We start from the raw sequence: 54809 nt of genomic DNA, 5'->3' as shown, positions 1-54809 counted from the left end.
CTTCGCGTCAGCGATGCGCATCGGCCGCGACCACATTGCGTCGAGCGTCTACACGCTGGTGTTCGCATACGCCGGATCGGCGATGACCGTCCTGTTGCTGATCACGGCCTACCAGCGCGGGCTCGCCGAAATGGCAACGACAGAGCAGCTCGCCCAAGAGATCGTACGAACGTTGGTCGGCGCGATCGGGCTCGTACTCGCGGTGCCCGTGACGACCGTGATCGCCGTATGGCTGGCGCCAAAGCCCGAGCCTGAGACCGAGCCGAGCGCGGTGCCGGTCAGCTCGTGACGGTCGTTGCGGTGATGCGCGGCGGAGTCGTGATGGTCTGCAGGACAACGCAGTAGCGCTCTGTCAGGCGCTGGAGAGTCGCGAGCTCATCAGGGGTGGCGTCCGTCTCGAGGTCGAAGGTCATGCGAATGTCGGTGAACCCGACGTTGACCTCCTTGTCGACCGCGAGCGTGCCTCGGAAGTCCAGATCGCCTTCAGCCGTGACCGATCCCCCGCGCACATTGATGTCGAGCGAGGTCGCCACAGCGCGCAGGGTCACGCCGGCACAAGCGACCAGCGCCTCGAGCAACATGTCGCCCGAGCAGAGCTGCGTACCGTCGCCGCCGCTCGCCGGGTGCAGACCGGCTTCGGCCATGGCGCGGCCAGTGCTGAGTGAGCAGGACACCCCTTCACCAAGCTGTCCGCTCGCGGAGAGCGTGACCTTGGCGGCTTCCGGCTCCTCCCGATAGCGGGCCTTGAGCGGTGCCTGGATCTCGCTGAGAGTCGTCATGGCTCAGGGTAGGCCCGGGCGTCCCGCCGTGTTCGCCGATCTGGCATCCAATGTTCACGCGCGGCGTGACCCGCGCAACTGCGCAGGTCAGGATACGAAACGTAGTATTTGTGGTGTCCCGCAACATATCGATCCCGCCCTGGGAGTCACGATGTCCAGCTCGCCGAAGACCGTCCGGTCATCGATCTACCGCGTCACGAACGAGGCACGTCAGCAGCGGATCCTGCGCGCCATCGAGCGCGTGAGCGATCCAGCCATCACAGCTGAGGGTCAGACCGCCGACGGTGAGTTCTTCATCGTCGCCAAGAGCTCGACTGCCGTCGCAGATGTGCATGTGCGCAGGATCGTGATCTCGCTCGACTTGAGTGCCACTCGGGTCTCGACTTCCGAGCAGCTGTACGACGAGAGTCCACCCTCCAAGGCATACGTGAGCGGGCTCGGCTTCACCCGAGTTGCCCTGAGCAGCCTTCGCCGGGTCCTCTAGATCCCGACCTGCGTCGGGTGGGCAGTATGTTGTTCACCGGCTCGATCTCCGGGCGCGACGGAAGGAACGTACATGGGGCGCTTCTCATTGCCCGACGAAAAGCCGCCCGGGCTCGACAAGCCGGGGACCGTGTCGTTCATCAAGGCGATGTCGAAGATCAACACGGCCGTGTTCAAGGCGTCCAACGGTCGTCTCGGCGCCAAATGGCGCGTTGGCGAGGGTTTCAAGAAGCCGCCGCCGATCCTGTTGCTCGAGCACATCGGTCGCAAGTCCGGCAAGACGTTCACGGCGCCACTCGTCTACCGCGTCGACGGGGACAACCTGATCGTGGTTGCTTCGCAGGGTGGGCTGCCCAAGAACCCGCAGTGGTACGGCAACCTGATCGCCAATCCCGACACTGTTGTGCACATTCGCAAGGACAAGAACCGCAAGGTTCGTGCACGAGTCGCGGAAGGTGCTGAGCGAGCAGAGCTCTGGGACAAGATGGTCGACCTCTACTCGGACTTCCAGAAGTACGAGAAGTGGACCGACCGCGAGATCCCGATCGTCGTCCTCGAACCCCGCTAGCGGGACATCGCTTCGAGCATCCCTTTTGTGGCGAGCTCGTCGGCGAGCTCGTTGTCGGGCACTCCGACGTGACCCTTGACCCAGAACCACTCGACGTCATGTTGCGCGCACGCTGCCTGGAGACGCTGCCACAGGTCGACGTTCTTGACCGGCTGCTTGGCTGAGGTCTTCCAGCCGTTCTTCTCCCACGCCAGCACCCACTTGGTGATGCCGTTGCGCACGTAGGTGCTGTCGGTGTGCAGATGAACCCTCACGCGACGGGTCAGCGCCTCGAGCGCCATGATCGTCGCCATCAACTCCATACGGTTGTTGGTCGTCTCACCGGACTCACCACCGAAGAGCTCGCGGGCGTGATCGCCCTGCCTCATCACGGCACCCCAACCGCCTGGCCCAGGGTTCGGGGTGCACCCACCATCCGTGTGGATCACCACGACGTCTTCACTCACCCATGCATCATGCCTTGCCGCGTTGCCGAGGATCAGGCTCGCCGCGCCGTACGATCGGCTTGTGCCCACACGCAGCCGCGCGGCAACGTACGCACGCCGCCGCAAGCGACGGATGGCGAAGGTCGATCACGACCTGACCGACGACCAGTGGACAAGCCTCCAGCTGGCCTGGGGTGGATGCGCCTACTGCGGCGCCGACGCAGTGCCACTCCAGAAGGACTGCATGCTCCCCATCTCACGCGGGGGTCGCTACACGCTGACGAACGTGGTGCCGGCGTGCGGATCGTGCAACGCCAGCAAGTGCAACATCGAGGTCACGACGTGGATGCGTCGCAAGAAGCTCGACGAGCGTGGCTTCCTCGTCCGCCAGGCCGAGATCATGGCCACCTTCGGCTAGGCGTTGATCATCCCGCCGCGTACGCCGAATCGCTCACAGACGGTGTCGAGCGTCTTCCGGTGATGCTTCCGGTCGCGGCTGTGCGTACGCAGGAAGTCCATCGTGAAGATCATCCGGCGCGGGAACGGGTACCAGCGGTCGTAATCCAGACCGCAGTCGAGCAACACCTTGTTCGGCAGCGCCTTCGAGATGACGCTGAGGTTGTGCATCGAGCAGCTGAACGAGGCGTAGATCGCCAGAGGTCGAGCCTTGGAGAACAGCTCCTCAACGTCGAGCACATAGATGTCTGCGGTTCGGAGCTTGTCAGTGAACATCAGATGCGTCATGAAGTAGCCCGAGAAGGAGGTGAACACACCAGTGGCGCTCGACCTCAGTTGGATGGCGAGCACGCGACCCGAGGGCGAGATGAGCTCTTCGTACGGGCGGAGCTCCTCGCGCAGCAGCGATCCGGTGCAGTTGACCAGCCACGTTTCAGGCTTGACCTCGCGAACGCCTCCGCTGCGCAGTACGAGCTCGGTGCGGCCGCCACGGTCGACGGCGTCGGCAAAGTATTCGTTCTCGACCGTCGCTAGACCGTTCTTGATCACGTCGGCCTCACCTTCGGACAGGTACGCGCCGAAGTAGTCGCGTGATTCCTCGGCGATCCCGAGCCCGTACGCGCCCAGGAACCAGTCTCTGACCTCGTCCTCGTTGGTTCCGTCGAACATCCGGGAGGTCTGACGCACCATCGAATTGATCGACTTCCCCGACCACCAACGACGCGCGCCGTTCGGAAAGAAGGGCTCTCGACGCGTGAAGATGGTGCCCGGCCCAGCGAGCATGTTGACCTCGCGCCCGGGGAACTCTGTGATCAGGCGGTATGCCGCGTCCGCGGCAGTCTTGCCGCCACCGATCACCCAAATCGGGGTGTCGTCGGCGCGAAGTGCCGCGTCATGTTCGCGGAGCAGCTCTGGCGTGATCGACCGGACATTGGCACTGGCGACGGCCAACGGCTCGTTCGGCGTGACGTGGTGGCCGATGGCCTTGATCAATCGCTCGGCGCTCACGGTCTTCGACTGCCCGCCCGGCGTCGTGAGCGTGATTTCGACGAGATCGCCGGACTCCCGGTGGGACACATACGCGGTTCCGAACTCCGTCTCGATGTTCATCCGCTCGGCGGCAATCCCGAAGCAACGCTGGAAGTGGTCCAGCACCTCCCCTTTGGACGCCAAATGGTTCGGAGCTTCGTCGAGCTTCCACGAGATGTTGCCGGCGGTGAAGTTGCCATGGGGTTGGTGCAGTCGCACGTAGTCGTACGTGTCGACCCACATCCCACCAACTCGTGGGCGGGTGTCGACGAGAAGCACCTTGGCGGTCTTCGGCAGGTACGTGCTCGCCACGACCAACGCATTCATACCGGCGATACCGGCACCGATGATGCACAGGTCGTACGTCTCGACAGCTGCGTCGTTCGTGGACATGGGGCTCCTAGCAAGAGCGGGCAACCCGAGTGTCCGTAGTTGAAGGTAGCAGCGCTCCTAGTAGCTGCGACCTGTAATCACAGGCAAATCCTTGAGGGTTACTACGCCTGGTTCTGCAGCCACGACGTACGGAATCGCGTTGGTCGCTGGCATCGCGGTGTAGATCATGCCGGGGCCCATGTAGCCCGCTTCGTCCCAGTCAGCGGGCGGCAGGCAGTTGATCACGGTACGGAAGTTCGGGCGGCCGAAGACCTGGATGACATGGCCGTGAGCGATCTTCTTGGGCGGCGTGACGATGCCCATAATCCAGTTGAACCCGACCGACACGACGTTCTTGTCACCAACCCACGCGCGGTGGAAGCCGTATACGCCAGCGATGGTGCCCTTGGGGATCTTCATGAACCCGAGGTCGGCGTCCTCATCGGCCGGCGTGAACACAACGTCGAACGAGAGGCGATCGACGGTGAGTCCCATGGCCTCGGTCATCATCGCGGCGGACTCGGCGAAGACCTCACTCTCCTCACGCACGAAATCCTCGAGTCCGGGGGTCATCAGCTCTCGGCCGAAGCCCATGTGACTCATGGTGTCGCCTGACTCGTACGTCGAGCAGTCCACCGACTCGGTGATCCGGATTTCATCGACTCGCTCGCAGGCTCCGGACAAGACCATGCCGACCATGTTGGTGATGCCCGGGTGAGCACCCGAGCCGAAGATCGTCGACTTGCCGACTTCGCACGCCTTGGCGATACGCGCCTGGTCGGCATCCGAAAGCTTGCCTCCGGTGATCCACGCTGCGGTGGCCACGATGTTGATTCCCGCCGTGAGCAAGCGCTCGAGCTCGTCGACGTTCTGCCACAACGGGTTGTAGCAACACGCATCGGGAGCGAGGGCGATCAGCTCGTCGATGTCGTTGGTGGCCTTGATGCCGGTCGGCTCGGGCCAGTTGCACAGCTCAGCTGCATCGCGGCCGACCTTGTCGTCACCGTGCGCGTACACACCGACCAGCTCGTAGTCCGGTCGAGCGAGGATCGCGTGGAGTGAACGGCTGCCGATATTGCCTGTCGTCCACTGGATGACACGCAGCGGACGGTCGAAAGAAGGGGTCGTCATGCGGACTAGTAGATCAGTCCGGTCTCGTTGAGACGGTCACGACTGCGGGTCGCGGTGTAACCGCTTGCGCCAATCCACTCTGGCAAGCAGGACGAGGGCGACGATCATGAGGATTTCCAACCCCAATCCCCAGGGAGACGTGAGCGACGACAGCAGCACGCTGCCTGTGTCGGTGTTACTCAGAGCCCGCGCACCTCCGACGTACAGCGAATAGCTGACAGTACGTCCGGCGAAGAATGCTGCGGTCAGCGGAATCAGCCTGATCGTCATCAGACCCGCTGCCTCGAACAGTTGAGCTGACGGGACAGGCGAGAGTGCGAAAAGTGCGAGGACCGCCGCACCGTGTCGTTGGCGCCGCTCGAGCAGTTCGCCAGCGGCGATGAAGTTCTCACGATGACGACGGGGAAGGTAGCGGGCCAGGCTACGGGTGGCCTGTGCCAGCAGGAGCCGGCCAGTAGCTGCCGAGAGCGCACCAACGAGAACCAAGAGTGGAACGGTGTAGTCCCCGTGCAGATGGAACAGGACGAGAACGGCCCAGGTCGGGGGGCCGAAGGCAGGCAGCAAATTGATGCCGAACACAGCCAACGCCAGAAACACATACGGCTCGACTTCGCCCACGCATCCACCTCCTGATTGGAAGTGTGCCCGAGCCGCGGGGCCGCGGAGAGAGGATCAACCCCGTGACCTCACACTTTCACTGCAGCGCAGGAGTCCGTCACACTCCTGCTGCTGCATACCTGGCCCACGATGAAGAACCATAAATACGACTGCGAGTCACCGTTGGTCGCGGTTAGCCTGATCTGACCGACCGGGCTGTCGCAGGCTCACGGGCATCCGGCTGGCGGCAGAGAGCGAGATCGGCATGAGCCAACGATGGCGGTTGACGCTGGGGGCAGCACTTCTCCTGGCAGCCTTGGTAACCGGATGTACCGACTCGAATGACGCGCCCTCAAAGCCCTCTCCGTCCGTCCAGGCTGACTACGTCACACAAGTCAACGCCCTGTGCGGGAAGCTCCTCACTCAGGTCTTGGCGTTCGACATCGGGAACGTGGTGTCAACCGAGGAGTTCTTGACCAAGCACGAGAAACTGGTCGCCGCCATTCAGGACTTCGACGCCGAAGTCGAATCAATCCGGGTGACAGCGGCAGACCGCAAAGCAGCTGACGCGTTCGATGCATACCGGCGATTCTCCGATGCAGCTGACGCCCCCGTCTTTGCTGCGGCTCAGACAGGCGATCAAGAGCGATTCGAAGCTGCGAACGACCAGTACTTGGAGACGGTCCACGGGGGCGTGACTGAGATCGACAGGATGCACAAGGTCGGAATCCAATGCAACGCGCGATGAGTTCACAATGGTGCGCGTGACACATCACGCACTCCGAACCCCGGACTCCCGCTTCGACAATCTGCCGGACTACCCGTTCACGCCGAACTTCCGCGACGTCGAGGCCGAGGGCATGGATCCGGTACGGATGCACTATCTCGACGAGGGACCCGCCGATGGCCCCGTTGCGTTGCTGCTCCACGGCCAACCAACCTGGTCCTACCTGTACCGCAAGGTCGTACCGGTGCTCGCAGGTCGCGGGATTCGGGTGATCGCTCCGGACAACATCGGGTTCGGTCGTTCCGACAAGCCCGTACGCAACACCGACTACACCTTCGCTCGGCACATCGAGTGGACGCAGAGCCTGGTCACCGGCCTCGACCTCCGCGACATCACCTTGGTCGCCCAGGACTGGGGCGGACCAATCGGGTTCAGTGTCCTCGCGGCGGAGCCTGACCGATTCGCGCGCGTCGTTGCGGCTAACACCATCCTGCACACGGCCGATCCGGCCCTGGCCGACCGGCTCGACTTTGCAGTCAACGGAGTCGGCGAGTCTCGGGTGCTACTCGAGGAGGCGCTGGTCGACTACCTGCTCTACACCCAGCGAGCCGAGGAGCTCCGTGCAAGCGACTTCATCGCCGCCACCGCCTCGACACCACCAGACCCGGACGTGCTAGCGGCGTACGACGCCCCGTTCCCGGACCAGTCGTACACAGCGGGCTTGAGGCAGATGACCGCACTGCTCCCCCTAACCCGCAACGACGTCGGCGCTCGTACCGGTCGCCGCACGATGCGCGCACTGGAACAGTTCGAGCGACCCTTCCTGACGGCGTACTCCGATGGCGATCCGGCGACGCGAGGGTGGGAGTCGATTTTCCAGGAGCGAGTCCCTGGCGCCGCAGGCCAGCCGCACGTGCAGATCCTCGGGGCAGGTCACTTCCTGCAGGAGGACGCCGGCGAAAAGCTCGGCGAAGTCGTTGCGGATTTCATCGCCGGAACCTAGCGAACCCTGCGACCTCTCTTCTACCGTCTGAACATGATCCCGATCGAGAAGTACGCGGAACTGTGCGCCTTGATGGCGGACACCGCTGGTGATGAGCAGCGCGAGTTTGCGATCGCAGCCGCCCATGATGTGAGTGAGGCCGAGTGGCTCGAGTCGAAGACCGGCTGGACCGCAAAAATGAGTGACCCGGCCGATGGTGGCAAGACCGCGCTGGCGTTCATGCCGCTGTACCAAGAGGCGCAGGCTCGTGCCCGTGGTGGGGCGGTGCCCTGCACCCTGGAGTTCTTCGCCAAGGTGCACGCAGAGATGTCGTTCCGCCTCGACCCCTCAGGCAACAAGGTCGACCACCACCTAGTGCTGGCCGAGAACGGCATCGAGCACCACCGCTGGCTCGAGTGCGAGGGCTACTGGACGCCGATCGTGGGCGCCCCGACCATCCTTGGCGAGCCGAATCCCAAGTATGACGCGGCCCGAAGCCAGGAATATCAGGCGCTGCTCGAGCAGGCACGCGCCCGCATCAAGGGCTAGACGACCCCGGTCAGACGCCCCAGAGCGCTGCCACGTGCCGACTGTCGGTTCCGCAGCACCCGCCGAGAACGCCGAGTGTCGGCACCTGGCCTCGCAACGTGCTCGCCGACGACGACAGCAGGCTCATGTCGCCAGCGTCTAGGACTTCCATCTCGTCGAGCTCGGCGTGCGACATCGTCGAGGCGTTCGGTCGGAAGAACCGGAGCCGCTGCTGCCAGGCAGCGCCGTCCAAGGCAGGAAGCACGTGCGTCGGGTGGGCACAGTTCACGCCGTACCAGTCCGCCGGCGCTTCGGCCTCCAGTCGGCCTACCGCTGCCGCCAGCGTGCTGCCGTCTGGCAGCACACCGTCGGTCTCCACCGTGAACGAGATCGCCACGGGCAGCCCGGAGTCACGAGCGGCGCGCACTATGCCGATTCCCTCGGCCGGCCCAGTAATCGTCATCCCATGGACCAGATCAGCACCTGCAGCGGCGAAGGATCGCACCTGCGCGGAGTGGTACTCGGCAGCCTCGTCCGGGTCCTCGCCGCCCGCCAGGTACCCGTCGCCCCGGGGTCCGACGACGCCGCTGACCAGCGTGCTGTCGAGCCCGGATGTCGTCGCGGCCCGCCGCGCCAGGTCGACAGCAGCACGATTGGCCCGGTCCAGACCCTCTGCGTTGTAGCCGAGCACCTGACCCCAGTCGGGATTGGCACGCCACGTCGGTGTCTCCACCAGTAGGCCCGCGCCAGCGGCAGCCGCGATCACGGCGTACCCGGCGTAGTAGCGCTCAAGGACAGCGACACCGTCCGCGTTCTCGACGAGCGGGAACGAGGCGAATTCCGGGAGGTCGATTCCGTGGTTGAAGATCAGGTCGGTCTCAAGACCGCCGTCGGTCACCCAGGACGAGCCGTCCAGCAGGTCAGATCCGGTCATGGCTGACTTCGATTCTTCATCTCGGGCACCTCAATCTGGTTGCCCCCCAAGCGCGATCGTACGCGGAACAACGTGGGCTCCGTCGCGGCATTCGAGGAATGGTGAAGGTGCCTGTCCGATAGCCTGCCTCGATGACCCGCCGCCGAGTCGCTGTCGCTTTCGTCGCCATCGCTGCGCTGCTCCTCATCAACACCTTCCTCGTCAACCGGGATTCCCGTGCTGCCGAAAGCTTCGCAGGTGGTCACGTTCTGAAGCTCGAGGGGCCGGACCTCAATGTGCGCGAGTACGGTCCAGCCTCGGCCAATGATGCGATCGTGCTGCTGCACGGCTATTCAGCATCGATCGAGTGGTGGAAGTACGTGATACCGGCGCTGACGGCGACCGGTCGCCGGGTCGTCGCCATCGATCTGGTGGGGCACGGCGGCTCGGAGGCGCCCACCGACACTGATGCCTATGGTGCAGCCGGTCAAGCTTCCGCGGTCATCAACGCCTTGGCCGAGCTCGGCTTGCAGCACGTGACCTTGGTTGGTCACTCGATGGGCGGACACGTGGCCCTTGCAGTGGCCGAACGAAAGCCTGGCCTCGTCGATGGAGTCGCCATCTCGGACACGTTCGGCGGTCCCGGACTTCGCGCCCTGCCCATCCTGGCTCGGGCCGCCTGCTGGCCGGTCATGGGGCAGTCCATCGATCGCTTCAAGCACTGGGACGCCATGGTCGAGGGCTCCCTCCAGACTGGATTCGCGAAGAACTTCAAGGTGCCGGCAATGGCCCACCGTTCGTTGGAGCAACTGACCTATCGCGGCGTCTGCAAGTCGAAAGCAGGGGATCAGATGAATGCGAAGGAGCCCGTCGCTGATCAACTCGTCGCACTTGGCAAGCCCGTGCTTGTCATCTGGGGTGATCGGGATGACCTGACCCCGACTGCGACGAACGTTGCCCGCTACGAGAAGTCCGGGCTCAAGCCCCACATCATCAAGGGATCTGGACACAGTCCAATGATTGAGAAGCCGAATGCGTTCCTCAAGGTGTTGCTGCCGTTCCTCGCCAGCGTCCAGCGCTCTGGTAGCTAGGACTGGCCCCGCGTCCGCCTCGGTGCATTTGGAGTGGTCAGCCCAACCCAGCCCGCTACCATTGGTCCATGGGTGAATCAGAGAGCAGGCGAGACGATCCGCTCCTCTCTCGGCGCGCCATGTTGCGCGCCACCGCATGGACGGCTCCGTTTGTTGCGCTAGCAACCATCGCTCCGCCTGCGGCTGCCGCAACCTTGACGATCCCGGACCCGCTGATTCCCGCTGAAAACCCTCTCCCGATTCCGGAGCCAAACCTCCCCCAAATTCCGGTGCCTCCCGCCATCAAGATTGTGCCGCCGCCGATCCCGGGCATCCCTCCGGGACCTGGCAGGCCCCAGATCGTGCTGCCTGACAAGGTCCCACCCAAGATCTTCAAGCCCAAATAGAGTTCACTCCCGCTAGGCGGGAACGATCAATTTGGCGTCGGCGAGCGCCTTCAGCGCCAGGTTGATGAGTGCCTGCTCGGCGACTCCATCGCCGAGCGCAACGACTTCTTGGGCCGACAAGCGGAGCCACACCCACGAGGTTGCGCCCTCAAGAATGCGGGGCCCGTCAGCGTCGGGTGGAGACGTATGGGCCGCAATGACGCGAACTTCATCGCCAACCCAGGCCACGTCACTTCGGATACGCCACTCGTTGCTGGGATTGATCATGAGTTCCACCTGACGGCCTTCGCGATTCCTTGACCGATCCGACGCGCTACCTGGCGCAAACGGGACCAACCTGTGGGCTGCGGCAGCCCACCCGCTGCGGCTTGCGGGTCAAATGAGAGGGCCCGCATCAGCTGCCGTGGTTTGCGACGAAGTGGAGCACGCCGAAAGGCGACCCACCACCCGTAGCCGGTGCGCCCTCCGCCCAACACGCGATTCCGCCAGTCTGCCCAGTCGTCTTTGGTCATAGCGCCATGATCAAGTGGCGATATGTCGACCGTGGCGAACAGAGGCGCCACCACTTCAGAAGCACGGCAGTCAGCAGCAAGGCGAGTGAGCGAAGACTTGTCGGCGTCAGACCATCGGGAGACGGCAGCATTCCATTGCTCCACCTCCACGAGACTTCGAGGCTCCATCGGCATGCGGGCCAAGTTCACCGCCGCGATCAGCGCCGATCCAATGAGACCGGTGCACGGCACGGGCTGATGCGCCAACTCAATGCATGTCTGCTCTTCCCAAAGTTGCGTGAAGGTCGATTCGGGATCTGCGTAGCAGCCGGGGAAGAACGTATGGAGATCAATCTCGGTGTGCCAGCGGGGATGGATCAGCGTGATGGCGTGTGGGACGGCGATCAACGGGTACTGCGACGGCTCGTTGAACGCGGCCCACCCGGACTTTTCGAGTAGCCGACGCAAGGGTCCCGCGTGGTCAGGTCGCACCAGGATGTCGACGTCACCCCAGCCGCGTTCGGCGCGGAGGCCGTGGAACGAGAGCGATGGTCCCTTGACTAACAGCAAATCAAGATGGGCGTCCTGCGCCACCCGGGCCACCATCGCTGCCAAGACATCCCGAGCTTCGCTGGTTGCCAATGGTCGTTCTGTCATAGGTCGATTTCCACGATTTCGAGTGCTGCGAGTTGACTGAGCATGCGCTCGACCAGATCACGCGCGTCCGCGTCGACTGGTTCACCGAATTGATCGACAAGCATCGCGGCGAGTTCGTCGCTGGTGCGCGAAACCGTCAGTCCACCAACCAGAAACGTCGCAAGTTCGGAGAGCCGAACAACGTTCGATCCAGCCATCACCACGGATTCGTTTCCGTGTTCGAAGATGTCACTGAGTGCGCCACGCGTAACTCTCATGCCAATGATTCCGCAACGAGTTCGGACAGGTCAGACGCCTCGCGATAGCGGGCTCGTCTTAGCCCACCGCTTCCCGAGACGACCGCAGCCAACTGATGGAGCGGTTGGGCAAGTGCGTTCAGGTAGGAAGCCTGCTGCGCGAGCAGCGGCAAGGCATCGAGAATCTCGACGTCCTCGAGCAGGGTTGTTGCAGCGTCGTCGCGATCGAGAATCCACAGGCCAGCGAGGTATTCGGTTCCGTTCGCCTCACTCAATCCGAACTCGACGGGAGCGACCTGCTCCTTGATGCCGTAGTGACCGAGCGAGAGCGGTTTGGGAATGCCAAATATCTGGAGATCGCTCGTGATCAATACAGCTTCATCGGAGATGTAACGACGGTTGCCGCCATTGGCCTGTACCCAGGTTGTCTTGCCGGCGCCCGAAGCTCCAACAACGGCGAGTGCCGCGCCGGAGTCTGGGTTGGCGATGGCCGCAGCGTGAAGCATCACCGCCTGCCCGGCCCGCGCATCAATCGCAGCGCGGGTCACGTCCTGCGACAGCAGGTGCATGCCAGTTGCGCTGTCGTGTCCCCGCCAGGCCACACGTCGCGCCGCAAGCCCACCGGACCGAGCTAGGCAGTGCTGCCACGCCCACTCCACCTGATCCTTCACGCGCGGGTCAACGGAGGTCGGCAGCTCAACGTCGATCCGAACGTCGAGCACCTCCAGAGAAACCTGCATCACACAACCCTAGGTGGATCCACGGAAAGCACTGAGGAACCACCGAACTGAGAGCTCCGTGGAATCACAAGTGCGAACTCCGGATCGGTGGTCGTATGTGCCGCGTAGAGTCTCTACGACTCGTAGGGGACGTGCCAATGCCGCATTCGCTTGACCTGCTCCGCACAGGCCGCAACACCCGAAACTCGCTCCTGGCACTGCTCCTACTGATTTCGCTCTCGGCTTGCGCAGGCCAATCCGTGTCATTCGTCGCGTCAAGATCCAAGGTCGGACCTGCCGACACGATCACACTGTCTGGCGCATTCAGCGACAAAGTGGCCGGTCTGGAGGTCGAACTTCAGTCGTCGACACGAGGGTCCGCGTTCGAACCAACCGGACAAGCGACAATCACCGACAGTTCAGGCGCCTACACGTTCAGTTACAAGCCCGGCTCTCGAGTAAAAACCAGCCTTCGGGTCGTCCTGGTCAATGGAGACAAAACGGTCGTCTCTCGCGAACTAGCGATCACCGTTCTAGAAGCGACTGCAATCAAGTCACATCTAGAAGGACCGACCGAAGTAGCGCTCGACGAGAAGGTGACTGTCATCGGCACTGTCTCGCCAGCAGAACTAGGCCGTGCGGTGACGCTCGAAGCAACCGTCGATGGGACAACCTGGGTTTCTGTCGGTGCCCCCGTGACGACGGCCAACAACGGCTCATTCACGCTCAGAGCGCCAACGACCAATGCCGGAGCGATCACGGTGCGCGCCACAGTTCTTGAAACGCCACAGCATGCGGCAGCAAGCGGAAAGCCGATGAACTTCTTCGTCATCGATCACGAGGCTGCGGCGCACTACCTAAGTTGTGTCAAACCGGCGAATGAGGCCGGGGACGCTTTGAACACTGCGATCAGCAGACACAACGCCGGCGCAATTTCATGGTCAGCGCTGAAGAAGGCCACCACGGTGTACGCACAAGGTCTCGACGAGGAAATCAGGTGTCTGAAGAACTATTCGTGGCCGTCATTGGTCGCAGGACTCATCAGCGATCTTGCGCGGCAAGAGGCCGTGGTCTACGACGCTACGAAGAGGGCCCTGTCAGCGAAGACTTCCGCCACGTACTTGGCCGCTTTCGGTACGGACTTTCGCAAAGCGGGCGACAGGGGCGCATCCGATGGGGCGAAGATACGTCGGGGACTGGGACTTCCCGCAAGCACAGACTGACGGCTCACGTCGCTGGCGTAAGCACCCGAGCCGGAGCTCAGACGTTGAAGCGGAACTCGACTACGTCGCCGTCTGTCATGACGTAGTCCTTGCCCTCCATGCGAACCTTGCCGACCGACTTGGCAGCGTTCATGGAACCAGCATCGACGAGATCAGCGAACGAGACGATCTCAGCCTTGATGAAGCCGCGCTCGAAGTCCGTGTGGATCACGCCAGCAGCCTGCGGAGCAGTTGCACCCTTGGGGATCGTCCACGCGCGCGACTCCTTGGGGCCTGCGGTGAGGTACGTCTGCAGACCGAGCGTGTCGAAGCCCACGCGAGCAAGTGCGTCGAGACCGGGCTCGTCGACACCCATGTCAGCCAGCATTTCGGCACGCATGGCCTCAGCCTCTTCGTCATCGCCGAGCTCGACGAGTTCGGCTTCGGACTTGGCGTCGAGGAAGATCGCCTCGGACGGCGCGACCAGCGCGCTCATCTGCTGTTTGATCGACTCATCGCTGAGCTCATCGTGATCGCAGTTGAAGACGTAGATGAAGCGCTTCGAGGTCATCAGGTGCAGATCGCGTAGGAGCTCGAGATCGAGACCGGCCTTCTGGACACCGACGCCTGCCTCGAGCGACTCCTTGGCCTTCTTGGCTTCCTCGTACGCGGGCACGAGCGACTTGTCCTTGCGCGACTCCTTGTCGAGGCGCGGCAACGCGTTCTCGAGAGTCTGAAGGTCGGCCAGAGCCAGCTCGATCGAGATCGTCTCGATGTCGTTGGCGGGGTTCACGTCGCCGTCGACGTGTGTGACATCCTCGTCGCGGAACACCCGGGTGACCTGGCAGATCGCGTCGGATTCGCGGATGTGGGAGAGGAACTTGTTGCCCATCCCCTCGCCTTCGGATGCACCACGGACGATGCCGGCGATGTCGACGAACTGCACTGTCGCGGGGAGGATCTTCTCCGAGCCGAAGATCTCGGCAAGCTTGCCGAGTCGGGCGTCGGGTACGCCGACGACTCCGACGTTGGGCTCGATCGTCGCGAACGGGTAGTTGGCCGCTAGGACGTTGTTCTTGGTGAGGGCATTGAAAAGGGTCGACTTGCCCGCGTTGGGGAGTCCGACGATGCCGATGGAGAGAGCCACAAGGGGCTACTTTACGGGCTCGCCGGGACCCTTCAGACAGAAGGCACGGAGCTCTTGGTCGTACCAGTCCGTACGCAGGCCAAGGTCCTCCATACCGAGCCGCCGACAAACGGCCTGCGACGGACCGTTGTCGGGCTTAGTCACGGCGTAGAGCTCGGTCAAACCGGCCGCAAATCCCCGGGCAACGAGCGCGCTTGCCGCCTCGGTGGCGAAGCCATTGCCCCACGAATCAGGATGTAGGTGCCACCCAATCTCCTCGTCCTCGCGGTCGACATCCTTGCTCGCAGGAATGGGCACAAGCACAGCCATGCCGGCGACGACACCGTTGTCCTTGCGTTCAACGGCGAACACGCCGGCTTCGGGGCGGTCGCCCGCGCGGCTCGGCATCCGATCGATTCGCGTGTGAGCTTCGTCGATCGTCTTCATCGGAACGCCCTCGCCACTCCATTTGGCCACCTCGATGCGACGCATCATGTCGAACAGCCGATCGGCGTCGTCATGCGTGTAGAGGCGCAAGACGAGGCGCTCAGTCTCGATCATCGCTTGGCCCACTCGTCGCGGGTGGCTGTGAAGTAGCGCGAATAGCCCAGGTACCAGGGATCCGGGACGAGTCCGCGTTCGACCAGACCGAGTCGGCGAGCGACACGCGCTGACGCCTCGTTGTCGGGGTACATCCCGCACCAGATCTCATCGAGTCCCGCCACAAACGCCTGGTCGATCACGGCGACTGCCGCCTCGGTCGCATAGCCGTGACCCGAGGAGTCGGGGTGCAGATGCCAGCCGACCTGCCGTTCGTCGTTGATCGGGTAGGGAACCTGGACGATCATCGCGGTGCCGGCCAGAACTCCGGTGTCGCGTACCTCGATCGCATATCCGCAGTTGAGCGGCCCAATGTCGCCGGTGTTCCAGTTGTCGATCCAGGCGCGAGCCTCGTCGAGATCAGGCATCGGTATGAACGGCGGATCACTCAGCCACCGGATTACGTCGAGACGGCTCTGGATGTCGAGCACCCGTGGAGCGTCATCGTGCGTGAAGGGACGCAGGATCAGGCGCTCGGTCTCAATGATTCCCACGTGTCGTTCCTATCAGTCGCCTCCCCCAAAGTGTCATCGTGGCGGCGCATGATGAAGGTATGGACGCGCACCCGGTCGAGTCGCCCTCACGCCCACAGCGTGCAGGGCACGATCTGAATGCTCGCGAGGCGATCCGCATCGCGGTCATCGCCATGGCGGCGCTCACCGGTCTCGACCTGACCGACGGCAGCCTCGGCTTCCTGTTCTCACTCAGCTTCGTACTGATTGTCGTGACCGTCGCGATGGCGGTCGATCTCGAGTCGCTGTTCCAGGCTGGCGTGTTCCCACCAGCTCTGATGATTGGCGCGTTGGCTGTGGTCTCGATGTTCTGGGCCGACGCGATCCAGGTCAACGGGCTCTCCGACGATGCAGGCTTCATTGGTCGCCTCATCGCCTCGACGATCGATCACGGCAAGACGTTGGTGCTGGGTCACGGCCTTGCGCTCGGCATCATCGCCCTGCGCATCATGACTGCTCCGGATCGTCAGCCCAATACTTCGTCGATGTAGCACCAGCGCCAGGCTTCACCGGGTTCGAAGCTGCGCATCACGGCGTGTCCCGACTCGTGGAAATGCTTGGTTGCGTGCGTATTCGGCGACGAGTCACAGCAACCGACGTGGCCACACTCCATACATAGACGCAGGTGCACCCACTCGTCGCCGTCCGCGAGGCATTCTTCGCAACCCGTCGGCGTCACGGGTGGCGGTACGACGACTGCCGCTGAGAGGTGCTCGCACGGGCCGCCTTGCTCGTACGTTGGCCGCAGCTCGGTCTCGCGGTTGGCCGTCGTCTCGTCCTCGTACATGCGATCAAGTATCGACTCTTCGACATCGAGCGCATTCATGACACGAGCCAGGATCGACTGGTCCACGCTTCCGAGCGCCCGTATGCGCAGCAGCTCGTCACGTTCACGGGCGAGCATGGCCGCCCGCAGACGTGAGTACTGCGCGCTGGGTGTCGCTGAGCCGCCAAGTCGCTCCCACACGGCGTTCGTACGATCCGTAGCGCGCTCGCGAAGACGGTGCATGACCGAATCAGACACCGTGCCCTCGACCTCTTCGTCCAGGAACTTCATGCCCTCGTCGGCCACCGCCTGATAGACCGTCGCCTCCTGCAGGTGGTCTTCATGCCGATCGGGCCCCGGCACCTTGAGCAGACGGACGAGCGTCGGGATCGTCAGACCCTGGATGAGGAGCGTGCCGATCGTGACGACAAACGCCATCAGGACCAACACCTCACGCTTCTCGGTGTGCTCGGGCAGCAGGAACACCGCCGCCAGAGTCACGACACCGCGCATACCGGTCCACGCCACGAGGAAGACGACCCGAGGAGAAGGCCGTGGTTCGGCATCCCGGATCTTGGGGATCATGCGTGCCGCGTACGTCGCGGGGAACACCCACAGGATTCGCAGCAGGATCACGGCCGCAAGCACGGCTGCGCACGAGACCGCAATGCGCGGGCCCGACACGGTGCTCTCACCAAGGTCGTCCACGATCGAGCGCACTTGCAGCCCGATCAGAAGGAAGATGGCGTTCTCGAGTACGTACGAGATGGTGGACCAATTCGTACGCTCGAAGAGCCGAGACGATGCCGACTGAATGATCGGTGACTTGTGGCCAAGGATGATTCCGGCGACCACCACGGCGAGCACACCTGATGGGTGGCCCTCGACTCCGGGGATGTGAATCTCCTCCGCGGGGAGATAGGCGATCCAGGGCGTCAGCAGCGAGACAGCGACATCGGTGACGTCGTCCTGAATCAGCTTGCGGATTTTGCCGACAACGATCGCGACAAGAAGGCCGATCAGCGCCCCTCCAATCGCGGACAGCACGAAGCTTGCGCCGACCTCCCAGACACTGACCGTTCCGCCGATCGCAGCGATCGACGCGCGCAAGGTGACGATCGCGGTCGCGTCGTTCACGAGGCTCTCGCCCTCAAGGATCGTGACGACTCGGCGCGGGAGTCCCACGCGGCGAGCAATCGACGTCGCAGCCACGGCATCCGGCGGCGCGACGACCGCACCGAGTGCAAGCGCGACCGCCAGCGGTACGTCGAGCAGCCACCACACGAGCAAACCAACGCCGGCAGTGGTGAACAGGACCAAGCCAACGCTGAGCAGCGCAATCGGCCGCCGGTTGGCGCGGAAATCAACCAGCGAGGTCTGAATCGAGGCGGCATACAACAGCGGCGGCAACAGCCCGATCAACACGAGCTCAGGAGTCAGCTCGAAGTCCGGTACGAACGGCAGATAGGACCCGACGATCCCGACGACGATCAGTACGAGCGGCGCCGACATCCCCAGCCGACCGGCGGCTGCGCTCACGGCAACTGCGATCGCCAGCAGGGTGACGAGGGTTAGCGCAATGTCCACGGGAAGAGTCTGTCACCAGACGCCACGCGGACGGACCTACTTGTAGGGAACGCCGGCCTTCTTCATGTCCTTGCGGAGCTCGGGCGGCAGGGCGAAGATCAGGCTCTCGTCAGCCGTGCGTACGGCCTCAGCACCAGGGTGGCCGCGCTCTGCGAGATAAGCCAGCACTTCCTGGACCAGGTCATCCGGTACAGAGGCGCCCGAGGTGACACCAACGTTCTCGACACCATCGAGCCACGTCTCGTCGATCTCGGAGATGTCATCGATGCGGTAGGACGCTTTGGCGCCAGCCTCGAGTGCAACCTCGACCAGGCGCACCGAGTTGGAGGAGTTGGCCGAGCCGACGACAATCACGAGATCGGCGTTCTTGGCGATCTCCTTGACCGCGACCTGGCGGTTCTGGGTCGCGTAGCAAATGTCGTCGCTGGGCGGATCTTCGAGCTGCGGGAACTTCTGGCGCAACCGACGTACGGTCTCCATCGTTTCGTCGACACTCAGCGTCGTCTGTGACAGCCAGGAGAGGCGGGTGCCTTCGGGGAACTCGAGCGCGTCGACATCGTCGGGGGTCTGCACCAACGTGATGTGGTCAGGTGCCTCGCCTGCAGTGCCCTCAACCTCTTCGTGACCTTCGTGCCCGATCAGCAAGATGCTGTAGCCCTCGCTGGCGAAGCGGCGAGCCTCGTGGTGCACCTTCGTCACCAGCGGGCAGGTGGCATCGATTGTCTTGAGGCTGCGCTCGGCGGCTTCGGCGTGCACCATCGGCGAAACACCGTGCGCCGAGAACACGACAGTTGCGCCCTCGGGCACCTCGTCGAGCTCTTCGACGAAAATCGCGCCGCGGTCACGCAGGTTGTTGACGACATGCTTGTTGTGCACGATCTCCTTGCGCACGTAGACCGGCGAGCCGTAGAGGTCGAGAGCCTTCTCAACCGTGATCACCGCACGGTCAACTCCGGCGCAGTAGCCGCGGGGATCAGCGAGCAGAACGCTGCCACCAACAGACGGCATACCGAGCGACACTTCAGTCATGACTCCATCCTAGGCGACCGTCACAGTCCCCTTCTGAGAGCGCTGTCCTGCGACGCAAGTCACGCTCGATCTGTGACTTTGAATACGAGAAATTCGCTCTCCTCCCGGTAATGTCTAGGCCCGTTGACCCCCACCGGGGCCGACCTGCGGCCACGCTGAGGCCCATCAGGACCGCAGAAATCGAACCCGTGATGGGCACGGAAGACCCGGCAGTTCGGCTCCTCGGAGCCTTGGGGTGAATCGAATTCGACAGGCAACCTCGCGCCTGAACCCGACAGGTCATCTTTCGCAAGCGTGCTTGAGGAATCCATGCGCAACAGTTCACGTACTCTTGCCTGCGCTCTGCTGGCATCGTCCATCGCATTTGTTGGCCTCACTGGACCCGCTTCAGCCGAGACCGCTCCTGCGTCGCCCAACCTCATCTCCGCACTCCTGACTCCGGCGTCCGCGTCGGAAGCGACGGAACCGGCACCGCCTCCAGCCGAGACGGATGAGCCGACGCCCAAGCCGAAGCCCAAGCCGAAGCCCAAGCCGAAGCCCACGCGTGCCCAGAAAGTCATCAAGTGGGCCAGCAAGCAGAAGGGCGACCCGTACAAGTACGGCGCCAACGGCCCCGGCTCCTTTGACTGCGCTGGACTCGTCCAGTACGTCTACAAGAAGTCCGGCAAGAAGGTCGGTCGCACGTCGGGAGCTCAGCTCAAGGGCAAGCACATCTCGAAGAGCAAGAAGAAGAAGGGCGACATCCTGATCTTCATCAGCAATGGTCGCGCCTACCACTCGGCGATCTACGCCGGTGGCGGCAAGATGTGGGAAGCCCAGAAGTCGGGCACCCGCGTCGGCAAGCACAAGATCTGGAGCAGCGGGTACGTCGTACGCCGCCCCTGATTCACATCGCCATCCAGCGCGGCCCTTCACCACCGGTGAGGGGTCGCGCTGTCGTTCCGTCCCCCTAGGGTGTGCGTATGGCACTCGAGACGTCGGCTGAGAAGCCGGCACCGCTGCGGCAGATCTCGCAGCTCCTCGACGGCTACATCGCCCGACTCGGCGCCGTCTGGGTCGAAGCCGAAATCGCCCAGCTCACCCGTCGCCAGGGCGTCTGCTTCCTGACGCTGCGCGACCTCACAGCCAAGATTTCGATCGATGCGACGTGCAGTTCGGTCATTCTCGATGCCTCACCCACGCCGATCACCGAAGGTGCGCGCGTCATCGTGCACGCCAAGCCGACGTTCTACTCCCCCCGCGGCAGCCTGTCTCTCGAGTTGCGTGAGATCCGCCCTCAGGGCGAGGGGGAGCTTCTCGCTCAGCTGGAGCGCCGCAAGCAACTCCTCGCGGCCGAGGGCCTGTTCGACCCACGCCTCAAGAAGCCCCTCCCGCTCCTCCCCCGCGGCATCGGCCTGATCACTGGCAAAGCATCAGCCGCCGAGCGCGACATCCTCAAGAACGCCCGTCTGCGCTGGCCGGACGTACGGTTCGTCGTCCGTCATGCGCTGATGCAGGGTGCCAACTCCGCCGCAGATGTGATGGACGCCCTCAAAGAGCTCTCGCGCGACGACTCAGTCGACCTGATCGTGATCGCTCGCGGCGGCGGCTCGGTCGAGGACCTGCTTCCGTTCTCCGACGAGGGACTCATTCGCGCCGTGTTCGCTGTCGCCAAGCCTGTGGTGAGCGCCATCGGCCACGAACCCGACACCCCGCTGCTCGACCTGGTCGCAGATCTCCGCGCCTCGACGCCGACCGACGCAGCCAAGCGCATCGTCCCCGACGTACGCGAGGAGCTCGCCGGAGTCGCGTCGATGCGCGAGCGCGCCAACCTGGCGATCCGGTCGATTCTTGATCGCGAGTCACGCGGACTGGCCGAGATTCGCTCACGCCCGGTCATGGCCAACCCGTTGACTGTCGTCGACATGCAGCAGGGCGTCGTCCACGAGCTGCGTGACAGAGCGCGCCGCTCCTTCGGTCATCGACTCGACCGCTCAAGCGATGAGATTGGACACCACTTGGCGCGCGTACGTGCCCTTTCGCCACTGGCCACCCTGGAGCGCGGCTATGCCGTGGCACAGCTGCCCGATGGCACCGTCGTACGCTCGATCGCGCAGGTTGCTCCCGACTCCGAGTTCACCGTTCGGCTCGCTGACGGCAACGTCGGCGTACGCACGACCACCACCACTGAGGATGAACATGGCTGAGACTCCCGAGATCCCCTACGAGCAGGCCCGCGACGAGCTCATCTCTGTGGTGCAGAAGCTTGAGGTCGGCGGCACCAGCCTCGACGAGTCATTGGCCCTCTGGGAACGCGGCGAGGTCCTCGCCAAGATCTGCCAGCAGTGGCTCGACGGTGCTCGCTCGCGCTTGGCTGCTGCGGCTGGACTGCCCGATCAGGACGCAGAGAGCGAGGCCACGTAGGCCTCGACCTCGGCCCTCGGTGCCTCACCGGTCACGAGGGTCGTCAGACCCGACTCGGTTCGTACGAATGTCACCTCGCCGTCTGGGCCTTCGCGAAGGTTCCACGTCTCGCCGTCGATCGTGACCTCGCCCGCAGCCGTGCTGTCCTTCGCGTAGGTCGCGACGAGCTGCTTGGCGTCGCCCGTGCGTTGCTCGAGGCCGACGTACTCCTCGTCATCTGTCACGACTCCAAGGTGCCAAGTGGTCGGAGTGAACTGTGCGGAGGTGGCGACCCAGCCCTTGGGCAGCGTCGCCGGAGCCAACAGCGCGAACTCTGCAGCAGGTCGTGCGCTGCGAACCGTCGACACATAGTCAATCGGCTTGACGTTCGAGTCCGGTGTCTTGGTGAAGAGCTGGCCAAATCCCCACAGCGCGAGGACCAGTGCGCCGAGCACCGCAACCGACCGCACGATGTCACCCATCGAGGGATTGCCACGCGACGATCCGGTCGAGCTCATGCTCTTGCTCCTTGGTTGGGTTTCAGCGCTGTCACCCTACGTTCCTGACTTCGCGGGCCCCCACGGCGTACCGGTAAGATGCGGCCGTGGACCGCCTCCAGCCAGACTCTCAAGCCCCCGACCGCAACCTCGCACTCGATCTCGTACGAGTCACCGAGGCGGGAGCCATGGCCGCCGGCCGCTGGGTCGGTCGCGGTGACAAGAACGGTGCCGATGGCGTCGCGGTCAACGCGATGCGCAAGCTCATCAACACCGTACCGATGAACGGCATCGTCGTGATCGGCGAGGGCGAGAAGGACGAAGCCCCCATGCTGTTCAACGGCGAGCAGGTCGGTGACGGCACAGGTGCCGAGACCGACGTGGCCGTCGACCCGATCGACGGAACGACGCTGACTGCCAAGAGCCTGCCCAATGCGGTGTCCGTCATGGCGGTCGCACCTCGCGGCTCGATGTACGACCCGTCGGCCGTGTTCTACATGGAGAAGCTCATTGCCGGCCCCGAGGCCGCAGATGTCGTCGACATCCGCCTGCCAGTTGCCGAGAACATCTCACTCGTCGCCAAGGCCAAGGGCATCTCCGTCAGTGACGTCACAGTCTGCGTACTCGACCGTCCGCGCCACCAGGGCATCGTCGACGAGATCCGCGCCGCCGGAGCACGCATCAAGTTCATCATCGACGGCGATGTCGCCGGCGGCATCACCGCAGCACGCCCCGACACGGGAGTCGACCTGCTGATCGGTATCGGCGGCACCCCCGAAGGGATCATCACCGCCTGCGCGATCAAGGCGATCGGCGGAACGATCCAGGGCAAGCTGTGGCCGATTGACGACGACGAGCGCCAGCGCGCCATCGACGCAGGTCACGACCTCGACCGCGTCCTGCTGACCAACGACCTGGTCAACGCCGATGACTGCTTCTTCGTGGCGACCGGCATCACCGACGGCGAGCTCATGCACGGAGTCCGCTACGGCGCCGGCAAGGCCTACACAGAGTCGATCGTCATGCGCTCCCGCAGCGGTACGATCCGCAAGATCACCAGCGAGCACAGCCTGGAGAAGCTTCAGGCGTACTCCGCGATCGACTACGAACACTGAGCAACCACACAGAGGACGCATGACTTCATCGGGAGAGTTGTTTGCGTCGCTGCCCTCGGGCATCGACATCTGTTACGAGACCTTCGGCAACGCCGAGGATCCTCCGCTGCTTCTCATCATGGGCATGGGCGGACCGATGAACTGGTGGTCCGTCGACTTCTGCGAGCGCCTTGCAGCTCGGGGCTTCTTCGTCATCCGCTACGACAACCGCGACACCGGTCGCTCGACCAAACTCGATCAGCATCGAGTCTCCAAGTCGTCGGTCTACAAGGCCTACCTCGGCCGTGTCGCCCCTCCGTACGGATTGGATGACTTCGCCGAGGATGCACTCGGACTCCTCGACCACCTCGGGCTCGACCGGGTCAACATGGTGGGTGTCTCGATGGGCGGCATGATCGCGCAGACGATCTGCATCTCCCACCCTGAGCGCGTCCAGTCCCTGACGTCGATCATGTCGACGACGGGCAAGCGTACGGTCGGCTGGCAGAACCCCCGCGTCATCCCGGCGCTCATGTCGTCGGCTGGCAACACCATCGACACCTATATCGCTCGGTCTCTGCGGGCTTCGGCCGTCATCGGGTCGCCAAACTTTCCAGCCGCAGAAGAGGCGACTCGCGCTCGCGCCACTGAGACGTACGAGCGTGGCTGGTCGGCAAGCGGAACCGTACGTCACATGCTGGCCGTGCTCAGTGCGACGGATCGCACCAGCGATCTCGCCAAGCTCGACCTGCCTGTCACTGTCATCCACGGCATGAAGGACCCACTTGTCCATCGATCGGGAGGCAAGGCCACCGCGGCCGCCATCCCCGGAGCCGAACACATCGAGATCGGTGGCATGGGCCACGACCTGCCGCCCGAGCTCTACGACACGTTCATCAACGCGATCGAGCGCAACACCAAGCGCTCTGTGTCCTCATGAGGCACAACGACTTCCACGCGACGACCGATGTCGCCGTCGTACGGCAGATCATCGCCGACAATCCCTGGGCGACCATCGTCAGCAACAACGAGGGCGAGTTCGTTGCATCGCACTACCCGTTCTTGCTCGACGACACGACAGACGAGCTCGTACTGGTGACCCACGTCGGTCGACCGGACGACAAGCTGCACGACTTCGCCGACCGAGACGTGCTCATCGTGTTCCAGGGACAGCACGGGTACGTGTCGCCCAGTTGGTACGAGCCCGGATCCGTGAAGGCTCCAACGTGGAACTTCAGCGCAGTCCACTGTCACGGGACGCCCGAGATCCTCGATGCCGACGCCAACCTGGCCGTGCTGACCAAGCTGGTCGCACACTTCGAGCAACACGTCGATGACCCCATGTGGCTCGACCAACAATGGGCACCGCCGATTGCCCGGGGCACGGTGGGTCTGCGCATCCCGATCGACCGATTCACCTGCAAGGTCAAGATGAGCCAGGACAAGGATCCGGTCACCGTCCAGAACGTGATTGACCGACTGCGTGAGCCTGGGCCGTACAACCAGCCGTACCTCGCCGACGACATGGAGCGTGCGCGTACCGAAGGCATCGGCTACCCAACCAAGGGCTGAGCACGAAACACGCCTGCAACCAGAGCCCTATTAGGCTCCGTAAGCATGGATCCGATCGATCGCGCGGCGTTCGTCAACGCGTGCCACGATGCGTTCTCACTGGCGAGTCACAGCGCAGTCGCCAAGGCGTGGAACAACGAAAGCGCGTGCGCCGGGATGACCGTCGGCGGGCTCGCCCACCACCTGTTGGCGCAGGCCAGCAGTGTTGTCAGAGCGCTCGACACGCCTCCAACTACCGAAGCTCCCATCGCACTTCTCGATCACTATGCGCGGGCCGACTGGGTCAAGGCTGGTCCTGACGACGAGGCCAACCTCTCCATCAGGCACGCGGCCGATGAATCCGCGACCGACGGGCACGCAACCGTGCTCGCCCAGGCCGCTAGAGCGCTGGCACACCTGCCCGAGGTGCTCGCCGCCCCTCGCTCCCCTGACTGCATCCACATCCCGTGGCAGGGCTGGTCGCTCACCACCGATGACTTCCTCGTGACCAGATCGATGGAGATCGTGGTGCACTCCGATGACTTGGCAGCGAGCGTCGGCCTGCCACTGCCGGAGTTCCCCGACAACATCGTGGAGCACGTCGTCCACCTGCTTGCCGGGGTGTCGCTGCGACGTCACGGGCAGGAAGCGATCGTACGAGGACTCAGTCGTCCTCAGCGCGCACCAAGCTCGATCTCCGCGTTCTAGGCCGTATGAAAGCGGCAGAGGCCGCAGCGATATCGTCAGCCTCATGACCGAATACCGCATCGAGCACGACACCATGGGCGAGGTCAAGGTGCCTGTTGACGCCTTGTGGAGCGCCCAGACCCAGCGTGCCATCGAGAACTTCCCGATCTCCGGCACCCCGATCGAGTCCGCGCAGATCCGCGCTCTCGCTCAGATCAAGGCAGCCTGCGCCAAGGCCAACGCCGAGCTCGGCATCCTCGAGCAGGACATGGCTGACGCGATCGTCGCTGCTGCTGACGAGGTCGCCACCGGCCAGCACGATGCGCAGTTCCCCATCGACGTGTTCCAGACCGGCTCCGGCACCTCGAGCAACATGAACACCAACGAAGTGCTCGCCAACCTCGCCACCAGCAAGCTCGGCAAGCCCGTTCACCCCAACGATCACGTCAACGCGTCGCAGTCGTCGAACGATGTCTTCCCGACGTCGATCCACGTTGCCGCGACCGCGTCGGCCACCAACGAGCTGATCCCGGCGCTCGACCACCTGGCCCAGTCGCTTGAGCGCAAGGCCAAGGAGTTCGCCCAGGTCGTGAAGTCCGGCCGCACCCACCTCATGGACGCCACCCCGGTCACCCTCGGCCAGGAGTTCGCTGGCTACGCCATGCAGGTGCGCCGCGGTATCGAGCGCATCGAGGCATCGCTCCCCCGTACGGCTGAAGTCCCCCTCGGCGGCACCGCCGTCGGCACCGGCATCAACACCCCGATCGGCTTCCCGCAGCGCGTCATCGAGCTGCTCGCCGAGGGCAGCGGCCTTCCGGTCACCGAAGCAGTTGACCACTTCGAAGCGCAGGGCGCCCGCGACGGACTCGTCGAGATGTCCGGCCAGCTTCGTACGATCGCCGTCAGCCTGACCAAGATCTGCAACGACCTTCGTTGGATGGGCTCGGGACCGCGTACGGGACTCGGCGAGATCAACCTCCCCGACCTCCAGCCCGGCTCGAGCATCATGCCCGGCAAGGTCAACCCAGTCCTACCGGAGGCCACCCTGATGGTGTGCGCCCAGGTCATCGGCAATGACGCCACGATCGCCACCGCTGGCGCCTCGGGTGCCTTCGAGCTCAACGTCATGTTGCCCGTCATCGGCCGCAACCTGCTTGAGTCGATGCGTCTGCTCGGCAACTCCTCCAAGGTCCTCGCGGATCGCTGCATCGACGGCATCACGGCGAACGAAGAGCGGTGCCTCGAGCTCGCCGAGTCGTCGCCGTCGGTTGTCACGCCGCTCAACCGCTTCATCGGCTACGAGAACGCCGCGAAGATCGCCAAGACAGCGGTCAAGGAGAAGAAGACGATCCGTCAGGTCGTCATCGAGATGGGCTTCGTGGAGCGCGGTGACATCAGCGAGGCTGACCTGGACAAGGCGCTCGACGTCATGTCCATGACGCACCCTTGATCATTCGCTCTGCGACCGACACTGACTGGCCGCTGATCTGGCCGTTCTTCGACTCCATCGTCAAGGACGGCCAGACATACGCGTACCCGAACGACCTGACGATCGACACCGCCAAGCCGTTGTGGCTTGAACCAGCTCCTGGCCACGCGGTGGTCGCTGTCGAGGACGATGTGGTGCTGGGCTCAGCCAAGATGGGCCCGAATCGGCCCGGTCGCGGAGCACATGTCGCAACGGCAAGCTTCATGGTCGATCCCGCCGCCCGAGGCAGGGGCGCTGGCAGGCTGCTCGGCGTGCACATGGTCGAATGGGCGCGCGCCGAGGGCTATCGTGCGATCCAGTTCAACGCGGTCGTCGAGACCAACACTTCGGCGGTCAAGCTCTGGCAAAACCTGGGCTTCCAGATCATCGGAACGGTGCCCGAGGCATTCGACCACCGCGAGCTCGGTCTGGTCGGTCTCCACGTCATGTACCTGCCCCTCTAGAACGGATGCGCTCTAGTGTCGAGCCATGCGCTTCTCCATCACGGTCGCCTTTCAGCCCGTTGACGAGCTCCTGACCCTCGCCCGAGTCGCCGACGAATGCGGGTACGACGCCATCTCGATCCCCGACCATGTGGTCGACCTGGAGACGCTCTCCACGCCCTACCCGTACACCCCGGACGGCAAGCGACGCTGGGAACACTCGGCTGAATGGCCAGACCCATGGGTGCTGGCAGGTGCGATGGCTGCGGTGACCACGGACATCCACTTCTACACCTCTGTGTACGTGACGGCGCTACGCAGTCCGTATCAGGTCGCGAAGGCGGTCGGCACGGTCGCGGCTCTGTCCGGCAATCGGGTGGCCTTCGGAGTGGGCGTCGGCTGGTGCCGCGAGGAGTTCGAGCTCATGGGTCAGGACTTCGGCACCCGAGGCAAGCGCACCGACGAGGCACTCGACCTACTCGCCGAGCTGTGGTCGCCGGGGTGGAACTCGTTCGAGGGCACTTTCTATCCGACGCCGCGGCTGGTGATGGAGCCGACGCCGACGGCGCGGATCCCGATCTACGTCGGAGGCCTCTCCGAGGCAGGGATGCGTCGAGCCGCCCGCCACGACGGCTGGATCGGGGACCTGTACTCGACCGAAGAGGCCGGCAAGCACGCCCGCCGGCTGTCGGAGATCCGCGACGAACTCGGTCGTGACGGCGACTTCCGCTTCATCACGGCACTCACCGACGCGTTCCTCCCCGAGCAGTTCGCCGCCGCCGAGGAGGTCGGAGTCACGGATGTGTGGACGATGCCGTGGGCGTACTACCACGGGCTCGAGTGCAGCCTGGAGCAGAAAGTGGACGGTATCCAGCGCTTTGCCAACGACGTACTCAAGCCGCTGGAGGCCGCGAAGCTCTAGAGCCGATGTGCCAGAAAGTAGCCGCCCCCGCCGAACAGCAGCTCGTACTCTCCGCCGTACTTGTCCTGCGCGTACGCGACGGCGTCCACGGGCGAGCCGATGTTGGACGCCGTGTCGAACAGGACGTACTCCGGCGGCGGGTTGCCGGGTGTGCCGAGCCAGTAGACCGTGTTGTCGGTCGTCAGATGAGTCATCAGTCCGATGTCGGTCTCGACGCTCGCTCCCTTGGGAATCAGCGCAAGCACAGCGCGAGCCTCGGTGCCACGCTGCGACTCGGCATACGTCTCCGACTCGGTCAGCGCGACCAACGGCGAGTTGACCAGCATGAATCCCGTGACCACCAGCGCCGGGAGCGTCGCCCAGCGCAGCTGCGGCCAGCGCTTCATCGCGTCGATCATCGCGACAAACACGATCGGCATCAGCACGAGCGAGTAGTGCCACTCGGTGCCCCAGTAGTACGCGTTGTCACCCGCGAACCGCCATGCGAACGTTGGCAGCACCAGCAGTAGCCACGGCGAGAACAGGGCAGCAAGACCCGTGATGGCGATAGTCAGCAGCACAGTCGCGGCCTTGCGGTCGACCTCGTCGAACAATGTAGGGAAGATGCCGCGCTCACCGCCGAGCGAACCAGCGTGTGTGTAGGAGCCGTCCGGAGCAATTGAGGGCATCAGCACGAAGATGATGAACACCGCGGAGATCAGGCCGACGGCGCCGAGAACCACCCCGCGCCGGTGTTCGCCCGCGAGCCACAGCACGCCACCGATCACCGCGACCGTGAGCCCGAACTCCTCCTTGACCAGGATCAGCGGCAAGGACCAGACGACGACCGCATCGAAGCGCCGCTCCACGTATGCGGCACCCGCCAAGGCGAGCAATGGTGCTGCGAAGGCGACCTCGTGAAAGTCGACCTCAACGGCGGCAAGCAGGCCGAATGACGCGCCGTACGCGAGGCCAATCGCCACCCCGACGAGCATGCCGAGATGACGGATCGCCAGCGCCGCGATGATCGCGACGGAGACTGCCAGCAAGACAGCTTGGGCGATCAGGATCGTCTGCGCCGACGGGAACAGCCGGTAGAACGGTGCGATCAACACCAGAATCGGCGAGAAGTGATCACCGAGCTGGTTGAACCCGGCGCCGCGTACGTCAATCGTCGGCGCACCGAAATGTGCATATCCCCGAACCGCCTGCTCGAAGATGGCGTTGTCCCAGGATGAGAGCGCGAACTGGTTAAACCGTGCGAGCGAAATGACGCCGTAGGCGAATCCGAACACCACGCCGAGACCCGCCGGGATCCCCATTCGCGACGAATAGAGTCGGCGATCCATGCTCAGTCTTGGGGGAGCGAGAGGTTTTCGCCCGTCTCAGGATCGAACACGTTGATCTTCGATCGCGGGATCACGACGCGGATCGACATACCGGCCTTCAGCGTGCTCTCCGCCGCAAGCTCAGCGACGACGAAGCTCTGGAACAGGTCGAAGTCCAGCAGATCCTCGACTTCGCTCAAGCGCGCTTCGACCTCTGGATCGGTGTCATAGCCGAGGTACGCGAGCTGGGTGCTGCCTTGCCACTCGACGTCGTCGATACGGGTGGTGAACTCGACCTTGTCGGTGACGGTTGCGGCTGCCGGGCTCGACGACTCCTGGCAGTCCTCCGGGCGGATGCCCACGACCACAAGGTCGCGGTCGCCGATTCGCTTGGCCAGCTCGTCGTCGAGATACATCGTCGCCAGCGGCATGACCAGCTGACTTCCGCTCGGCCGGGCCGGCACGAGGTTCATCGGCGGCGAGCCGAGGAATCCGGCTACGAACATGTCCTTAGGCGCTTCGTAGAGCTCGCGCGGAGTGCCAACTTGGTGCACAAACCCCTGGTGCAGAACGGCAACGCGATCCGCGAGGGTCAGCGCCTCAGCGATGTCCGACGTCGTGAAGATCGACGTACGGCCCGCCTCGGTCTGCCACTGCGACGTCACAGAACGTACGTGCGGGCGCGAGCGAGGCGCCTGCTTGGAGAACGGGTCGTCGAACAGGTACGCAGCCGCATCGCGTACGAGAGCACGTCCGAGGGCAACGCGCTGGCGCTGCGCCTCATCAAGATCGGCGGGCTTGAGCTCAAGCAGGTCAGTCAGTGCCAGGAACTCGCTGACGGAGTTGACCCGGTCCGAGATGGCCCTCTTGTCGAGGGTGCCGCGACGGAACCTCTGCACTGACTTCTCGCGTCTCAGAGTCGACGAGAATGCGAGATTGTCGAACGCGTCGAGCTGCGGATGGAGCGAATAGTCCTGAAACACCATGGACAGGTCACGGGTTCGCGGGTTGGCCTTGGTGACGTCGACACCGTCCAGCAGGATCTCGCCGAACGACTGATCTTCGAGTCCGACCAGCACGCGCAACAGCAGACTCTTGCCTGCGCCTGAGGGCCCGATGATCGCCAACGTCGAGCCCGACGGGACGGTGATGCTGACGTCGTCGAGCAGCGGGCGGGCACCACGGCCAGCCACTGTCAGATTGCGGAGCTCGATCGACGTCATCGGTATGACCTTCCCAGAAGTTGGTGGATCCTGCGCGGTGCCACGAGAAGCAAAATCACCGGCAGCACAGCCCAGAGCAATCCCGCAGCGGCAATCGTCGCCGACGAGGCCGTGTCGAGATCGCCACGAGCCGTCAGCAGCGATGCTGGCAGCGGCGCATCCGTCGTCGACAGGGCGGCACCGAGTACGTAGTCCTGACAGCCGACCACGAACACGAGCATGGCGATCAGGAGGATGCCGGGGCCGAGAGCAGGCACGACAAAACGTGTGAACCACTGGCGGCGACTCGCACCGTCGGCACGTACGGCGTCACCAAGCGTCCAGGGTGCTCGCTTGAACAACGTCACGAACAACCAGATGGACAGCGGAAGGGTGATCAGCAGTGCCGGCGGAATGAGCGCGAGGCGAGATCCAAAGCGATCGAGGGAGATCACCTGGTCGGCGATCGGTCCAGCGAGGGCGACTAGCGGGATGAGCAGCACCGAGATGACGAACGCGTACGCAACACGGCCACCCTTGACCTTGAGTCGCGTGAGCGCGTACGCCGCGGCGATGGCCAATGGGATCGAGATCAGCGTCGCCACACCTGAGACCAATACTGAGGTGAGCGCGGCCCGCCGCATGCTGCTCGAGCCGAGCACATCGCCAAACGTCTCCCACGAGACCTCGTTCGGCCACAGCGATCGGGCTGTCAGCTCGGCCGGCGTCGTGGCGACCGTGAAGGTCCACAGCAGGGGCAACAGCGTGAACATCGCGAACACTTCGAGGCCCAGCACGGCCCAGAACGAGACTGAGCGGTTGGTATCCGCAAACAGGATGCCGGCAGCACCCGTGAGCATCAGCACGGCAGCCGCTGCGAGCCACAACCACTGGTCGGGGCGAACCACCATCAGGATGCCGTAGTTGGCGAGGGTGAAGCCGAGCGCGAATGAGATGCCTGAGGCCCATAGGCGCGACCGGACGGACGGGACGAAGGCGACGGTGCTCATACGACCCTCCTCACGCGGAACAGCTGTACGAGGAGCACACCGAGCACCGCGGTGATGGCGAGCAGCACGACCGACATCGCAGCGCCGAGTCCGAGCTCAAAGGACGAGAACGTGGTGTCCCAGATGAGCTGGGGAGCCGTATGAACGTCGGCACCCGGCTCATCCACGAGCAAGGGGCCCTCGATGGCACGGAAGGCGTCCAAGGCGCGATAGGCGGTTGCCACGGCGAACGCGGGTCCCATGACCGGAAGGATCACGCGCTGCAAGCGTTGCCAGCCGGTTGCACCGTCGGCGACTGCGGCTGCGTGCAGCCGGCTTGATACCTGGGTGAGGCCCGCCAGGAGGATGACCGCGACGATCCCCGTACCGCGCCAGATCTCGCCCAGACTGACCGCCGCGAGCTGGTCGAGCTGGCCCACGCTGTCGAGCCGGAACCAGCTCGCGAGGAATCCCGTGGTCGCCGCGTCGCGCCAGACAACGGCGGTGACGAAGGAGGCCAGGGCGAACGGCAGCAGCACCAGCACGCGAGTGACAGGCCAGAGAATCGACAGGCGACGCAGGACCAGGGCGAACGCGAAACCGAGTGCCAGCTGCACTGCGACAACCAGGACCACGATGATGAGGCTCGTCGCAATGGCGAACCACCAGGTCTTGTTGGTCAGGATCTCCGCGTAGTTGTCGAATACCACGGACTTTCGCGCTTCGGGGTTGGTGAGCGAGTACGACGACATCGACAGCCACAGGGCACGTCCAATGGGCCAGGCAGTGATCGCGAGGAGCACCACCATTGCCGGCGCGAGCCACGTCCATCCCGCCAACGACCTCGGCCCTGCCGGCAGACTGAACGCCGGCATCTTCAGGCCAGCTGGCTTCTTCACGCTCGGCATTCTCACGAAAGCCGGCTTCTTCACGAACTTCACGGGAGATCACCTCGCAGGCTCGCAGCGGCCATCCGTTGAGAGCTCTTGGGGGTCTCGTCGTTGACGCCGGCCAACGGTAGCCAGGAGTCATCGATCGCACGTCGAACGAGATTCCAGTAAGGCGTTGTGGGTACGGCGCGACCTGACGTCACGGCTGCCTTGGCCACCTGCGCCATCGGGAAGGTCGTGCCCAGGGCCGGATCGTCGTACGTCGTGATTCGGCTCGAGCTGTGGCCCGCGCTGCTCATGATCGCCCGCATGACCGAAGGAGCGGTCAGGCACGAGATGGCTTTGTAGGAGAGATCGGTATGCGGTGCGTACAACGGCACGGAGAGCCCGACTCCGGCCAACGGCGAGACGCTCGTCGTGCCCGTCATCGGGTACGGCGCCCAGCCCATGTCTGCCGCAACTCCGGCGACGGCGGGATCGGAGATGACCGAGCTGGGTGCCAGGAGGAAGCCACCATTTGGGGCCGCAAAGGCTTCGAGAGCACTGCGCGAAGGACCGGGTCCGACTTTGGCTTCGTTGTAGAACTTCACGACGCCAGCGGCCGAGCGGCCTGCGTCAGAATCTAGGCCGACCTTGGCGTTGCGACCCGTACCGGCGATGAGCTCTCCGTCGCTGCCCGCAATGAGGGCGTTGACCCACTCGCTGAGCCCCGACCCGTCTTGGTCGTCAAACTGCACTGTGACTCCCAGGCGCTGGGCGCCGGCGATCAGCGCGTCCCAGGTCACTGCCTTGGTCGTGTCGAGGCCAGCCCGCTCGGCGATGTTGCCGCGGTACCAAAGGAGTTGCGGGTCGAACCACCAGGGCGCGACCACGAGCGCCTCCTCGTACGTAGCAGCCTGAAGGGCGGCAGGCACGATGTCCTTGCTGTAGATCGGGATCAGGTCCTCGGGAACAGGCGCCAGGAACTGCGCCTCGGCGAACTCCGCCGTGAATGCAGAATCAAGGCTCAAAAGGTCGATTGAGGTGTCCTTGGCGACCAGCCGTCGTACGAGAGTCTGGTGCCGGTCGTCGACGTCCCTCGGCAGTTCCTGGACGACAATCCGGTAGTCAGCGGTGTTGCACGACGTCGCCAACGCCTGAGCGTCGATCCGATCCGGGCCGACATACCAATTGAGCGTGACCGTGGACTCCGGCTTCGCGTTGCCGCCACATGCTGCGAGCAGGGCAAACACGAGGCCGAAGGCCGCGGTTCGTCTCCCTCGAACGCTCACGCCGTCACTCTGCCACAGGAGAGGGCAGCGTTCAGGCGGATATCGCGTTCTTGGACCCCTCTGTCAGAGAGTGACGTCTTCGAGCATTTCGGTCACCAAAGCGGCGACCGGCGAGCGCTCGGAGCGAGTCAGCGTGACATGGGCAAAGAGCGGGTGACCCTTGAGCTTCTCGACCACCGCGACGACACCGTCGTGGCGACCGACTCGAAGGTTGTCGCGCTGAGCCACATCGTGGGTGAGCACGACCTTGGAGTTGGCACCGATTCGCGAGAGCACCGTCAGGAGCACATTGCGCTCCAGCGACTGTGCTTCGTCGACGATGACGAAAGAGTCGTGCAACGAACGGCCGCGGATGTGAGTCAACGGGAGCACTTCGAGCATTCCGCGGTCGAGGATCTCCTCGATGACGGCCGGCGCGGCGACGGCGCCGAGCGTGTCGAAGACAGCCTGGCCCCACGGCCCCATCTTCTCGGACTCGCTTCCCGGGAGGTAGCCAAGCTCTTGGCCGCCCACCGCGTACAGGGGTCGGAAGATGACGACCTTCTTGTGCTGACCGCGTTCCATCGTTGCTTCAAGCCCTGCGCAGAGAGCCATGGCGGACTTGCCGGTGCCGGCTCGACCGCCGAGAGACACGATCCCGATCTCGGGATCAAGCAGCAGGTCGAGAGCAACACGCTGCTCGGCCGAGCGGCCATGGATGCCGAACGCATCGCGATCGCCGCGTACGAGCTGGATCTGCTTGTCAGCCGTCATCCGACCGAGGCCGCTGCCCTTGTCGGAGACGAGAACGAGGCCGGTGTGACACGGCAGTTCGCGTGCCTCATCAAGTTCAAGGATGCCGGTCTCGTACAACGTGTCGAGGTCGACGCTCTCGACCTCGATCTCGCGCATTCCGGTCCAGCCAGACTCGAGAGCGAGCTCGGCGCGGTATTCCTCCGCAACCAGGCCCACGGCCGATGCCTTGACGCGCATCGGCAGGTCCTTGGACACGATCGTGACAATGCAGCCCTCGTCAGCGAGGTTCTTGGCGACGGAGAGGATCCGTGTGTCGTTGTCGCCGAGGCGGAAGCCGGACGGCAGCGATGAGGAATCAGTGTGGTTGAGCTCGACGCGGATCGTTCCGCCTTCGTCACCGATCGGCAACGGCTTGTCGAGCGTTCCGTGTTGGACGCGCAGATCGTCGAGGAAGCGCAGCGCGCTGCGGGCGAAGTAGCCGAGTTCCGGGTCGTGCCGTTTGCCTTCGAGCTCGGTGATCACCACGACGGGTATGACCACTTCGTGCTCATGGAAACGATTGACCGCATTGGGGTCCGCCAACAGGACACTGGTGTCCAGGACGTACGTGCGGCGGTCCGGGCTCGTGCTCTTCTTAGCAGCCACAGCTGTCTCCCATACGAGCCCGCGCGCGCCCTGCGCCGGCTCTTACTCGGCGGAAAGGGCCAGATCTCGTTGCTCAGGGGCGAGCGTCAACACACTTCGAACGTATGCCTGCGAAACCGACTTTTTGGGGAAGACACGCCCGACCCCGTGTTAACAATGGGTCTCTTGTTGTGTGTCGTCGGCTTCGCCGAAGGGCGCACACACAAGGGCGCCGGCTGGTTCTGTGGACAGTCCCGACGGCGGCTCCATTTGTGGATAAGAATCTTTGCTTTTCACTGAATTCACAGGGTTTTCCACTGGTCATCGAACACCCGTTCGAGTACGGTTGGAGCATGACTCCGCAGCCGACGATCGACGCGATGCGTACCGCCGCGCAGACGCTCGTCTCGGGTGACACGCGCTCTCAGCTTCTTGCACTACATGCAGCACGAGACGCAATTGATGCTCAGGAGGCTGTGCTCCTGGCCAAGCTGGAGTCGTCCAAGGATTTCGAGCTCGACGGCGCGTCGACCCTCAACACCTGGGTGCGCAACGAGCTGCGGATGAACGCCGGCCAAGCCACTGCCCTGGTCAAGAACGTGACCGCCCTCCGTGATCTGCCGCTGTTGGCTGATGCTGCCCTGACAGGAGAAGTCAGCGCCGCGCACGTACGGGTGTTCGTCTACGGGCTTAGGCACGTCGGGTTGGAGCCGATGCGACAGTTTGAGGACGTCTTCGTCCAAGTCGCCAAAGATCACGAACCAGGCGAGTTGTTCGAGGCTGTCAAACATTTGAAGGACACAGTCCATCCCGAGGATCTCGACGCGGCCTGGGAACGAGGCATGGACCGCGAAGACTTCACCGTCGACGCCGTCCCCGACGGTTGGCATGTGAGTGGTTTCCTCAACACCGTCACCGGGTCGAAGCTCAAGAAGGTCCTCGATTCGGTGTCAGCACCCCGAGACAAAGACGATGTCCGCTCTGGGTCTGAACGTCGGGTTCAGGGCCTTGATGACCTGCTGACCGCGGTCCTCGCGGGCGGTCTCCCATCGGACAAGGGCGTACGGCCTCACATGTCAGTGTTCGTGGATGCCGACACCCTGCAAGCTTCTGTCGAACACGTGAAAGCCAAAACCGAGCAACCACACCTGATCCCCGAACCAATGCCACGGCTTGAACCAGCCAAGCTCGCCGGACACGGTGCCATCGGCCCCAACCTGCTCATGTACTTCCTGTGCGTGTCCGACTTCACCGCATTCCTGATGAAACAACACGGCGGCGCCCGTCAGGCACAGATCCTCAACGCCGGCACCGAGCGCTACCAACCCACTCTGTTGCAGCGCCGTTCAGTCATCGCCCGACAGAAGGGTGTCTGCGCCACACCAGGTTGCAACCACACCCACCTCGAAATCCACCACACCATTTGGTGGTCACTCGGAGGACCCACCGACCTCGACCTCCTCGTCGGACTCTGCGTGAGATGCCACCACCTGCTCCACCGAGGCCTACTCAACATCACCGGCAACGCCGTCGACGGCTTCCAATTCACCAACCGCCACAACCACCCACTCCGACGACGAAGAAACCACTACCGCCAAGCCGCCTGACCCAACGTCCGGCGGCCCGCCGGCACGCCACCTAACGGCACCGTGTGAACATAGACAAGCTTGGCCGCTCAGGCGCCGAAGCGGCGCTCGCGCAGGGCGTACGAGCGCATCGCACGGAGGAAGTCGACGTGGCGGAATGCGGGCCACAGGGCATCGCTGAAGTAGAACTCCGAGTGCACGCTCTGCCACAGCAGGAATCCCGAGAGGCGCTGCTCACCCGACGTACGGATCACGAGATCCGGATCGGGCTGACCCTTCGTGTAGAGGTGTTCGGCGATGTCGTCGACCTCGAGAGTCGAGGCGACTTCTTCGAGCGAGCGACCAGCAGCAGCCTGCTCAAGCAGCAGAGACCGCATGGCGTCGGTGAGTTCCTGGCGTCCGCCATAGCCGACGCAGATGTTGACGCGCATGCCCTGCACAGCCGACGTGGAGTCGGCGAGCTTCTTCATACGACCGGCGGACTCCGAGGGCAACATGTCGAGGTTTCCGATGACGGCGAGCGACCAGCGACCTTCACCAGCGAGCCGTTCCATGAGGTTCTCGACGGCCGCGAGGATGCTGCCGACTTCTTCGGCCGGCCGCTGCAGATTGTCGGTCGAAAGTAGCCACAAGGTGACGATCTCGACGCCCAGGTCATCGCACCAGGTGGCGAACTCGGAGATCTTGTCTGCACCGGCTTTGTAGCCGTGCTCAAACTTCGCACCGCCGCGCTTGGCCCACCTGCGGTTGCCATCGACGATGGCTCCGACGTGGTGCGGGAGTCGCGTGGGATCGAGTCGCTTGGCGAGCCGTCTCTCGTACGCCCCGTAGACCAAGTCGCTCAGTGCCATGCGGCTAGGGTAATCGCATGAGCGAGCGCGAGCCTGAAGGCATTGTCCAAGAGGTGAGCGAGCGTCTCAGGGAGACGGCGCAGGAGATCAAGCCCAAGCTTCGCGGGTGGCTCCATGCCGCCACGTGGCCATTGGCGTTCTTCGGCTTCCTCGTCATGTTGGTCGTCGCGGACAGCGTCAAGGTTCGCGCCGGCGTAGCCGTGTTCATGGTCAGCGCCCTACTGCTATTCGGTGTGAGCGCGGTCTATCACGCCGGCCGCTGGTCAGCGGCGGCCAAAGCACGCTGGAAGCGCTTCGACCACGCCAACATCTTCGTACTGATCGCTGGCTCCTACACGCCGTTCGCCCTGTTGCTGCTCGACACCAAGGACGCCTGGCTCCTCTTGTCGCTCGTATGGGGTGGCGCGATCCTCGGCCTGCTGTTCCGGGTGTTCTGGGTCGGCGCTCCGCGCTGGCTGTACGTGCCGATCTACATCGCGCTCGGCTGGGCAGCGGTGTTCTGGCTGCCGGAGTTCAAGGAGAACGGCTCAACTGCCGTCATCGTGCTGCTCGCGGTCGGCGGCGGGCTCTACACCCTGGGCGCGGTCGTCTACGGCTTCAAGAAGCCCGACCCCTGGCCCAACTGGTACGGCTTCCACGAGATCTTCCATACCCTGACGATCGCCGCATTCATCGTCCACTACATCGGTGTCTCTCTGCTGGCCTACCAGCAGTACTAGCGGGCCCGAAGTTCCTCGACGCTGGTCACCGGGCGTTCGCAGACGAAGCCGCGGCACACATACGCTGCCGTCTTGCCGTCGACGAGATCGCGTTGCTCGAACAGCGGGATGGCTGTGCCAACCTCGCCCGCAACCACGACCGCGCCGGGCGACGACAGGCTGAGTGCCGCACGGTGCAGCTCGCTCCGCTCCGGTCCCACGACTGCGATCTCCAACGGCCCAGCGACGAGTGCCTCGGCAGCTGCAAGCGTCCAGCCCGCGAACCGCGGCACCTGTGTGCCGACCGATGCGGCCGATGCGATACCCGACTCGGCTGCCGCTCGATAACGATGGTCGCCAGTGATTGCAGCGAAGGAGATCAGCGCCGTAACGGCCGCCGACGTACCTGACGGATAGGCGTTGTCGGACACGTCCTTGGGACGAACGACCAGCGCCTCGGCATCGTCAGCGGTGTCGAAGAACCCGCCGGCTGGGTCAGCGAAATGATCAACAACTCGATCGAGCAATACGCGCGCGCGATCGAGCCATACGGCGTCGCCTGTCGTGCCGAGCACCGCCAGGAACGCCTCGGCCACAGCACCGTGGTCTTCGAGCACGCCGGCGTGAGTCGAGGCGACACCGTCACGCGAGGTACGTACGAGCCGGTCGCCAAGGTGCACGTCTGCCAGCAACTCAGCGGCGCGGATCGCTGCAGCTGAGAAGTCCGGCTCCTCGAGAAGTACCCCTGCCTCGGCGAGCGCAGTGATGGCCAGGCCATTCCACGACGCCACGACCTTGTCGTCTCGTGCAGGTCGCGTACGACCGGCACGAGCGTCGAGGAGCTTGGCCCGTACGTCGTCCCAGCGGGCTTGGTCGTCGGGGTCATTCAGCAGCTGCAGAGTCGAGAAGCCACGCTCGAACGTTCCGCCACCCGTAACGCCAAGCAGCTCAGTCGCCCACGCACCGTCGGCCGGACCGAGAGTGCGCATGAGCTGGTTGGGATTCCAGACGTAGAACGTGCCCTCATGCCCGTCGCTGTCGGCATCGAGAGCCGACGCGAAGCCACCCTCCGGCGTACCGAGCTCGTCGATGATGAAGCGGCCCGTCTCGCGGGCGATGCGTGCCGCCAACGGAGAGGCGGTCTGTCGCCACCAGTGCAGGTAGACACGAAGCAATAGCGCGTTGTCGTAGAGCATCTTCTCGAAGTGCGGGACGCGCCAGAACCGGTCGACGCTGTAGCGCGCGAAGCCGCCTGACAACTGGTCGTACATGCCGCCTCGCGCCATGGCCTCGCACGTACCGGCGACGAGATCCAGCGCCTGCTGCGAACCCGTACGAGCTGCGTTGCGGAGCAGGAACTCCAACACCATCGACGGCGGGAACTTGGGACTGCTGCCGAATCCACCAGACTCCGCGTCGTACTGCTTCGCCAGCGACTCGACGGCGGCATCAAGCTGCTCGACGCCAAGGTCTCCGCCGATCGGGTCAATGTCAGACCGGAGGTGCGAGAGCACGTCCTTGCTGACCGTCAGCACCTCGTCGCGACGCTCGTTCCACGCTTCCGACAGTGCCTGCAGCACCTGAGTGAACGCCGGGGTGCCCTGCCGGGGCTCGGGCGGGAAGTAGGTACCGGCGAAGTAGGGCTCACCCTCGGGAGTCAGCACACAGGTCATCGGCCATCCGCCTTGACCTGTCATCGCCTGCGTCGCACTCATATAGACCGCATCGACGTCCGGGCGTTCTTCGCGATCGACCTTGATGTTGATGTAGTGCTCGTTCATGTACGCCGCAGTCACTTCGTCCTCGAACGACTCGTGCGCCATCACGTGGCACCAGTGGCAGGCGGCGTAGCCGATGCTCAGCAAGATCGGACGGTCGAGTTTCTTGGCCTCGACAAATGCTTCGTCGCTCCACTCCCACCAGTCGACAGGGTTGTCGGCGTGCTGCTGGAGATACGGGCTCGTGGCCTGCGCGAGGCGATTCGGCATGCCGCCAGCCTAGGCCTGCGCTTTCGGCGTGGAACTATGGCCGGGTGACACCCAGACGAGATGCGGGACGCGCGACTGCCGCGGTTGGTTTGACCATCGGAATGAACCTCCTCGTAGGATTCTTCGGGTACTTCGTCGCGTTTCTGTTCGCCTACGGGTTCAGGGATGAAATCGTTGCTGCCAACCACCTGGCGTTCCTCATGCTGGTCGGCGGAGTGGCATTGGTTGCGGCCACGTTGTCCATTCCGTTGATCAAGAACGCGTCACGACTCACGGTGCCGAATGCTGCGAAGCTCACCCTCAGCGTCAGCCTTGCCACAAACCTTCTGGCCGTCGGAGTCGGCTCGATCATCAGCGCCAGGTACAAGAACGAAGGATCTGTCACCGCAGGGTTCTCGACCTCAACTGACGTATTGGTCGCCGGAGGACTCTTCGCTGGCGCCATCATTGCCAGCTGGTTCGTCTGGCGATCACTCCAGCAGTTGAGTCTTTGAGACTGGACTAGACAACGAAAGGGCCAGGCGGTGAAGTCGCCTGGCCCTCTCGCTCTCCCTCCCGAGCTCAGGGGGTCGCGACGACCTTCCAGCGCTGGATGTCGTTGCTCGTGCACGGCGCGAAGTCGAGCAGCGCGTCAACCGCGTTCGAGTTGTCCTTGATCCCGATGCACTCGTTGGCGATGACGCCGAGCATGACGATGCCGCCAGCGGGGTGCTTGCGGAATCGCACCTTGGCGCCGCCTGTGCCCTCGTTGCAGTCCCAGAGCACGACTCGAGCGTGCGATCCGGCTTCATCGTTGAAGCACTTGTTGGATGAGACCTGACGAACTCGATAGCTACCGTCTGCATTCGCCAGGAAGTTGACCGCGGTCTCAGTGCCCGCAGCGCGCTGTACGAACGGCGCACTCCAGCTCGCACCAGGTGCGGTGCCGACGTGCAGGTTGCTGCTGGCGTTGACCAGCTCGTACTTGCCCGTCGTCGGCGGCGTGTACGCAGCCCACGAGGACATCGGGAGGAATCCGATCTTCCAGATCTGAGCCGATGACAGGCCACAGGTCGTCTGGATCAAGTACGCGTTGGAGCTGATTGAACTGCCCTTGACCGACAGGCAACGCTTGCTGGCGACGTTGATCAGCGCCCGGTCCCCATTGGGGTGGTCGACGACCTTCCACTGCTGATGCGCCTTGCCGCTGCACGTGCTCTGCACTGCTCGGGCGCCCGAGGCGGTCGACGTCTTGTCGATACCGACACACAGCTTGCTCGACTTGTTGACGATCTTGAGGTTCGAACCGCTGGGCTTGAACACCCATACGGAGCGAGTGTCGATTCCCTTGCGCTGGCGCAGGTACTGGCGGCCGGTGCTGCCGACGGGGACAGCGGCGACCAGACCGGACTGCTTGTTCGTCAGCTGGTATCCCGTGGCGGCAGCCGGGTCGTGTCGCTTCCACGTGCTTGAAGCGGGCGGAGCCACGTACGGATCGACGCGGAACAACATCACGCCGGTCGCCTTCTTGCCCGTCGAATCCTTGACGACGTACTGCGCCCAGTCGACGGTCTGCTTGGTCGAGACGGTCGGCGGCGTGTAGGTGACCGCATTCCCCGACTTGGTCAGGGTGCCGCCGAGCTTGCTGGTCGGCTTGACCGACAGCAGGGCCAGCGACCCACCGTTGACGTCGTGATCGTTCGCGATCGGATTGAAGGTGAACTTGACCTTCGACATCTGGCTGTCGACCAAGTCGAGCGAGGCGTACGGCGGCAGCGGAATGCTGAACGTGCCGAGGCTGGGGAACTTGGCTAGTCGCCCGTTCCGGGTGTTCAGCATCGAGCGAACCTCGGTGCCGTCCCAACGGTCGTACTGGTTGCCCGAGTTGATGGTCGCGCCTTCGGGGCCGTTCGTGTGATTGTCGTCCGCACCCCAGTTGTGGCCGAACTCGTGACGCTGCACGACGATGCTTCCCCATGCGGGGCCACCCGAAGCTCCCCACGCGGGGCCTCCAACGTTGCCGAGCTGAGCGACGCCGCCGCCGCCTTGGCTCAGCACCATGGCGGAGTCCATTCCGGCGTACGTGTAGCCCTTCCCGTCCCACTCGGGCTGAATCTTGGGGAGGCTCTCACCTGGGCCCTTGTTGAGGTACGGATCCTGAGCTGCGTTTGCCCGGATGATCACGCGCCCGATCATGGGTCGGACCCCGATGTTGGTCGCGTACGCGCCAAGCATTGCCACAGCGTTCAAATCCATCTGCTCGACCGCTTTGGCGACAGAACCACTGATAGGGGCGTCAGCAAACACCGCGTTGGCAACGTCGTAACCGATGTTCCATTCGTAGCTGCCGCTACCGAACTGACCGCTGGTGGTCGTGGCATTTCGCGATGCGTTGCCAGACGACGGCCATTTGTACGTCGTCGGCTGAGTCAGGCCGCGGTTGCCAGTGACGGCGTTGTTCTTGACGTAGATCGTGCTGCCGCGGTCAAACACGACCTGACCTACGAAATCACCCGAGGAGTTGATGATGCCTTCGGCGATCGCGGCAGCGTCGCCGTCAACACTTCCGATGTAGGCCTTCGACGCCGCTGCCGCATACGGCTTGAGCGTGCCGTCGGCTTGCTGGACGTCAACCCGATAGCTCGAGGAACGCACCTTGACCGGCTTCATGCGCAGCGTCAGCGTCTTGCCGTTGTACGTGACGGTCTTGACCACAGTGGTGCTTGTGGCGGCCTGGGCTGGCGCGGCTACAACGGCGCCGATCGCAACAAGGCTGGTCGCGGCGACGAGTGTCGCCAGGGCTGCTGCAAAGCGCTTGCGCGCGGAACGTGCATGGTTCATTCGTGCTGTCGCCTTCGGTCGGGAGCCGCCTCCCTCCGAGGCGCACACGACAAATTAGACGCGCGACGGGTCACTCCATGACGCCAAAGAGCGGACGAACTTTGAAGATCCGCAAGTTTGCTGGCATTTCAGGGCTAACGTCGACGGATGACCGTTGGCAGCGTGGCCGCCCTATGGCGTTATCCAGTGAAATCCATGGGCGGTGAAGAGCTCCAGAGCTCCACGCTCGACCTCCGTGCCTTCCATGGCGACCGCATGTGGGCAGTTCGCGACCTCGAGCTGGGCGCTGTCACCACCGCCCGCCGACTCCCAGCACTGCTCGGATGCAGCGCGCGGTTCGTTGAGGAGCCTCCTGCCGGTGTTGGTCCCGGCGATGTCGCCGACGTACGGGTCACCTTCCCGGATGGCACCGAGATCACCAGCGACGACCGCGAACGGCTCAACGCGAAACTCACGGAGTTGGTCGGCAAGTCCGTGGCCCTCGTCCCGCTGCCGCCCATGAACGACAAGGCTGGCTATCGAGGGGTGCTGGCATCGAAGCGCGACATCCGCTCGCAGTGGGCACTCACGGATGACGAGCCACTGCCGGACTTCTCGATGTTTCCGATCCGCAAGCTTCTCCAGCTCTCGATCTACGCCACGCCGATCGGGATCTTTGCCGATGCATACGCGGTGCACGTCCTCACCACCTCGAGCCTGCGGACAATGGCCGCCATCGGCGGAGACTTCCAGCCTCGCCGGTTCCGTCCCAATATCGTCGTCGACACCGAAGGCGATGGGCTGATCGAGCAGGACTGGGTTGGCGGAACACTGCGAGCCGGCGACATGGCCCTGAGTGTCGAGATCCCAGCCGTACGGTGCTCGGTGCCGATGCGGGAGCAGCCCGGCGTCGTGGCCGACCCGGAAGTCTCTCGCACCGTCGCTCGTCATGGCGATCGCTGCTTCGGTGTCTACACCGACATCGTCGACGCGGGAACGGTACGCGTCGGTGACGCCGTCACCTATGAGCCTTCCGCCGAAGAAGGCGCCGCCAGTGCGGCGATGGGCAGACTCGCTGACCGTCTACGAATCAACACGATCAGGGCCGGCAACAAGTTGATGCCCAAAGGCCGCGCTCACTGAGCGAAGGTCAGTCAGTCGGGTCTTCGCCTTCCCAGGGCTCCTGGGCCTTGCGCGAATGCTTGAGGAATGACCGCGCGAGGAAGTACGTCGCGACGACCAGTGCCAGCACCGTCACCATCGCGATCCACCCCGGCCGGACGTTCTCAGGGGTGAGCGGCTTTTCGGCGGCGACGAGGGCTGCGAAGACGTACGAGTTCATGCCCTCAGCCTAACTGTCGGGTTTTTAGCGCAGACCGGCGAACAGGTCCGTCTCGGGAACGCTGGTCTCAACGTGCGAGGTGACGAGCTGGTAGTCCTCGGTCGGCCAGGCCTCGGCTTGCACCTCGTGCGGGATCGCGAACCAGAACCCATCGGGATCGATCTGCGTTGCGTGGGCCAGTAGCGCCGCATCGCGTACGGGGAAGTACTCGGCGCACTCCACCCGCGTCGTCAGGCGTTCCTCGTCCTCGGGCTTGCGCTCCCAGTCCTTGAAACGCTCGGCGTACGGGTTCTCGAGTCCGTGCTTCTCCATGCCCTTGGCGATGGCATCCATGCGCTGCCAGCTCCACCCGAGTTGGTAGTAGAGCTTTGAGACTTGCCAGGCCTCGCCAGCGTCGGGGTAGCGCGTCGGATCGGCAGCCGCCTCGAATGCGTAGACGCTGATCTCATGGCACTTGATGTGATCGGGGTGCGGGTAGCCGCCGTTCTCGTCATACGTCGTCAGCACCTGCGGCTTGAACGACCGGATGAGTCGTACAAGGGGTTCGGCGGCCTCTTCGATCGGCACCAACGCGAAGCAGCCCTCGGGGAGCGGCGGCTTGGGGTCGCCTTCTGGCCAGCCGGAGTCCACGAAGCCGAGCCAGTCCTGGGTCACGCCGAGGATCTCGCGGGCCCGGTCCATCTCTTCGCGACGGATCTCGGTGATCAGTTCGGGGTTGTCCTCGATGCCCGGGTGCTTGAACCCCGGGTTGAGGATCGATCCGCGCTCGCCACCCGTGCAGGTGGCAACGTGCACGTCGACTCCCTCGGCGACGTACTTGGCTGTGGACGCGGCACCCTTGCTCGACTCGTCGTCGGGGTGCGCGTGCACATGCATGAGGCGCAGCTTGTCGGCCACAGTTCTCCTTCAATGACTCTTCGGAAATCCTCGCACTCAGGCAACAACGGTCAGGGAGTGGGTGTTCCCTGCCACGATGGAGCCATGACTCCCACCGAAGCAGTGCTCGTCACCGGCGCATCGACCGGCATCGGCGAAGCGATGGTCGAGAACCTCGCAGACAACAACATCCGCGTGTTCGCCGCCGTACGCGACCTTTCCAGCGTCGCCGAGCATCCACTGGTCACGCCCGTACGCCTCGACGTCACCTCGGCCGCGGAGGCGCTGGAGGCGGCGGAGACCGTACGCGCTGCTCTCGGAGATACGAAGCTCCGAGGCCTGATCAACAACGCCGGCATCGCCGTCGGTGGACCACTCGAGTTCGTCGAGCTCGACGAGTTCCGCAAGCAACTGGAGGTCAACGTCATCGGCCAGCTCGCCGTGACCCAGGCATTCCTCCCGCTGCTCCGCGAGCACGGCAAGGCACGCATCGTGTTCACCAGCTCGATCGGCGGTCGCGTCGCCGCACCGTTCATTGGTCCGTATGCAGCATCGAAGCACGCCCTCAACGGGATGGCCGAGTCACTTCGACGCGAGCTCAAGCCGTGGGGCATGGGTGTCTCGGTGCTCGCGCCGGCCAGTGTCGCCACGCCGATCTGGGACAAGGCCGGAGACCAGATCGACGAGATCACGGGCACTCTTTCGCCGCGAGCCATGGAGCTGTACGGCGGAACCATCGAGTCGATGCGCGGGATGGCGAAGGGTGCTCGTACGGGAGGCATCCCGGCGTCCAAGGTTGCCGAAGCCGCGCATCACGCACTGTTCTCGCGTCGCCCGAAGGCGGAGTACCTCATCGGCACCGAGGCCAAGATGATGGCGACCGCGTCGAACCTGCTGCCGTACCGAACGTTCGACAAGGCCGTACTCAAGGAGATTGCCAAGGGCTGAGAAGATGTCGAGGTGACTGACCTCGGAGCGCGCTACGGAACCAGCAACCGGCCTCGCTGGTTTTGGCCGCTGATCGCTGCCATCGGCATCACGATCGGCATCGCATTCGCGGCCTGGGTCGGCTTCCAGGACAAGCCCATCACCGCTCGCGTGTGGGGCTATGACGTGGTCGACGACCACAACATCACCATCAAGCTCGACGTCGTACGACCTGACCCTCTCGACATCGAATGCACGGTCTACGCGCAGGCCGCCGACCACTCGATCGTCGGCGAGAAGACGGTCGAATTGCCTGCAATTGACGAAGAAGAGATCCGTCTAGAGGTCGACATCGAGACCGAGCGACGAGCCGTCACAGGTGTCTTGAGGACGTGTGTGGCGGCTGAATGAGTGGTAAATTGGACCATTCACCCCGGGCAGCGGCCTGGGGTGCGGTACGTATCACCGCATTCATTGGGAAGGAGCTCCGTCATGACTCAGCCAACTGAGACAGAGACCATCTGGGTGACCCAGGAGGCGTACGACCGCCTCAAGCAGGAGCTCGAGCACCTTGCCGGCGAAGTACGCGCGGACATCACCGCCAAGATCGCCTCCGCCCGCGAAGAGGGCGACCTCAAGGAGAACGGCGGCTACCACGCTGCGCGCGAGGAGCAGGGCAAGACCGAAGCCCGCATCCGCCAGCTGGAAGAAATGCTTCGCCGCGCCGAAGTCGGCGACAAGCCTGCAGACGATGGCGTCGTCGGCAACGGCATGATCGTCACGATCCGCTTCACGGGTGACACCGACACCGAGCAGTTCCTGCTGGGTTCGCGTGAGTTGCTGAGCATGGACTCCAGCGTCGAGATCGACGTCTACTCGCCGACCTCACCCCTCGGTGCTGCCGTACTCGGCAAGAAGAAGGGTGACTCCGTCTCGTACGAGACGCCCAACGGCAAGAACATCACCGTCGAAATCGTCGACACCAAGCCGTTCTAGTCACATGAGTTCGTAGCCGAGCTCGGTCAGGCGCTTCCTGACCTCGGCTCGGTGCTGCGGTCCACGTGTCGCCACCTGCATGTCGACGTCAACCTGACGTACGCCGAGCGACTCCGATGCGCGGTCATGGTTGACGTTGAGAACGTTGACCTGCATCTCGGCGAGGTCCGTCAGCAAACCCATCAGCGCACCCGGGCGGTCGGTGATGCGAGCTCGGAACAGCAGGAACCGGCCTGCTGCGGCGAGGCCGTGGCGGATGACGTCCAGCAGGACCAGAGCGTCGATGTTGCCGCCGGACAGTACTGAAACAACTGGCCCTTCGAACGCATCCGGCTTCTCGAGGATCGCGGCGACTCCGGCGGTGCCAGCTGGCTCGACGAGCATCTTGGCTCGCTCAAGCAGGGAGATCAGCGCGCGACTCATCGTCTCTTCGCTGACGGTGATGACGTCGTCCAGCAGATCCGCGATGACCTTGAACGGTATGCCGCCCGGCTCAGCCACCGAGATGCCGTCGGCCATGGTCAGGCCCATCGCCTGTGAGATCGGATGGCCGGCCTTGAGCGAAGCGGGGTAGGCCGCAGCGTCCTCAGCCTGCACGCCGATGATGCGGATGTCAGGGCGTTCTGTACGGAGCAGTCCAATGCCCGCGGCCAGACCGCCACCGCCGACCGGCACGAGGATCGTCTTGACGTCGGGGCACTGCTCGAGGATCTCGAGCCCGACCGTGCCCTGGCCGACAAGGATGTCTTCATGGTCGAACGGGTGGATCAGGACGGCGCCAGTCTCCTTGGCGAACTCGCGCGCAGGCACCAGCGCCTCGGTGACGCCTGACCCATGGAACTTGATGTCAGCCCCATAGCCCTCGGTCGCTGCGACCTTCGGGAGCGCTGCACCTTCCGGCATGAAGATCGTGGCTTTCGTACCGAGCATCGACGCGGCCAACGCAACGCCCTGGGCGTGGTTACCGGCGCTCGCAGCGACGACGCCGTTGGCGCGCTCCTCCTCGCTGAGCCGCGCAATGCGTACGTACGCGCCGCGGATCTTGAATGATCCTGTTCGCTGGAGGTTCTCCGCCTTCAGGTAGACCGGCGTCGACGCAATGTTGCTGAGCCATCGCGAGTGCGCCATCGGCGTCAGCTCGGTGACGCCGTCGAGTAGCTTGCGGGCTTCCCTCACATCGTTCAGATCCACGTGATCAGACTAACGCCGAGAGCGCGTCACCAAGATTGCTTGCATGATGCACGTTGTTATATGCTTGCATCATGCAAGTAAATAACGCGGAGATCCGCACGGAGGAGCCGGCGACCGCCGAAGACGCCCTCGCTCGGCTGATGATGATGGTCGGCCGACGCTTCCGCGCCCGCCTCGACGGTGACGCCGTCGACCCCTCGCAGGCGGCTCTGCTCTACACGCTCAAGATCCGTGGCGCGCTGCGCCTCGGTGACATCGCCGAGGCCATGAAGCTCGACGCATCGACCGTCAGCCGCCACGTGCAGCAGCTCGGCGACCGCGGATTCATCGAACGCGGACCCGATCCCGAAGACGGGCGAGCCAGCATCATCAGCCTGACCGACGAAGGCAGCGCCGGGCTCACATCCTCCTTCGAGCAACGCCGCGACATCCTCGCCGAAGCCATCGCCGATTGGAACGACGAAGACCGCGAACTGCTCCGCGCCCAACTCATCCGCCTAGCAGCATCGCTCGGAGAACCCGCATGACCGACACCCAGACCAGCACAGAGCCCGTCTACTTCTCGCACCGCCAGATCCTGGTGATCCTTGCCGGCCTGATGACCGGCATGTTCCTTGCCGCCCTTGACCAGAGCATCGTCGGAACCGCGCTCCCCCGAATCACCTCCGAGCTCCATGGGCTCAACAAGCTCAGCTGGGTCGTCACGGCGTACCTGCTCGCCTCGACCGCCGCCACGCCTCTGTGGGGCAAGATCTCCGACCTGTACGGTCGCCGACTGATCTTCCAGGCAGCGATCATCACGTTCCTCGTCGGCTCGCTCTTGTGCGGCTTCGCGAGCAATATCGATCAACTCATCGCGTTCCGGGCACTCCAAGGCATCGGCGGTGGTGGCCTGATGGCCCTCGCTCTTGCCACCCTCGGCGATGTCATCCCGCCCCGCGAACGCGGTCGCTACATGGGCTACATGGGCGCCGTGTTCGGCTCAGCCAGCGTCCTCGGCCCGGTGCTCGGCGGCACGCTCGCAGATGGTCCCGGCTGGGAGTGGATCTTCTGGCTCAACGTGCCGATCGGCATCGTCGCGCTCGTCGTGACGTCATACGTTCTCAAGCTCCCCCACGTACGCCGCGAGCACACGATCGACTGGCTCGGCGCAGCCGTTCTCGTCTCGGCCGTCTCCTCGGTCTTGCTCTACACGGCCTGGGCTGGACCTGAGCACGGCTGGCTCGACTCGATGAGCCTCAGCCTGCTCGGCGGAGGACTGCTGCTTGCCGTCTTCTTCATCCTGATCGAACGACGAGCCTCCGAGCCGATTCTCCCCATGGAGCTCTTCAACAACTCGGTGTTCTCGATCACCAACGCCCTCGGCATGGTGTTCGGCATCGCGATGTTCGGCGCGATCATCTTCGTGCCGCTCTACCTGCAGATCGTGATGGGCATGTCGCCGACCAAGTCCGGACTGGGCATGGTCCCGATGGTCGCGGGCATGTTCTCGGCATCGATTCCGACCGGCAACTACGTATCCAAGACGGGCCACTACCGGTTCTTTCCGATCGCCAGCACGATTTTCGTCGCCGGCGCACTTCTCCTGCTGTCGACGCTCGATGCCGACAGCTCCTATCTGAATGTCGGCATCGGCATGTTCGCGCTCGGGTTTGGACTCGGCCTGACGATGCAGCTGCTGACCCTGATCGTGCAGAACTCGGTCGACGTACGCCACATGGGAGTCGCCACCAGCACCGTGACGTTCTTCCGCAATCTCGGTGGTGCGTTCGGTACGGCCGTGTTCGGAGCGGTGCTCAACAGCCGTCTCGCGCATCACCTCGAGACGTCGTTCGGGCCCGGAGCCGGCACATCGGTCAACACCAACGATGCGACAGCGATTCGCCACCTGCCCGAGCCGGTACGCGTCAAGGTCATCGATGCGTTTGCGTTATCGCTGCACGAGGTGTTCCTGACCGCTCTTCCGTTCGTCGGCATCGCGTTCATCCTCGCCCTGTTCATCAAGGAGCTTCCGCTGCGTTCGCGCAGCACCCCGATGCCTGCCGAGGCGACTGAACTCTAGGGGCCAGTTTTACCGTCATTTCGGGCCATTGTTGGGCTATTGCTCCAAAACTAGGCTGGGTGGCACACGTGAGCGGAGTCCGCCATGCCCAATCCACAGAATCAGTCTGAGCACTACGACCTGTGCATCATCGGCGCCGGAATCGGTGGCCTGAATGCCCTCTATGTCGCCAGCCAATACCTCAAGCCTGACCAACGAATCGCCCTGGTCGATCGCAGGGACCGGGTCGGCGGCATGTGGGTGGACACGTACGACTATGTCCGACTACATCAGCCCCACCCGTGCTTCACCACTGGCGACGTCAAATGGACCCTTGGCAAGAAGCCATCGCACCTCGCCTCCAAGACCGAGGTCCTCGACCACTTCCAGCATTGCGTCAACGAGTCCAGGAAGGGCGTCGGCGTGACCGAGCTCCTGGGCCACGAAATGGTGGAGATCGAAGAGACCGACGATGTCGTACGCGTGACCTGCCGGACCAACGACCGAACCCTGGCGACGATCACCGCCGACCACGTGATCAACGCTGCAGCGCTTGACGTAGACGCGCTGCAGCCGCTGTCACTGTCCAGTTCTCAGGTCCGTTCCGTCTCGCCAGAGACGTGCGACGTGCGTACGGGCGAGATCGCCAGCGACAACAACCCCGTCTGGGTCATCGGCAGTGGCAAGACCGGAATGGACACCGCGCACACGCTGATCACCCACCAGCCGGGTCGCGAGGTCAATCTGGTTGCCGGCACAGGCAGCTTCTTCATGAGCCGCGACCGCATGTTTCCAAGCGGGACCAAGCGTTGGTTGGGAGGTGTCAGGCCGAACTATGTCCTGACCGAGATGGCCGACCGATTCGACGGCACGAATGAGGTCGATGTCTTGAACTGGATGCGCGACACCTACGGCACCGGGCCCATTCCTCACGCCCAACATTTCTTCCTGGGTGCCTTGTCCGAGGGCGAGTCGACACGCATCCGCGACGGGCTGGGACAGGTCGTGATGGACCACCTGGTGGACGTGGTCGATCACGGTGAACATGGCGTTCAGATCCACATGCGCAAGGGAACCCCGATCGATATCGCCCCTGGGAGCTGGATCGTCAACTGCACCAGCCACTTCGTCTCCCGTGCACGCACAGAGGCCCCGTACGTTTCCGCCGGAGGGCGAGTCGTCACCATCGGGTTCAAGGGGATGTTCGGGTTCACGTCGTTCGGCGGCTACTTCCTGACCCACCTCCTTTACGCCGGCAAGCTCAGGGAGGTCCCTTTGTATGAGGCCGACGGCAACGCCATTTTGAGCCATTCGGTGCCTGCAACGGTCCTGGGCTCACTAGCGCTGACCCAATACAACTTGGGCCTCGCGTTCGACCACCTCCCGGCAAAGGTCTTCAAGGATTTCGGCCTCGACTTCGACCGGTTGTACCCCGCACCACGACGTCTGGTCGGGCAGTTGAAGTTCCTGGCTGGGCACAAGCGGAAGCGAGAGCGCTACCGGCACGCGCTCGACACGCTCGGTGAGCGATTCGACGTACATGTAGGCCCCGTGATCAAGACAAGCTAGGGCTTGTCGCGTGCCGGGAGCTTGTCGACGATCAGGTCGTACGAGTCCTCGATCAGCTCTTCGAGCAGCCCTTCGGGCAGCGATCCGTCGAGCTGTACGGTCACCCAGTGCTTCTTGTTCATGTGATAGCCGCGCGTGATCGAGTCGTACGTGTCGACGAGTCCCGTGACGTCGGCCGGCTCGGCCTTGAGGTTGATACTTGTAGCCCTGTCGACCCCGGTGAGCGCGAAGATCTTGCCGCCTACGCGGTAGACGGCGGTCTCCTCGCCGAACGGGAACGTCAGCACAGCACCCGGCAGGGCGCTGCAGAACTCGTGAACGTCCGTCATGCCGGATCTGGCTCGGGCTCGTCCTGATAGGGCTGCGCATCGTTGACCAGATGCTTGACCACACCGTTGAGGCACGCTGCCAGCGGAACGGCGATCAGTGCTCCGACGATGCCAGCGACGGCGATACCGGCGGCAATGGCCAGGATGATCGCGAGCGGGTGCACCGCGACGAGCTTGCCCATGAGGAACGGCTGAAGTACGTGCGACTCGATCTGCTGCACCGCGATCACGACTGCCAGCATGATCAGCGCGACGACTGGTCCCTGTGCGACCAGCGCTACAAGGACCGCCACCATGCCGGACGCGAGCGCACCGACAATCGGTATGAACGCACCAAGGAACACCAGCACGCCGATCGCGAAGGTGAGTGGAACCCCGAGCACCCATGCGCCAAACGCGATACCCATTGCGTCGACCAGAGCCACGAAGATCGTCGCGCGTACGAATGCCGTGAGCGAGGCCCACGCGGTCTGGCCCGAAGAGTGCACTTTGTCGCGCGCCGCCTTGGGGAAGAGCGCGACGACCCAGCTCCAGATGCGCTCGCCTTCGTACAGGAAGAAGAACGAGGCGAACAGCGCGATGAAGAATCCGGCGACGAGGTGGGTGAGCGTCGTACCGACATTCGACGCCGTCGTGAAGATCGACGTATCGCTGTTGGTGATCGAGGACTTGGCCCTGTCGATCCAATCCTGGATCTGAGTGTCCGTGAGGTTGAGCGGCCCCGTTTTGGCCCAGTCCTGAATCTGGTCGATGCCCTCAACAACATTGGACTTGAGGTCCGAGACCTGGGTCGCCAGCTGCGATCCCACGAGTGCCAGCATCCCGAACAATCCGGCCAGCATGCTCAAGACAACCGAGGCCGTCGCCGCAATGCGGGGCAGGCCTTTCTTCTCCAGCCAATCGACCGCTCCGACGGTGAGCGCGGTGCCGAGGATGGCTACGGCGATCGGCACGGTGATTTCGGAGAAGTAGCGCAGCAGCCAGATGCCGACAAAGCCGGCGGCGGCGATGACGAGCAGCCGCCACGACCACTGGGTCGCGATCTCCACACCAGCGGGAATCTCAGTGCGCTTGGGTTGACTCTTGGCCACACACGGAGCCTATGGCATTGGAGGGAACATCAGCCGTCGTCCGCGTGTTGTTACAGACCCCATCCGTAAACTTGTAGTGAGAGGTGGCACCCATGATCTTCAACCTGAACAAGTCCGAGATCCCGACTGCCGACAAGGCGCTTCCCGGTCGTTCGGGCCGTCCCTACCAAGTCGGCGGCACCCACCTGACACTTGGCAATCCGGTCGAGACCCAGGCTCCTGAGGGCTTCGGCGTCGCGGTGTTCGGACTCGGCTGCTTCTGGGGCGAGGAGAAGACGTTCTGGGAAGTGCCAGGCGTCTGGTCGACCTCCGTTGGCTACGCCGGCGGCACCACGCCCAACCCCACGTACGAAGAGGTCTGCACCGGTCGCACCGGCCACGCTGAGGTCGTACGCGTCATCTTCGATCCGTCGAAGGTGACCTACCAGCAACTGCTCGAAGTGTTCTGGGAGAACCACGATCCGACGCAGGGCATGCGCCAGGGCAACGACCGCGGCACGCAGTACCGCTCGGTCATCCTCACGACGACACCCGAGCATCAAGAGCAGGCCGAGGCGTCACGCGCGGCGTACCAGGTCAAGATGACCTCCGCCGGCTACGGCGAGATCACCACATCGATCCTGCCGCTGGACACCTACTACTACGCCGACGACTACCACCAGCAGTACTTGGTGAAGAACCCGTACGGCTACTGCCCCTTGCACGCCACCGGCGTCTCGTATGCCTGACCAATCACCTAGCGGTGTGGCTCGGCGCGCGATGGGCGCCGTGGAACAGGGCTCCCGCGAAGAATGGATCAACCTGTTCGCCGCCGACGCCACCCTTGAGGACCCGGTAGACGGCTCGCCCGGGCTGACCGGCACGGACGCGATCGCCAACTTCTGGGACACGAGCATTGCGATGTTCGAGGCCGTTCAGTTCGACGTGCGCCGCATCCACGAAGCGCCAGGCGAGGCTGTCGTTCTCGCCGAGATCTCGATCCGTACGCCGGGCGGGGAGTCGGCCCAATACGACGCGGCGATCCACTACCGAGTCGACGACAGCGGCGACATCTCGCACCTGAGGGCGTTC

General features: G+C 63.9%; 63 protein-coding genes and 1 riboswitch (2 of these 64 running past the window's edge). Of the genes, 33 read left to right on the top strand and 30 right to left on the bottom strand.

All coding sequences use genetic code 11. The annotated features are described in order from the left end of the window. Positions 1 to 289, top strand: the 3' portion of a protein-coding gene (locus tag J2X11_RS05315; protein ID WP_309967555.1) for a YibE/F family protein. The gene continues 932 nt to the left of window position 1, outside the view; 289 of the gene's 1221 nt are visible here — the last part of the coding sequence; the start codon falls outside the window, past its left edge; the stop codon is at positions 287 to 289. On the opposite strand, the gene J2X11_RS05310 is transcribed toward J2X11_RS05315, so the two are convergent. Then, positions 279 to 779 (bottom strand): OsmC family protein, encoded by a 501-nt coding sequence (locus tag J2X11_RS05310; protein WP_309967553.1) that lies wholly within the window; start codon positions 777 to 779, stop codon positions 279 to 281. The two genes, J2X11_RS05315 and J2X11_RS05310, sit on opposite strands and share 11 nt — an antisense overlap. Positions 780 to 930: 151 nt before the next feature. Here J2X11_RS05310 and J2X11_RS05305 point away from each other — a divergent pair, with 151 nt between their 5' ends. Together J2X11_RS05305 and J2X11_RS05300 are read left to right on the top strand one after the other, a co-directional pair. Further along, positions 931 to 1263 (top strand): hypothetical protein, encoded by a 333-nt coding sequence (locus J2X11_RS05305; protein ID WP_309967549.1) that lies wholly within the window; start codon positions 931 to 933, stop codon positions 1261 to 1263. 72 nt (positions 1264 to 1335) lie between these two features. Beyond that, positions 1336 to 1830 (top strand): nitroreductase family deazaflavin-dependent oxidoreductase, encoded by a 495-nt coding sequence (locus J2X11_RS05300; protein WP_309967546.1) that lies wholly within the window; start codon positions 1336 to 1338, stop codon positions 1828 to 1830. Here the strand turns inward: J2X11_RS05300 and rnhA are convergent. Continuing rightward, positions 1827 to 2276, bottom strand: a complete 450-nt coding sequence (gene rnhA, locus J2X11_RS05295) for a ribonuclease HI (RefSeq protein ID WP_309967542.1) — start codon at positions 2274 to 2276, stop codon at positions 1827 to 1829. The genes J2X11_RS05300 and rnhA overlap by 4 nt on opposite strands. A 61-nt stretch (positions 2277 to 2337) precedes the next feature. Here rnhA and J2X11_RS05290 point away from each other — a divergent pair, with 61 nt between their 5' ends. Next, positions 2338 to 2673, top strand: a complete 336-nt coding sequence (locus tag J2X11_RS05290; protein ID WP_309967539.1) for an HNH endonuclease — start codon at positions 2338 to 2340, stop codon at positions 2671 to 2673. Here the strand turns inward: J2X11_RS05290 and J2X11_RS05285 are convergent. The 3 genes from J2X11_RS05285 to J2X11_RS05275 are packed head-to-tail and all read right to left on the bottom strand — an operon-like array spanning position 2670 to position 5861. Further along, the gene (locus J2X11_RS05285) at positions 2670 to 4133 is read right to left on the bottom strand and encodes an FAD-dependent oxidoreductase (RefSeq protein ID WP_309967536.1); all 1464 of its coding nucleotides are present in this window, start codon (positions 4131 to 4133) and stop codon (positions 2670 to 2672) included. The genes J2X11_RS05290 and J2X11_RS05285 overlap by 4 nt on opposite strands. 57 nt (positions 4134 to 4190) lie before the next feature. Further along, positions 4191 to 5243, bottom strand: coding sequence for an NAD(P)H-dependent amine dehydrogenase family protein (locus J2X11_RS05280; protein WP_309967533.1), 1053 nt, complete (start codon positions 5241 to 5243; stop codon positions 4191 to 4193). Positions 5244 to 5279: 36 nt separating this feature from the next. Further along, a complete protein-coding gene (locus tag J2X11_RS05275) occupies positions 5280 to 5861 on the bottom strand; it encodes a hypothetical protein (RefSeq protein WP_309967530.1) in 582 nt (193 codons plus the stop codon). Between the two features lie 262 nt (positions 5862 to 6123). On the opposite strand from J2X11_RS05275, the gene J2X11_RS05270 reads away from it, so the two are divergent. Genes J2X11_RS05270 through J2X11_RS05260 form a run of 3 tightly spaced genes read left to right on the top strand, consistent with a single transcriptional unit; the run spans position 6124 to position 8098 of the window. Further along, positions 6124 to 6588: a hypothetical protein gene (locus J2X11_RS05270; RefSeq protein ID WP_309967527.1), complete on the top strand. Its 465-nt coding sequence runs from the start codon at positions 6124 to 6126 to the stop codon at positions 6586 to 6588. A gap of 16 nt (positions 6589 to 6604) precedes the next feature. Next, positions 6605 to 7570 (top strand): haloalkane dehalogenase, encoded by a 966-nt coding sequence (locus J2X11_RS05265; RefSeq protein WP_309967524.1) that lies wholly within the window; start codon positions 6605 to 6607, stop codon positions 7568 to 7570. 33 nt (positions 7571 to 7603) lie between these two features. Continuing rightward, positions 7604 to 8098, top strand: a complete 495-nt coding sequence (locus tag J2X11_RS05260) for a hypothetical protein (RefSeq protein WP_309967521.1) — start codon at positions 7604 to 7606, stop codon at positions 8096 to 8098. Positions 8099 to 8108: 10 nt separating this feature from the next. Here the strand turns inward: J2X11_RS05260 and J2X11_RS05255 are convergent, their stop codons facing one another. Continuing rightward, positions 8109 to 9011 (bottom strand): homocysteine S-methyltransferase family protein, encoded by a 903-nt coding sequence (locus J2X11_RS05255; protein WP_309967518.1) that lies wholly within the window; start codon positions 9009 to 9011, stop codon positions 8109 to 8111. 131 nt (positions 9012 to 9142) lie between these two features. On the opposite strand from J2X11_RS05255, the gene J2X11_RS05250 reads away from it, so the two are divergent. Both J2X11_RS05250 and J2X11_RS05245 read left to right on the top strand, forming a co-directional pair. Next, positions 9143 to 10081 (top strand): alpha/beta fold hydrolase, encoded by a 939-nt coding sequence (locus J2X11_RS05250; protein WP_309967516.1) that lies wholly within the window; start codon positions 9143 to 9145, stop codon positions 10079 to 10081. A 68-nt stretch (positions 10082 to 10149) separates the two neighbouring features. Continuing rightward, complete coding sequence (locus tag J2X11_RS05245; RefSeq protein WP_309967515.1) at positions 10150 to 10467, top strand: hypothetical protein; 318 nt, start codon at positions 10150 to 10152, stop codon at positions 10465 to 10467. A 12-nt stretch (positions 10468 to 10479) separates the two neighbouring features. On the opposite strand, the gene J2X11_RS05240 is transcribed toward J2X11_RS05245, so the two are convergent. Genes J2X11_RS05240 through J2X11_RS05225 form a run of 4 tightly spaced genes read right to left on the bottom strand, consistent with a single transcriptional unit; the run spans position 10480 to position 12591 of the window. After that, complete coding sequence (locus J2X11_RS05240; RefSeq protein ID WP_309967512.1) at positions 10480 to 10734, bottom strand: hypothetical protein; 255 nt, start codon at positions 10732 to 10734, stop codon at positions 10480 to 10482. Further along, the gene (locus J2X11_RS05235) at positions 10731 to 11615 is read right to left on the bottom strand and encodes a nucleotidyltransferase family protein (RefSeq protein ID WP_309967509.1); all 885 of its coding nucleotides are present in this window, start codon (positions 11613 to 11615) and stop codon (positions 10731 to 10733) included. The genes J2X11_RS05240 and J2X11_RS05235 overlap by 4 nt, the downstream gene beginning before the upstream one ends. Beyond that, the gene (locus J2X11_RS05230; protein WP_309967505.1) at positions 11612 to 11872 is read right to left on the bottom strand and encodes a PqqD family peptide modification chaperone; all 261 of its coding nucleotides are present in this window, start codon (positions 11870 to 11872) and stop codon (positions 11612 to 11614) included. The genes J2X11_RS05235 and J2X11_RS05230 overlap by 4 nt, the downstream gene beginning before the upstream one ends. After that, positions 11869 to 12591: a hypothetical protein gene (locus J2X11_RS05225; protein WP_309967502.1), complete on the bottom strand. Its 723-nt coding sequence runs from the start codon at positions 12589 to 12591 to the stop codon at positions 11869 to 11871. Before J2X11_RS05225 ends, J2X11_RS05230 begins: the two co-directional genes overlap by 4 nt. A 239-nt stretch (positions 12592 to 12830) precedes the next feature. Here J2X11_RS05225 and J2X11_RS05220 point away from each other — a divergent pair, with 239 nt between their 5' ends. After that, positions 12831 to 13793: a hypothetical protein gene (locus J2X11_RS05220; RefSeq protein WP_309967499.1), complete on the top strand. Its 963-nt coding sequence runs from the start codon at positions 12831 to 12833 to the stop codon at positions 13791 to 13793. 37 nt (positions 13794 to 13830) lie between these two features. Here J2X11_RS05220 and ychF read toward each other — a convergent pair whose 3' ends face one another. From ychF to J2X11_RS05205, 3 genes are read right to left on the bottom strand one after another with little or no spacing between them, the layout of a single operon-like run. Then, complete coding sequence (gene ychF, locus J2X11_RS05215; protein WP_309967497.1) at positions 13831 to 14919, bottom strand: redox-regulated ATPase YchF; 1089 nt, start codon at positions 14917 to 14919, stop codon at positions 13831 to 13833. 6 nt (positions 14920 to 14925) lie between these two features. Beyond that, positions 14926 to 15459 (bottom strand): GNAT family N-acetyltransferase, encoded by a 534-nt coding sequence (locus tag J2X11_RS05210; protein ID WP_309967494.1) that lies wholly within the window; start codon positions 15457 to 15459, stop codon positions 14926 to 14928. Further along, positions 15456 to 15992 (bottom strand): GNAT family N-acetyltransferase, encoded by a 537-nt coding sequence (locus tag J2X11_RS05205; RefSeq protein WP_309967491.1) that lies wholly within the window; start codon positions 15990 to 15992, stop codon positions 15456 to 15458. Before J2X11_RS05205 ends, J2X11_RS05210 begins: the two co-directional genes overlap by 4 nt. 38 nt (positions 15993 to 16030) lie before the next feature. Between J2X11_RS05205 and J2X11_RS05200 the strand changes: the two genes are divergently transcribed. Further along, the gene (locus J2X11_RS05200; protein ID WP_309967488.1) at positions 16031 to 16501 is read left to right on the top strand and encodes a DUF6542 domain-containing protein; all 471 of its coding nucleotides are present in this window, start codon (positions 16031 to 16033) and stop codon (positions 16499 to 16501) included. Here J2X11_RS05200 and J2X11_RS05195 read toward each other — a convergent pair. Continuing rightward, entirely contained in the window at positions 16477 to 18363 is a 1887-nt protein-coding gene (locus J2X11_RS05195) for a Na+/H+ antiporter (protein ID WP_309967485.1), read from the bottom strand. The genes J2X11_RS05200 and J2X11_RS05195 overlap by 25 nt on opposite strands. Before the next feature lie 36 nt (positions 18364 to 18399). Further along, positions 18400 to 19392: a 4-hydroxy-3-methylbut-2-enyl diphosphate reductase gene (locus J2X11_RS05190; protein WP_309967481.1), complete on the bottom strand. Its 993-nt coding sequence runs from the start codon at positions 19390 to 19392 to the stop codon at positions 18400 to 18402. Positions 19393 to 19554: 162 nt separating this feature from the next. Then, a riboswitch (cyclic di-AMP (ydaO/yuaA leader) is annotated at positions 19555 to 19702 on the top strand. Here J2X11_RS05190 and J2X11_RS05185 point away from each other — a divergent pair. From J2X11_RS05185 to J2X11_RS05175, 3 genes are all read left to right on the top strand, one after another. After that, entirely contained in the window at positions 19702 to 20277 is a 576-nt protein-coding gene (locus J2X11_RS05185; protein WP_309967478.1) for a C40 family peptidase, read from the top strand. (Overlaps the previous riboswitch by 1 nt.) A gap of 77 nt (positions 20278 to 20354) precedes the next feature. After that, the gene (gene xseA / locus J2X11_RS05180; RefSeq protein ID WP_309967475.1) at positions 20355 to 21578 is read left to right on the top strand and encodes an exodeoxyribonuclease VII large subunit; all 1224 of its coding nucleotides are present in this window, start codon (positions 20355 to 20357) and stop codon (positions 21576 to 21578) included. Further along, a complete protein-coding gene (locus J2X11_RS05175) occupies positions 21571 to 21795 on the top strand; it encodes an exodeoxyribonuclease VII small subunit (RefSeq protein ID WP_309967473.1) in 225 nt (74 codons plus the stop codon). The genes xseA and J2X11_RS05175 overlap by 8 nt, the downstream gene beginning before the upstream one ends. Here J2X11_RS05175 and J2X11_RS05170 read toward each other — a convergent pair. Then, positions 21768 to 22292, bottom strand: a complete 525-nt coding sequence (locus tag J2X11_RS05170; RefSeq protein ID WP_309967470.1) for a DUF4245 domain-containing protein — start codon at positions 22290 to 22292, stop codon at positions 21768 to 21770. The two genes, J2X11_RS05175 and J2X11_RS05170, sit on opposite strands and share 28 nt — an antisense overlap. Positions 22293 to 22378: 86 nt before the next feature. Between J2X11_RS05170 and glpX the strand changes: the two genes are divergently transcribed. From glpX to J2X11_RS05135, 7 genes are read left to right on the top strand one after another with little or no spacing between them, the layout of a single operon-like run. Continuing rightward, a complete protein-coding gene (glpX, locus tag J2X11_RS05165) occupies positions 22379 to 23386 on the top strand; it encodes a class II fructose-bisphosphatase (RefSeq protein ID WP_309967468.1) in 1008 nt (335 codons plus the stop codon). Positions 23387 to 23405: 19 nt separating this feature from the next. Then, complete coding sequence (locus J2X11_RS05160) at positions 23406 to 24305, top strand: alpha/beta fold hydrolase (protein WP_309967464.1); 900 nt, start codon at positions 23406 to 23408, stop codon at positions 24303 to 24305. Next, complete coding sequence (locus J2X11_RS05155; protein ID WP_309967460.1) at positions 24302 to 24937, top strand: FMN-binding negative transcriptional regulator; 636 nt, start codon at positions 24302 to 24304, stop codon at positions 24935 to 24937. Before J2X11_RS05160 ends, J2X11_RS05155 begins: the two co-directional genes overlap by 4 nt. 45 nt (positions 24938 to 24982) lie before the next feature. Then, positions 24983 to 25624: a maleylpyruvate isomerase N-terminal domain-containing protein gene (locus J2X11_RS05150; protein ID WP_309967457.1), complete on the top strand. Its 642-nt coding sequence runs from the start codon at positions 24983 to 24985 to the stop codon at positions 25622 to 25624. 43 nt (positions 25625 to 25667) lie between these two features. Next, entirely contained in the window at positions 25668 to 27053 is a 1386-nt protein-coding gene (locus J2X11_RS05145) for a class II fumarate hydratase (protein ID WP_309967454.1), read from the top strand. Further along, complete coding sequence (locus J2X11_RS05140; protein ID WP_309967452.1) at positions 27050 to 27535, top strand: GNAT family N-acetyltransferase; 486 nt, start codon at positions 27050 to 27052, stop codon at positions 27533 to 27535. The genes J2X11_RS05145 and J2X11_RS05140 overlap by 4 nt, the downstream gene beginning before the upstream one ends. A 25-nt stretch (positions 27536 to 27560) precedes the next feature. Further along, entirely contained in the window at positions 27561 to 28436 is an 876-nt protein-coding gene (locus J2X11_RS05135) for a TIGR03619 family F420-dependent LLM class oxidoreductase (RefSeq protein WP_309967449.1), read from the top strand. Here the strand turns inward: J2X11_RS05135 and J2X11_RS05130 are convergent. From J2X11_RS05130 to J2X11_RS05105, 6 genes are all read right to left on the bottom strand, one after another. Continuing rightward, positions 28433 to 29764 (bottom strand): DUF2079 domain-containing protein, encoded by a 1332-nt coding sequence (locus J2X11_RS05130; protein ID WP_309967447.1) that lies wholly within the window; start codon positions 29762 to 29764, stop codon positions 28433 to 28435. The two genes, J2X11_RS05135 and J2X11_RS05130, sit on opposite strands and share 4 nt — an antisense overlap. A 2-nt stretch (positions 29765 to 29766) precedes the next feature. Beyond that, complete coding sequence (locus J2X11_RS05125; RefSeq protein ID WP_309967445.1) at positions 29767 to 30966, bottom strand: ABC transporter ATP-binding protein; 1200 nt, start codon at positions 30964 to 30966, stop codon at positions 29767 to 29769. Continuing rightward, positions 30963 to 31955, bottom strand: a complete 993-nt coding sequence (locus J2X11_RS05120) for a carbohydrate ABC transporter permease (protein WP_309967442.1) — start codon at positions 31953 to 31955, stop codon at positions 30963 to 30965. Before J2X11_RS05120 ends, J2X11_RS05125 begins: the two co-directional genes overlap by 4 nt. After that, positions 31952 to 32875, bottom strand: coding sequence for a carbohydrate ABC transporter permease (locus J2X11_RS05115; RefSeq protein ID WP_309967439.1), 924 nt, complete (start codon positions 32873 to 32875; stop codon positions 31952 to 31954). Before J2X11_RS05115 ends, J2X11_RS05120 begins: the two co-directional genes overlap by 4 nt. Beyond that, positions 32872 to 34095, bottom strand: a complete 1224-nt coding sequence (locus J2X11_RS05110) for an extracellular solute-binding protein (RefSeq protein WP_309967436.1) — start codon at positions 34093 to 34095, stop codon at positions 32872 to 32874. The genes J2X11_RS05115 and J2X11_RS05110 overlap by 4 nt, the downstream gene beginning before the upstream one ends. A 63-nt stretch (positions 34096 to 34158) precedes the next feature. Next, positions 34159 to 35475: a PhoH family protein gene (locus J2X11_RS05105; RefSeq protein ID WP_309967433.1), complete on the bottom strand. Its 1317-nt coding sequence runs from the start codon at positions 35473 to 35475 to the stop codon at positions 34159 to 34161. Between the two features lie 332 nt (positions 35476 to 35807). On the opposite strand from J2X11_RS05105, the gene J2X11_RS05100 reads away from it, so the two are divergent. Next, on the top strand, positions 35808 to 37061 hold the full coding sequence (locus J2X11_RS05100; protein WP_309967430.1) for an HNH endonuclease: 1254 nt from the start codon (positions 35808 to 35810) through the stop codon (positions 37059 to 37061). Between the two features lie 68 nt (positions 37062 to 37129). Here J2X11_RS05100 and J2X11_RS05095 read toward each other — a convergent pair whose 3' ends face one another. Next, entirely contained in the window at positions 37130 to 37891 is a 762-nt protein-coding gene (locus tag J2X11_RS05095) for an isoprenyl transferase (protein ID WP_309967427.1), read from the bottom strand. 17 nt (positions 37892 to 37908) lie between these two features. On the opposite strand from J2X11_RS05095, the gene trhA reads away from it, so the two are divergent. Beyond that, positions 37909 to 38610 (top strand): PAQR family membrane homeostasis protein TrhA, encoded by a 702-nt coding sequence (gene trhA / locus J2X11_RS05090; RefSeq protein ID WP_309967424.1) that lies wholly within the window; start codon positions 37909 to 37911, stop codon positions 38608 to 38610. Here the strand turns inward: trhA and J2X11_RS05085 are convergent. Further along, a complete protein-coding gene (locus J2X11_RS05085) occupies positions 38607 to 40577 on the bottom strand; it encodes a thioredoxin domain-containing protein (protein WP_309967421.1) in 1971 nt (656 codons plus the stop codon). The two genes, trhA and J2X11_RS05085, sit on opposite strands and share 4 nt — an antisense overlap. A gap of 101 nt (positions 40578 to 40678) precedes the next feature. Here J2X11_RS05085 and J2X11_RS05080 point away from each other — a divergent pair, with 101 nt between their 5' ends. After that, on the top strand, positions 40679 to 41071 hold the full coding sequence (locus J2X11_RS05080) for a hypothetical protein (protein WP_309967419.1): 393 nt from the start codon (positions 40679 to 40681) through the stop codon (positions 41069 to 41071). Between the two features lie 67 nt (positions 41072 to 41138). On the opposite strand, the gene J2X11_RS05075 is transcribed toward J2X11_RS05080, so the two are convergent. Then, positions 41139 to 43397, bottom strand: a complete 2259-nt coding sequence (locus J2X11_RS05075) for an RICIN domain-containing protein (protein WP_309967415.1) — start codon at positions 43395 to 43397, stop codon at positions 41139 to 41141. A 147-nt stretch (positions 43398 to 43544) separates the two neighbouring features. On the opposite strand from J2X11_RS05075, the gene J2X11_RS05070 reads away from it, so the two are divergent. After that, a complete protein-coding gene (locus J2X11_RS05070; protein ID WP_309967410.1) occupies positions 43545 to 44519 on the top strand; it encodes an MOSC domain-containing protein in 975 nt (324 codons plus the stop codon). 7 nt (positions 44520 to 44526) lie between these two features. Here J2X11_RS05070 and J2X11_RS05065 read toward each other — a convergent pair whose 3' ends face one another. Beyond that, positions 44527 to 44718 (bottom strand): hypothetical protein, encoded by a 192-nt coding sequence (locus J2X11_RS05065; RefSeq protein ID WP_309967407.1) that lies wholly within the window; start codon positions 44716 to 44718, stop codon positions 44527 to 44529. 24 nt (positions 44719 to 44742) lie between these two features. Next, positions 44743 to 45615: a mycothiol conjugate amidase Mca gene (gene mca, locus J2X11_RS05060; protein WP_309967404.1), complete on the bottom strand. Its 873-nt coding sequence runs from the start codon at positions 45613 to 45615 to the stop codon at positions 44743 to 44745. A gap of 84 nt (positions 45616 to 45699) precedes the next feature. On the opposite strand from mca, the gene J2X11_RS05055 reads away from it, so the two are divergent. From J2X11_RS05055 to greA, 3 genes are all read left to right on the top strand, one after another. Next, on the top strand, positions 45700 to 46542 hold the full coding sequence (locus J2X11_RS05055) for an SDR family NAD(P)-dependent oxidoreductase (protein WP_309967401.1): 843 nt from the start codon (positions 45700 to 45702) through the stop codon (positions 46540 to 46542). A 12-nt stretch (positions 46543 to 46554) separates the two neighbouring features. Then, positions 46555 to 46932, top strand: a complete 378-nt coding sequence (locus J2X11_RS05050; RefSeq protein WP_309967398.1) for a DUF4307 domain-containing protein — start codon at positions 46555 to 46557, stop codon at positions 46930 to 46932. An 81-nt stretch (positions 46933 to 47013) separates the two neighbouring features. Next, positions 47014 to 47517: a transcription elongation factor GreA gene (gene greA, locus J2X11_RS05045; RefSeq protein WP_309967395.1), complete on the top strand. Its 504-nt coding sequence runs from the start codon at positions 47014 to 47016 to the stop codon at positions 47515 to 47517. Here greA and ilvA read toward each other — a convergent pair whose 3' ends face one another. Further along, positions 47518 to 48708 carry a threonine ammonia-lyase gene (gene ilvA, locus J2X11_RS05040; protein ID WP_309967392.1) on the bottom strand — a complete coding sequence of 397 codons (1191 nt, stop codon included), beginning with the start codon at positions 48706 to 48708 and terminating at the stop codon, positions 47518 to 47520. A gap of 71 nt (positions 48709 to 48779) precedes the next feature. On the opposite strand from ilvA, the gene J2X11_RS05035 reads away from it, so the two are divergent. From J2X11_RS05035 to J2X11_RS05025, 3 genes are all read left to right on the top strand, one after another. Continuing rightward, positions 48780 to 49235 carry a MarR family winged helix-turn-helix transcriptional regulator gene (locus J2X11_RS05035; RefSeq protein ID WP_309967389.1) on the top strand — a complete coding sequence of 152 codons (456 nt, stop codon included), beginning with the start codon at positions 48780 to 48782 and terminating at the stop codon, positions 49233 to 49235. After that, the gene (locus tag J2X11_RS05030) at positions 49232 to 50770 is read left to right on the top strand and encodes an MDR family MFS transporter (RefSeq protein WP_309967386.1); all 1539 of its coding nucleotides are present in this window, start codon (positions 49232 to 49234) and stop codon (positions 50768 to 50770) included. Before J2X11_RS05035 ends, J2X11_RS05030 begins: the two co-directional genes overlap by 4 nt. Positions 50771 to 50854: 84 nt before the next feature. Then, positions 50855 to 52318, top strand: coding sequence for an FAD-dependent oxidoreductase (locus J2X11_RS05025; protein ID WP_309967383.1), 1464 nt, complete (start codon positions 50855 to 50857; stop codon positions 52316 to 52318). On the opposite strand, the gene J2X11_RS05020 is transcribed toward J2X11_RS05025, so the two are convergent. Both J2X11_RS05020 and J2X11_RS05015 read right to left on the bottom strand, forming a co-directional pair. Then, a complete protein-coding gene (locus J2X11_RS05020) occupies positions 52315 to 52647 on the bottom strand; it encodes an MmcQ/YjbR family DNA-binding protein (protein WP_309967380.1) in 333 nt (110 codons plus the stop codon). The genes J2X11_RS05025 and J2X11_RS05020 overlap by 4 nt on opposite strands. Further along, on the bottom strand, positions 52644 to 53738 hold the full coding sequence (locus tag J2X11_RS05015; protein WP_309967377.1) for an AI-2E family transporter: 1095 nt from the start codon (positions 53736 to 53738) through the stop codon (positions 52644 to 52646). Before J2X11_RS05015 ends, J2X11_RS05020 begins: the two co-directional genes overlap by 4 nt. A gap of 92 nt (positions 53739 to 53830) precedes the next feature. Between J2X11_RS05015 and msrA the strand changes: the two genes are divergently transcribed. Together msrA and J2X11_RS05005 are read left to right on the top strand one after the other, a co-directional pair. Further along, positions 53831 to 54466: a peptide-methionine (S)-S-oxide reductase MsrA gene (msrA, locus tag J2X11_RS05010; RefSeq protein WP_309967374.1), complete on the top strand. Its 636-nt coding sequence runs from the start codon at positions 53831 to 53833 to the stop codon at positions 54464 to 54466. A 16-nt stretch (positions 54467 to 54482) separates the two neighbouring features. Next, positions 54483 to 54809 carry the 5' portion of a nuclear transport factor 2 family protein gene (locus J2X11_RS05005; RefSeq protein ID WP_309967371.1) on the top strand. 42 nt of this gene lie beyond the right edge of the window, so only the first 327 of its 369 coding nucleotides appear in the window; the start codon lies at positions 54483 to 54485; the stop codon falls past the right edge of the window.

It is taken from the genome of Aeromicrobium panaciterrae (assembly GCF_031457275.1).
In the GTDB taxonomy this organism is placed as follows: domain Bacteria; phylum Actinomycetota; class Actinomycetes; order Propionibacteriales; family Nocardioidaceae; genus Aeromicrobium; species Aeromicrobium panaciterrae_A.
Note: the sequence above shows the minus strand (reverse complement) of the source record. Positions and strands in the feature narration are given on the sequence as shown.

What these genes read in the sequence shown, in the direction of transcription:
- J2X11_RS05145 (WP_309967454.1), top strand. Translation starts at nt 25,668, where the DNA reads ATGACCGAATACCGCATCGAGCACGACACCATGGGCGAGGTCAAGGTG.
- trhA (WP_309967424.1), top strand. Translation starts at nt 37,909, where the DNA reads ATGAGCGAGCGCGAGCCTGAAGGCATTGTCCAAGAGGTGAGCGAGCGT.
- J2X11_RS05150 (WP_309967457.1), top strand. Translation starts at nt 24,983, where the DNA reads ATGGATCCGATCGATCGCGCGGCGTTCGTCAACGCGTGCCACGATGCG.
- J2X11_RS05285 (WP_309967536.1), bottom strand. Translation starts at nt 4,133, where the DNA reads ATGTCCACGAACGACGCAGCTGTCGAGACGTACGACCTGTGCATCATC.
- J2X11_RS05185 (WP_309967478.1), top strand. Translation starts at nt 19,702, where the DNA reads ATGCGCAACAGTTCACGTACTCTTGCCTGCGCTCTGCTGGCATCGTCC.
- J2X11_RS05100 (WP_309967430.1), top strand. Translation starts at nt 35,808, where the DNA reads ATGACTCCGCAGCCGACGATCGACGCGATGCGTACCGCCGCGCAGACG.
- J2X11_RS05035 (WP_309967389.1), top strand. Translation starts at nt 48,780, where the DNA reads ATGCAAGTAAATAACGCGGAGATCCGCACGGAGGAGCCGGCGACCGCC.
- J2X11_RS05065 (WP_309967407.1), bottom strand. Translation starts at nt 44,718, where the DNA reads ATGAACTCGTACGTCTTCGCAGCCCTCGTCGCCGCCGAAAAGCCGCTC.
- J2X11_RS05300 (WP_309967546.1), top strand. Translation starts at nt 1,336, where the DNA reads ATGGGGCGCTTCTCATTGCCCGACGAAAAGCCGCCCGGGCTCGACAAG.
- J2X11_RS05120 (WP_309967442.1), bottom strand. Translation starts at nt 31,955, where the DNA reads ATGAGCACCGTCGCCTTCGTCCCGTCCGTCCGGTCGCGCCTATGGGCC.
- J2X11_RS05155 (WP_309967460.1), top strand. Translation starts at nt 24,302, where the DNA reads ATGAGGCACAACGACTTCCACGCGACGACCGATGTCGCCGTCGTACGG.
- J2X11_RS05245 (WP_309967515.1), top strand. Translation starts at nt 10,150, where the DNA reads ATGGGTGAATCAGAGAGCAGGCGAGACGATCCGCTCCTCTCTCGGCGC.
- J2X11_RS05085 (WP_309967421.1), bottom strand. Translation starts at nt 40,577, where the DNA reads ATGCCGAATCGCCTCGCGCAGGCCACGAGCCCGTATCTCCAGCAGCAC.
- J2X11_RS05125 (WP_309967445.1), bottom strand. Translation starts at nt 30,966, where the DNA reads ATGACGTCGATCGAGCTCCGCAATCTGACAGTGGCTGGCCGTGGTGCC.
- J2X11_RS05230 (WP_309967505.1), bottom strand. Translation starts at nt 11,872, where the DNA reads ATGAGAGTTACGCGTGGCGCACTCAGTGACATCTTCGAACACGGAAAC.
- J2X11_RS05240 (WP_309967512.1), bottom strand. Translation starts at nt 10,734, where the DNA reads ATGATCAATCCCAGCAACGAGTGGCGTATCCGAAGTGACGTGGCCTGG.
- J2X11_RS05175 (WP_309967473.1), top strand. Translation starts at nt 21,571, where the DNA reads ATGGCTGAGACTCCCGAGATCCCCTACGAGCAGGCCCGCGACGAGCTC.
- J2X11_RS05280 (WP_309967533.1), bottom strand. Translation starts at nt 5,243, where the DNA reads ATGACGACCCCTTCTTTCGACCGTCCGCTGCGTGTCATCCAGTGGACG.
- J2X11_RS05020 (WP_309967380.1), bottom strand. Translation starts at nt 52,647, where the DNA reads ATGACGGACGTTCACGAGTTCTGCAGCGCCCTGCCGGGTGCTGTGCTG.
- J2X11_RS05095 (WP_309967427.1), bottom strand. Translation starts at nt 37,891, where the DNA reads ATGGCACTGAGCGACTTGGTCTACGGGGCGTACGAGAGACGGCTCGCC.
- J2X11_RS05210 (WP_309967494.1), bottom strand. Translation starts at nt 15,459, where the DNA reads ATGATCGAGACTGAGCGCCTCGTCTTGCGCCTCTACACGCATGACGAC.
- J2X11_RS05255 (WP_309967518.1), bottom strand. Translation starts at nt 9,011, where the DNA reads ATGACCGGATCTGACCTGCTGGACGGCTCGTCCTGGGTGACCGACGGC.
- J2X11_RS05055 (WP_309967401.1), top strand. Translation starts at nt 45,700, where the DNA reads ATGACTCCCACCGAAGCAGTGCTCGTCACCGGCGCATCGACCGGCATC.
- J2X11_RS05025 (WP_309967383.1), top strand. Translation starts at nt 50,855, where the DNA reads ATGCCCAATCCACAGAATCAGTCTGAGCACTACGACCTGTGCATCATC.
- msrA (WP_309967374.1), top strand. Translation starts at nt 53,831, where the DNA reads ATGATCTTCAACCTGAACAAGTCCGAGATCCCGACTGCCGACAAGGCG.
- J2X11_RS05305 (WP_309967549.1), top strand. Translation starts at nt 931, where the DNA reads ATGTCCAGCTCGCCGAAGACCGTCCGGTCATCGATCTACCGCGTCACG.
- J2X11_RS05310 (WP_309967553.1), bottom strand. Translation starts at nt 779, where the DNA reads ATGACGACTCTCAGCGAGATCCAGGCACCGCTCAAGGCCCGCTATCGG.
- J2X11_RS05080 (WP_309967419.1), top strand. Translation starts at nt 40,679, where the DNA reads ATGAACCTCCTCGTAGGATTCTTCGGGTACTTCGTCGCGTTTCTGTTC.
- J2X11_RS05170 (WP_309967470.1), bottom strand. Translation starts at nt 22,292, where the DNA reads ATGAGCTCGACCGGATCGTCGCGTGGCAATCCCTCGATGGGTGACATC.
- J2X11_RS05030 (WP_309967386.1), top strand. Translation starts at nt 49,232, where the DNA reads ATGACCGACACCCAGACCAGCACAGAGCCCGTCTACTTCTCGCACCGC.
- greA (WP_309967395.1), top strand. Translation starts at nt 47,014, where the DNA reads ATGACTCAGCCAACTGAGACAGAGACCATCTGGGTGACCCAGGAGGCG.
- J2X11_RS05225 (WP_309967502.1), bottom strand. Translation starts at nt 12,591, where the DNA reads ATGCAGGTTTCTCTGGAGGTGCTCGACGTTCGGATCGACGTTGAGCTG.
- J2X11_RS05070 (WP_309967410.1), top strand. Translation starts at nt 43,545, where the DNA reads ATGACCGTTGGCAGCGTGGCCGCCCTATGGCGTTATCCAGTGAAATCC.
- J2X11_RS05260 (WP_309967521.1), top strand. Translation starts at nt 7,604, where the DNA reads ATGATCCCGATCGAGAAGTACGCGGAACTGTGCGCCTTGATGGCGGAC.
- J2X11_RS05075 (WP_309967415.1), bottom strand. Translation starts at nt 43,397, where the DNA reads ATGAACCATGCACGTTCCGCGCGCAAGCGCTTTGCAGCAGCCCTGGCG.
- J2X11_RS05250 (WP_309967516.1), top strand. Translation starts at nt 9,143, where the DNA reads ATGACCCGCCGCCGAGTCGCTGTCGCTTTCGTCGCCATCGCTGCGCTG.
- J2X11_RS05160 (WP_309967464.1), top strand. Translation starts at nt 23,406, where the DNA reads ATGACTTCATCGGGAGAGTTGTTTGCGTCGCTGCCCTCGGGCATCGAC.
- J2X11_RS05190 (WP_309967481.1), bottom strand. Translation starts at nt 19,392, where the DNA reads ATGACTGAAGTGTCGCTCGGTATGCCGTCTGTTGGTGGCAGCGTTCTG.
- J2X11_RS05135 (WP_309967449.1), top strand. Translation starts at nt 27,561, where the DNA reads ATGCGCTTCTCCATCACGGTCGCCTTTCAGCCCGTTGACGAGCTCCTG.
- xseA (WP_309967475.1), top strand. Translation starts at nt 20,355, where the DNA reads ATGGCACTCGAGACGTCGGCTGAGAAGCCGGCACCGCTGCGGCAGATC.
- J2X11_RS05235 (WP_309967509.1), bottom strand. Translation starts at nt 11,615, where the DNA reads ATGACAGAACGACCATTGGCAACCAGCGAAGCTCGGGATGTCTTGGCA.
- J2X11_RS05130 (WP_309967447.1), bottom strand. Translation starts at nt 29,764, where the DNA reads ATGGATCGCCGACTCTATTCGTCGCGAATGGGGATCCCGGCGGGTCTC.